Origin of the sequence: Tidjanibacter massiliensis (genome assembly GCF_900104605.1) — a bacterium.
Lineage (GTDB): Bacteria > Bacteroidota > Bacteroidia > Bacteroidales > Rikenellaceae > Tidjanibacter > Tidjanibacter inops.
In genome coordinates this window covers 1-57,671 of the sequence record NZ_LT629959.1, presented here as the reverse complement: position 1 = coordinate 57,671, position 57,671 = coordinate 1, and the positions used below count along the sequence as shown (strand labels likewise).

The 57,671-nt window shown below is 56.9% G+C and carries 43 protein-coding genes, 2 tRNA genes and 1 riboswitch (1 of these 46 running past the window's edge); of the genes, 27 read left to right on the top strand and 18 right to left on the bottom strand.

The window, feature by feature from the left end; all coding sequences use genetic code 11:
• The 8 genes from BQ5361_RS00285 to BQ5361_RS00250 all read left to right on the top strand — a co-directional run.
• A protein-coding gene (locus BQ5361_RS00285; RefSeq protein WP_035473703.1) for a BACON domain-containing protein crosses the window boundary here: on the top strand, nt 1-516 show its 3' end. Its footprint begins 1,005 nt before the window's first position; only the last 516 of its 1,521 coding nucleotides appear in the window; its start codon lies off the left edge, out of view; it ends in the stop codon at nt 514-516.
• 250 nt (nt 517-766) lie between these two features.
• Entirely contained in the window at nt 767-2,293 is a 1,527-nt protein-coding gene (locus BQ5361_RS00280; protein ID WP_035473700.1) for a BACON domain-containing protein, read from the top strand.
• Between the two features lie 290 nt (nt 2,294-2,583).
• A complete protein-coding gene (locus BQ5361_RS00275; RefSeq protein WP_022064427.1) occupies nt 2,584-4,074 on the top strand; it encodes a BACON domain-containing protein in 1,491 nt (496 codons plus the stop codon).
• Between the two features lie 74 nt (nt 4,075-4,148).
• Nucleotides 4,149-5,660, top strand: coding sequence for a BACON domain-containing protein (locus BQ5361_RS00270; RefSeq protein WP_035473697.1), 1,512 nt, complete (start codon nt 4,149-4,151; stop codon nt 5,658-5,660).
• A gap of 377 nt (nt 5,661-6,037) precedes the next feature.
• Nucleotides 6,038-7,534, top strand: a complete 1,497-nt coding sequence (locus tag BQ5361_RS00265) for a BACON domain-containing protein (RefSeq protein ID WP_052131077.1) — start codon at nt 6,038-6,040, stop codon at nt 7,532-7,534.
• Nucleotides 7,535-7,553: 19 nt separating this feature from the next.
• Nucleotides 7,554-9,059 (top strand): BACON domain-containing protein, encoded by a 1,506-nt coding sequence (locus tag BQ5361_RS00260; RefSeq protein ID WP_035473691.1) that lies wholly within the window; start codon nt 7,554-7,556, stop codon nt 9,057-9,059.
• Between the two features lie 400 nt (nt 9,060-9,459).
• Nucleotides 9,460-10,953 (top strand): BACON domain-containing protein, encoded by a 1,494-nt coding sequence (locus BQ5361_RS00255; RefSeq protein WP_081976849.1) that lies wholly within the window; start codon nt 9,460-9,462, stop codon nt 10,951-10,953.
• 18 nt (nt 10,954-10,971) lie between these two features.
• Nucleotides 10,972-12,474 carry a BACON domain-containing protein gene (locus BQ5361_RS00250; protein WP_035473686.1) on the top strand — a complete coding sequence of 501 codons (1,503 nt, stop codon included), beginning with the start codon at nt 10,972-10,974 and terminating at the stop codon, nt 12,472-12,474.
• A 271-nt stretch (nt 12,475-12,745) separates the two neighbouring features.
• On the opposite strand, the gene nifJ is transcribed toward BQ5361_RS00250, so the two are convergent.
• The 3 genes from nifJ to BQ5361_RS00235 all read right to left on the bottom strand — a co-directional run bounded on the left by nifJ (nt 12,746) and on the right by BQ5361_RS00235 (nt 18,093).
• Nucleotides 12,746-16,285 (bottom strand): pyruvate:ferredoxin (flavodoxin) oxidoreductase, encoded by a 3,540-nt coding sequence (gene nifJ / locus BQ5361_RS00245; RefSeq protein ID WP_035473684.1) that lies wholly within the window; start codon nt 16,283-16,285, stop codon nt 12,746-12,748.
• A 174-nt stretch (nt 16,286-16,459) separates the two neighbouring features.
• Nucleotides 16,460-17,131 carry a hypothetical protein gene (locus BQ5361_RS00240; RefSeq protein ID WP_035473682.1) on the bottom strand — a complete coding sequence of 224 codons (672 nt, stop codon included), beginning with the start codon at nt 17,129-17,131 and terminating at the stop codon, nt 16,460-16,462.
• Between the two features lie 44 nt (nt 17,132-17,175).
• Nucleotides 17,176-18,093 carry a glycosyltransferase gene (locus BQ5361_RS00235; protein ID WP_052131076.1) on the bottom strand — a complete coding sequence of 306 codons (918 nt, stop codon included), beginning with the start codon at nt 18,091-18,093 and terminating at the stop codon, nt 17,176-17,178.
• A gap of 143 nt (nt 18,094-18,236) precedes the next feature.
• On the opposite strand from BQ5361_RS00235, the gene BQ5361_RS00230 reads away from it, so the two are divergent.
• A complete protein-coding gene (locus tag BQ5361_RS00230; RefSeq protein ID WP_052131075.1) occupies nt 18,237-18,926 on the top strand; it encodes a YiiX family permuted papain-like enzyme in 690 nt (229 codons plus the stop codon).
• 394 nt (nt 18,927-19,320) lie between these two features.
• Here the strand turns inward: BQ5361_RS00230 and BQ5361_RS00225 are convergent.
• The 8 genes from BQ5361_RS00225 to BQ5361_RS00190 all read right to left on the bottom strand — a co-directional run bounded on the left by BQ5361_RS00225 (nt 19,321) and on the right by BQ5361_RS00190 (nt 26,317).
• A tRNA-Met gene (locus tag BQ5361_RS00225) sits at nt 19,321-19,393 on the bottom strand.
• 378 nt (nt 19,394-19,771) lie between these two features.
• On the bottom strand, nt 19,772-21,637 hold the full coding sequence (locus tag BQ5361_RS00220) for a (Fe-S)-binding protein (protein WP_081976853.1): 1,866 nt from the start codon (nt 21,635-21,637) through the stop codon (nt 19,772-19,774).
• 15 nt (nt 21,638-21,652) lie between these two features.
• Nucleotides 21,653-21,982 (bottom strand): 4Fe-4S dicluster domain-containing protein, encoded by a 330-nt coding sequence (locus tag BQ5361_RS00215; protein WP_022064440.1) that lies wholly within the window; start codon nt 21,980-21,982, stop codon nt 21,653-21,655.
• A gap of 5 nt (nt 21,983-21,987) precedes the next feature.
• A complete protein-coding gene (locus BQ5361_RS00210) occupies nt 21,988-22,995 on the bottom strand; it encodes an FAD-dependent oxidoreductase (RefSeq protein WP_022064441.1) in 1,008 nt (335 codons plus the stop codon).
• A 45-nt stretch (nt 22,996-23,040) separates the two neighbouring features.
• Nucleotides 23,041-24,102 (bottom strand): CoB--CoM heterodisulfide reductase iron-sulfur subunit B family protein, encoded by a 1,062-nt coding sequence (locus BQ5361_RS00205; protein ID WP_022064442.1) that lies wholly within the window; start codon nt 24,100-24,102, stop codon nt 23,041-23,043.
• A 32-nt stretch (nt 24,103-24,134) separates the two neighbouring features.
• A complete protein-coding gene (locus tag BQ5361_RS00200; protein ID WP_022064443.1) occupies nt 24,135-24,830 on the bottom strand; it encodes a 4Fe-4S dicluster domain-containing protein in 696 nt (231 codons plus the stop codon).
• Nucleotides 24,831-25,043: 213 nt separating this feature from the next.
• Entirely contained in the window at nt 25,044-25,526 is a 483-nt protein-coding gene (locus BQ5361_RS00195; RefSeq protein WP_035473679.1) for a dihydrofolate reductase, read from the bottom strand.
• The gene (locus BQ5361_RS00190; RefSeq protein WP_022064445.1) at nt 25,523-26,317 is read right to left on the bottom strand and encodes a thymidylate synthase; all 795 of its coding nucleotides are present in this window, start codon (nt 26,315-26,317) and stop codon (nt 25,523-25,525) included. Before BQ5361_RS00190 ends, BQ5361_RS00195 begins: the two co-directional genes overlap by 4 nt.
• Nucleotides 26,318-26,733: 416 nt before the next feature.
• On the opposite strand from BQ5361_RS00190, the gene BQ5361_RS00185 reads away from it, so the two are divergent.
• A complete protein-coding gene (locus BQ5361_RS00185) occupies nt 26,734-28,176 on the top strand; it encodes a BACON domain-containing protein (protein WP_035473676.1) in 1,443 nt (480 codons plus the stop codon).
• Nucleotides 28,177-28,198: 22 nt separating this feature from the next.
• A complete protein-coding gene (locus BQ5361_RS00180) occupies nt 28,199-29,668 on the top strand; it encodes a BACON domain-containing protein (RefSeq protein WP_035473674.1) in 1,470 nt (489 codons plus the stop codon).
• Nucleotides 29,669-29,993: 325 nt separating this feature from the next.
• On the opposite strand, the gene BQ5361_RS00175 is transcribed toward BQ5361_RS00180, so the two are convergent.
• Nucleotides 29,994-31,283, bottom strand: a complete 1,290-nt coding sequence (locus BQ5361_RS00175; RefSeq protein ID WP_035473672.1) for a M16 family metallopeptidase — start codon at nt 31,281-31,283, stop codon at nt 29,994-29,996.
• Entirely contained in the window at nt 31,273-32,517 is a 1,245-nt protein-coding gene (locus BQ5361_RS00170) for a M16 family metallopeptidase (protein WP_035473670.1), read from the bottom strand. Before BQ5361_RS00170 ends, BQ5361_RS00175 begins: the two co-directional genes overlap by 11 nt.
• A 366-nt stretch (nt 32,518-32,883) precedes the next feature.
• Between BQ5361_RS00170 and BQ5361_RS00165 the strand changes: the two genes are divergently transcribed.
• The 14 genes from BQ5361_RS00165 (at nt 32,884) to BQ5361_RS00100 (ending at nt 49,513) form a co-directional block, all read left to right on the top strand.
• The gene (locus BQ5361_RS00165) at nt 32,884-34,254 is read left to right on the top strand and encodes an aldehyde dehydrogenase family protein (RefSeq protein ID WP_035473755.1); all 1,371 of its coding nucleotides are present in this window, start codon (nt 32,884-32,886) and stop codon (nt 34,252-34,254) included.
• A gap of 153 nt (nt 34,255-34,407) precedes the next feature.
• Entirely contained in the window at nt 34,408-34,860 is a 453-nt protein-coding gene (locus BQ5361_RS00160) for a YqaA family protein (RefSeq protein ID WP_022064451.1), read from the top strand.
• Between the two features lie 267 nt (nt 34,861-35,127).
• On the top strand, nt 35,128-36,831 hold the full coding sequence (locus BQ5361_RS00155; RefSeq protein ID WP_035473668.1) for a hypothetical protein: 1,704 nt from the start codon (nt 35,128-35,130) through the stop codon (nt 36,829-36,831).
• A gap of 381 nt (nt 36,832-37,212) precedes the next feature.
• The gene (locus tag BQ5361_RS00150; protein ID WP_035473662.1) at nt 37,213-38,883 is read left to right on the top strand and encodes a hypothetical protein; all 1,671 of its coding nucleotides are present in this window, start codon (nt 37,213-37,215) and stop codon (nt 38,881-38,883) included.
• A 182-nt stretch (nt 38,884-39,065) separates the two neighbouring features.
• Nucleotides 39,066-39,836, top strand: coding sequence for a menaquinone biosynthetic enzyme MqnA/MqnD family protein (locus BQ5361_RS00145; RefSeq protein ID WP_022064454.1), 771 nt, complete (start codon nt 39,066-39,068; stop codon nt 39,834-39,836).
• Between the two features lie 87 nt (nt 39,837-39,923).
• On the top strand, nt 39,924-40,874 hold the full coding sequence (gene corA / locus BQ5361_RS00140; RefSeq protein ID WP_022064455.1) for a magnesium/cobalt transporter CorA: 951 nt from the start codon (nt 39,924-39,926) through the stop codon (nt 40,872-40,874).
• Nucleotides 40,875-40,991: 117 nt separating this feature from the next.
• Nucleotides 40,992-41,765 carry a radical SAM protein gene (locus BQ5361_RS00135; RefSeq protein ID WP_022064456.1) on the top strand — a complete coding sequence of 258 codons (774 nt, stop codon included), beginning with the start codon at nt 40,992-40,994 and terminating at the stop codon, nt 41,763-41,765.
• A gap of 6 nt (nt 41,766-41,771) precedes the next feature.
• Nucleotides 41,772-42,887: a peptide chain release factor 2 gene (gene prfB / locus BQ5361_RS00130; protein ID WP_022064457.1), complete on the top strand. Its 1,116-nt coding sequence runs from the start codon at nt 41,772-41,774 to the stop codon at nt 42,885-42,887.
• Between the two features lie 174 nt (nt 42,888-43,061).
• The gene (locus BQ5361_RS00125; protein WP_022064458.1) at nt 43,062-43,739 is read left to right on the top strand and encodes an ABC transporter ATP-binding protein; all 678 of its coding nucleotides are present in this window, start codon (nt 43,062-43,064) and stop codon (nt 43,737-43,739) included.
• A 3-nt stretch (nt 43,740-43,742) separates the two neighbouring features.
• Nucleotides 43,743-44,996 carry an ABC transporter permease gene (locus tag BQ5361_RS00120; RefSeq protein ID WP_035473658.1) on the top strand — a complete coding sequence of 418 codons (1,254 nt, stop codon included), beginning with the start codon at nt 43,743-43,745 and terminating at the stop codon, nt 44,994-44,996.
• Nucleotides 44,997-45,011: 15 nt separating this feature from the next.
• Entirely contained in the window at nt 45,012-46,265 is a 1,254-nt protein-coding gene (locus tag BQ5361_RS00115) for an ABC transporter permease (RefSeq protein WP_022064460.1), read from the top strand.
• Between the two features lie 80 nt (nt 46,266-46,345).
• Nucleotides 46,346-47,458: an efflux RND transporter periplasmic adaptor subunit gene (locus BQ5361_RS00110; RefSeq protein ID WP_035473655.1), complete on the top strand. Its 1,113-nt coding sequence runs from the start codon at nt 46,346-46,348 to the stop codon at nt 47,456-47,458.
• Nucleotides 47,459-47,486: 28 nt separating this feature from the next.
• Nucleotides 47,487-48,929 carry a TolC family protein gene (locus BQ5361_RS00105; protein WP_035473652.1) on the top strand — a complete coding sequence of 481 codons (1,443 nt, stop codon included), beginning with the start codon at nt 47,487-47,489 and terminating at the stop codon, nt 48,927-48,929.
• 5 nt (nt 48,930-48,934) lie between these two features.
• Nucleotides 48,935-49,513 carry a pentapeptide repeat-containing protein gene (locus tag BQ5361_RS00100; RefSeq protein WP_035473650.1) on the top strand — a complete coding sequence of 193 codons (579 nt, stop codon included), beginning with the start codon at nt 48,935-48,937 and terminating at the stop codon, nt 49,511-49,513.
• Between the two features lie 132 nt (nt 49,514-49,645).
• On the opposite strand, the gene frr is transcribed toward BQ5361_RS00100, so the two are convergent.
• Genes frr through pyrH form a run of 3 tightly spaced genes read right to left on the bottom strand, consistent with a single transcriptional unit; the run spans nt 49,646 to nt 51,529 of the window.
• Nucleotides 49,646-50,209, bottom strand: a complete 564-nt coding sequence (gene frr / locus BQ5361_RS00095) for a ribosome recycling factor (protein WP_022064464.1) — start codon at nt 50,207-50,209, stop codon at nt 49,646-49,648.
• Nucleotides 50,210-50,255: 46 nt separating this feature from the next.
• Nucleotides 50,256-50,771 (bottom strand): TlpA family protein disulfide reductase, encoded by a 516-nt coding sequence (locus tag BQ5361_RS00090; protein WP_022064465.1) that lies wholly within the window; start codon nt 50,769-50,771, stop codon nt 50,256-50,258.
• A gap of 50 nt (nt 50,772-50,821) precedes the next feature.
• Nucleotides 50,822-51,529 (bottom strand): UMP kinase, encoded by a 708-nt coding sequence (gene pyrH / locus BQ5361_RS00085; RefSeq protein ID WP_022064466.1) that lies wholly within the window; start codon nt 51,527-51,529, stop codon nt 50,822-50,824.
• A 100-nt stretch (nt 51,530-51,629) separates the two neighbouring features.
• Between pyrH and dxs the strand changes: the two genes are divergently transcribed.
• Both dxs and BQ5361_RS00075 read left to right on the top strand, forming a co-directional pair.
• A complete protein-coding gene (gene dxs, locus BQ5361_RS00080; RefSeq protein WP_035473648.1) occupies nt 51,630-53,522 on the top strand; it encodes a 1-deoxy-D-xylulose-5-phosphate synthase in 1,893 nt (630 codons plus the stop codon).
• Between the two features lie 274 nt (nt 53,523-53,796).
• A riboswitch (cobalamin riboswitch) is annotated at nt 53,797-54,000 on the top strand.
• Nucleotides 54,001-54,284: 284 nt separating this feature from the next.
• Entirely contained in the window at nt 54,285-56,171 is a 1,887-nt protein-coding gene (locus BQ5361_RS00075) for a DUF5074 domain-containing protein (protein WP_052131074.1), read from the top strand.
• A 206-nt stretch (nt 56,172-56,377) separates the two neighbouring features.
• Here BQ5361_RS00075 and BQ5361_RS00070 read toward each other — a convergent pair.
• Both BQ5361_RS00070 and BQ5361_RS10765 read right to left on the bottom strand, forming a co-directional pair.
• A tRNA-Leu gene (locus BQ5361_RS00070) sits at nt 56,378-56,459 on the bottom strand.
• Nucleotides 56,460-57,200: 741 nt separating this feature from the next.
• Nucleotides 57,201-57,671: hypothetical protein (locus tag BQ5361_RS10765; protein ID WP_071424838.1), on the bottom strand; the 471-nt coding region annotated here is incomplete at its 5' end.

Genomic DNA, 57,671 nt, shown 5'->3' with positions numbered 1-57,671 from the left:
CTCGAAGAGGATGTCGATTTCGGAGTGCTCACGAAAGGCAGAATAATCGTTGCGCCCAACAATGAAACCAGACAGAATGACTGCACCTATTGGGACTTGATTCTTTGGAATGAAGGGGTTGAATACGACAACGTGGGAAACTTCACCGGAACAGGCGACAAATTAACCTTCAAACTCTATACCGATGTCATACAGCAGAACGACGATAACGAATACTACATTCCCGACGGTACCTATACCGTAGTACCCGGCCCCGAAACGGAAGGGCACGACTTCGCAGCCGGAGAGATAGAAGGCGGAGTCTGGGGCTACTCCCACCCGCAGTTCCCGAGCGGCGCCTGGTACATCCGTATGGAAAACGATGTCGCAACGGGCGATGCCTGCATCAAGGAAGGTACGATGACCGTGGCCCGCAGCGGAGAGACATACGATATTATATTCGATTTCATCAGCGACGCCGGGTATAAAGTAACAGGAAAATACGAAGGAGTATTCGATAATATTCATGCTCAATAGTCCCTGCTATACGATTATTTACGCAAAACCGGATTGCTGAATAGCAATCCGGTTTTGCGTAATATATGTTCCCTTGCGAAGCCGTGAAAGCATACATAGCACCAATGTTACATTTACATCTTTCATCGCCAAATATGTAAATTTACCGACATACTCAAATTATTAATTATTTTTTTGCTATATTTGTTTATGAAGGATTCAAGCTCCGAAAAAGCTTTCTCCCTCGCTAACCAGAAAAACTACCAACGCCATGAAAAAAATCTTTATTACGGGTATCGTTGCTGCGGCCTGCCTGCTTGCCGCAGCCTGCTCGCCGACCGACGGTGAGTCAACCACCGCATCGCTCGAAGTATCCCCCTCGTCGCTCACCTTCGGTGCGGAGGATACGACTCCGCAGGAGATTACCGTGACCACTACCGGCGTGGAATGGGAATATACCGTTCCCTCGTCGGCCGACTGGATTACTGTAGACGACGGAACGGCCGGAAAACTGCTGGTTTCGGTAGCCAAGAATCCGACGGCCGAGAAGCGTACCGCATCCATCGCCGTCAAGCCCGTGAACAACGACGACGTGAAGGCCAAGAGCGTAACCGTCACGCAGGCCGGTTCGGAGACTCCGGAGGTCTATTCGCTGACGGTGGACCCGGCGGCGCTGACTTTCGAGGCCGAGGGTGCCGCAGGCCAGAGCGTGAAGGTGACCGCTTCGGGCGAGGGGATTACCTGGAGCGCCGCAGTGGAGGACGCCGCCAAAGAGTGGATAACCCTCTCTGCGACGGAAGGTACCGAAGGGGAGACGACGCTGACCGTCACGGTGCAGGACAATCCCGACACGGCGGAACGTTCTGCGAACGTCACCCTGACACCGAGCGTGGAGTCGGCAGGCCCGAAGGCCATCCGCGTGACGCAGGAGGCCAAGGTGCTGCCCCCCTCCTTCTCGATGTCCTACAACGGCGGAGAGATTCCCGAAGAGGGATTCACCATTCACTATAAGGGAGAAACCAGCTACGATGTGGACGTGGTTCCGGTGAATGTCGAATGGAACGTGAAAGTGGAATACGAAGCCGGCGGCTCCGGCTGGCTCGAAGCCAATAAGGTTGAGAGCGAGAATGTAAACAAAATCCATATTGCCTGCAATCTCGACAAGCGGGAGAACACTTCCTCCGACCCGCGTACCGCCCGAGTGGTGGTCACCACGAATGTGGAAGATATCGGCCCGTTCGAGATTCCCGTGACGCAGGAGGGCAAGCCCGAATTTCTCAGTACGCTCGAAGAGGATGTCGATTTCGGAGTGCTTACCCGGAATCGGGTAATTGCCTCCGTAAACAACGACTACCGCAACGAATCGAAAACTGCCTGGGACTTTATCCTTTGGGATGAGGGAATCGAATACGATTTCGTGGGGAATTTCACCGGAACGGGCGACAAACTTTGCGTCTACCTCTATACCGAACCGATACAGCAGAACGACGACAACGAATACTACCTCCCCGACGGTACCTATACCGTAGCCGCCACCAAAGACGACACGGCATACGAGTTCCAGCCAGGCGATATTACGGCCGGACGCTGGGGCTACTCCCACCCGACATTCCCGAGCGGTACCTGGTATATCCGCATGGAAAACGATACCGTGACGGGCGATGCCTGCATCACCGGCGGTACGATAACCGTGACCCGAAACGGCGAAGAGTATGACATCGCCTTCGATTTCACCAGCGATGCCGGCTACAAGGTGACCGGTTCGTTCAAGGGTGCGCTCGATATTCGTACGCAATGATGCGAATTCACACGACATGACAGGCGGGGCAGTTTTTCAGAATTGCCCCGTCTGTCATTTTATTTTACCCCGAAACACGGCAGAAATGAAAAATTAGCAACATTCTTCATAAATTAATTAACACATTCCGACCATTGTGTCGCATCGGTTAAATATTCACTCACTAATAATTAATATGCAAATTAACTAACAAGCAGGAATTATTATTGATTTTCATTCGTATATTTGCTTATGAACGGTAGTGAAATGCATACCATCCGATTCAATAACCACTAAAACGCACTAAATCTATGAGAAGGATTTTATTCAACTTCATTGCGGCGGCCATATGCTCGTCCGCTTTCATCACCGGCTGCACCACCGAGACGAAAGACAACGTACACTACGTGAACCTCAGCCAGGTGGCCTGTTCGTTCCTCGGCGAAGGGAACTCCCCGCTCGCCGTCGACGTCAAGGCTTCCCCGGCCCAATGGACGGCCACGCCCGGCGCGACGTGGGTAAAAATCGAACGCACGGACGAAAGGACGCTCACCATCACGGTAGACGACAACGGCACCGGTGCCGAACGGAATACCACCATAACCATCGAAGCGGGCCAGGCTTCGCAGCAGATTCGGGTGAACCAACTTCCGCTCGACAGCGAATTCGCCCGCTACCGCAGGCTCGAAACTTTCCAGATGGGCGCGGTCATGTCGCCGAGCGGAAGGTACATGGGCGGATTCACCGCGTCCATCGCACCGGACGATTCGTGGCAGTACTCGCCGACCATCGTCGACACCGAAACGGACGAAGTCTATGAATTCGGCCCCTTCCCCGAATCGCTCTATTACCTCCACCAGACAATGGCCATCACCGACCAGGGACTGCTCTTCATCAGCGACGGCTACAACGGAGGTCAGATAGCCATCGACACCTCGGGCGAAATCTTCATTCCCGAAGCACCGGCCGGTTACAGGTTCCGTCCGGAGATACAGGCTACCTCGGCCGACGGCAAATACTGGGTCGGCTTTGCCCAGAACGAATCGGGCAGCAACGGCGGCCTCACCCATCCGCTGCTCTGGATTGACGGCGTACCGCACGAGCTTCCCATGCTCGACCTGAACTACCGCGACGAGGAGATATGGGTAGGCGTCATGGCCCGCGGCATCTCCGCCGACGGCAGTATCATCTACGGCACCTCGTGGGAAAACTCCGACTTCGGCATGCTCTATTGGGTAAACAACGGTGAAAACACCGCAAAACCGAGATGGGTCGGCGAAGACGTCAGGGAAGTCACCGAAATCACCATGCAGATGGGTGACGGCACCGAGTACAAAACCCATAAGGTCTACGGCTGCATCTGCACCGCCGAACTGACCAAAATCAGCCCCTCCGGCAAATGGATTGCCACCACCTACCGCACCGAAGAGCCGAACGAGGGCGGCATGTCGTTCAGCATCACCCAAACGCCCGCATTCTACAACACGGAAACCGAAACGACCATCATCGTGGACGAATACAGCGACTCCACCGGCATGTACGTGACCGACGACGGCATCGCCTTCATCGGCATCGGCACGCTGGGCGTCTCCTCCGCCGTGGTGTACGACCTGAACACCCGTACCTCCCTCGGCAGCATGGCCGACTGGGTCTATGACACCTACGGCATCATTATCCCCGAAAGCGGCTTCATCAGCTACGTATCGCCCGACGGAAAACATGTTCACGGCTCCATGCCGATGGCATCGGCCGGCGGCGTCACCTACGTCAGTTGGTACATCGTACCGCCCATAGCCAAGTAATTAAGTGTATAATGACTGAAGGCAGCGGCATTCCGGTAAGGTTGCCGCAGCCTTTGCAAACGACAGAAACGACTATGAAAAAGATATTGTTCGTTGCAGCGGCCTGCCTGCTCGCCGCAGCCTGCTCGCCGACCGACGGTGAGTCAACCACCGCATCGCTCGAAGTATCCCCCTCGTCGCTCACCTTCGGGGCGGAGGATACGACTCCGCAGGAGATTACCGTAACCGCCACCGGCGTGGAGTGGGAATATGCCGTTTCCGCCTCGGCCGACTGGATTACCGTGGACGACGGAACGGCCGGAAAACTGCTGGTCTCGGTCGCCAAGAATCCGACCGCCGAGAAACGTACCGCATCCATCACCATCAAACCGCTCGACAACAAGGATATCAAGACCAAGAGCGTAACCGTTACGCAGGCCGGTTCGGAGACTCCGGAGGTCTATTCGCTGACGGTAGACCCGGCGGCGCTGACTTTCGAGGCCGAGGGTGCCGCAGGCCAGAGCGTGAAGGTGACCGCTTCGGGCGAGGGGATTACCTGGAGCGCCGCGGTTGATGAGGCCGCCAAAGAGTGGATAACCCTCTCTGCGACGGAAGGTACCGAAGGGGAGACGACGCTGACCGTCACGGTGCAGGACAATCCCGACACGGCGGAACGTTCGGCGAACGTCACCCTGACGCCGAGTGCGGAGTCGGTAGGCCCGAAGGCCATCCGCGTGACGCAGGAGGCCAAGGTGCTGCCCCCCTCCTTCTCGATGTCCTATGAAGGAGGAGAACTGCCGGCCGAAGGATTCGTCGCCGACTACAAGGGTTCCGCCTCCTTCCAAATCGCAGTCACGCCGGTGAACGTCATCTGGGACGTGAAGACGCAGTACGAATCGGGCGGCAACGACTGGCTGCAGGTCAGCAAATACGAAAGCGAAACCGTCAATCTCATCACCATCAACTTCAATCTCCGGAACGATTCGCCCGAGACACGCACCGCCACCATAACGGTCACCACCGATGCGGAGGGTATCGGCCCGTTCGAAATCAAGGCATCCCAGCAGGGAAAGCCCGATTTTCTGAGTACCATCACGGAAGATGTCAGCATGAATCTGACGTACTGTTACGCTCTGGTAGCGCCCAACAACGACTACCGCAATGAACCAAGTACCCTTTGGGATTTGCGCCTGTGGAGCGACGGCATCACTTACGATGAAACGAACTACCCGAACTACTACGTCGGAACGGGCGAGAAACTCTGCGTCTACTTCTACTCAGACCCGCTCACACTCAACGACGACAACGAATACTATCTTCCCGACGGGACTTACACCGTCACAGCCTTCGGCGACGGCGGTACGAGCCTCAACCCGGGCGAGATACGCGGAGGCGGCGAAACATGGAACTACGTCTTTCCGCAGGGGAGCTGGTATTCGCGTGTCGAAGAGTCCAACATTACGGAAAACGCACTGATATCGGAAGGTACCGCCACCGTAACGCGCAACGGCGAGGTCTATACCATCACGTTCGACTTCACGAGCGACGCCAAGTACAGCGTGACCGGTACGTTTGAAGGCGAATTCGAGATTCACGTACAAGGTTGATTCCCGGCAATGTACGCCCTGCAGGGCGTACATCATTCCGGCCGCCCCTAAGGGGCGGCCGTTTTTCGTCCAGGTCTTACCGAAACAAACAATAAACAGCAAACTATCAATTACTTACCAGCAAAAACCGCCGCCTCAGCAAATAACGAAATGTCAAAAGCTGCACAACGACACCCGCCTATTCCCATATTCCTGCAACAGGACACAGAAATACCGCAACATCACAACTATCTTTGAAACATCCGCGGCAAAAGATGCAAATTTCCCAACATATATTATTATTAATTTTATTTTATTATTATGTTTGTATCCGCACATAAAGTACTTTTTTCCCGGGGAAAATTTGTTTAAGCAAAAAATTAACAAACCATCCAACCATGAACAAAAACTATCTGCACAAAAGCCTCGCCGCCCTTCTGGCTGCCGCGGCACTGACAGGATGTGCCAAAGACAAGGAAGAGTTCCATTACATCGACCTCAGTCAGGTGGCATGTACCTTCCAGGGCGAGGACAACCAACCCCTGACGGTCTCCGTCATCACAGCTCCCGCCGCATGGAGCGCTGCCCCGGACGCCTCCTGGGTAACGGCCGAAAAGGGACAGGACGGGGAGAGCCTGACAATCACCGTCGAGGACAACACCTCCGGAACCGAACGGGAGGCCCGCATCACCGTTTCCGCGGGTCAGGCCTCGCAGCAGATACTCGTCACGCAGCTCGCCGCAGACAACCTGTTCGCCCGTCTTCGAAAACTGGATACATTCCAACAGGGTGCCGTCATATCGCCGAGCGGAAATTATGTCGGAGGAATTATCCCTTCCATCGCGCCGGATGACTCGTGGCTCTATTCGCCTGTCATCATCGATCTCCGAACGGGCGAAACCTACCAACACGGCCCGTTTCCCGAAGCGCTTTATTACATGACCGAAGCGAGCTGCATCACCGACCAGGGACTCCTGTTTATCAATGACGGTATGCACGGCGGTCAGGTAGCCATCGACACCTCGGGCAATATTACCATTCCGGAAGCCGTACCTGCAGGATTCGAAGGTAAACCCAAGGTAGAGGCAACCTCTGCAGACGGCAAATACTGGGTCGGTTACGCAATGGACAAAAACGGTCATCTCGGCGGTCTCTATCATCCGCTGCTCTGGACGGACGGCGTACCCGAAGTGCTGCCCATGCCCGAAAAAGGATTCAGAGAGCAGGAGCTTACAACCGGCGTCATGGCCCGCGGCATCTCCGCCAACGGCGAAGTCGCTTACGGTACCTCCTGGGAGAACTACGATTTCGGCATGCTGTACTGGAAAAGGAACGGCAATGGCTTCGATGCACCGCAATGGGTAGGCAAAGATGTCCGGGAAATGGTCTCCGGTGTCTGGACCAGACCGGACGGCAGGGAATACGAATATACCTATGTGAACGGCATCATCTGCCAGGCATGGAATACGCAGGTCAGCCCCTCGGGAAAATGGATAGCCGGCCGTTACCGCAAGGAGTTCGACCCGGAAACCGAACAGCCGATTGACCAGGAAAACTACGCCGCATTCTACAACACCGAGACCGAAAAGACCATCATCGTAGAGGACTACGGCGAATCGGGCGGACAGTTCGTCACCGACGACGGCATCGCATTCATCGGTTTGGGTACGCTCGGCGTAACTACCGGCAAAGTCTACGATTTGAATACACAAACCGACCTCGGCGACACAGCAGATTGGGCATACGATACCTACGGCATCATTATCCCTACAGGATATATCAACTACGTTTCGGCAGACGGCAAGATGGCATTCGGTACATCGGCATCGTATTCGGTCGGAGGTATCAGTTTCATCAAATGGTATATCGCACCGCCTCTGGAAAAAGAAAAATAACCTAAAACTTTCTTGAATTATGAAAAAGATACTATTCGCCGCGGCAGCCTGTCTGCTCGCCATAGCCTGCAAGCCGGAGGAGGGCGAGACGACGGCTTCGCTCGAAGTTTCCCCCTCGTCGCTCACCTTCGGTGCGGAAGACACGACTCCGCAGGAGATTGCCGTAACCGCCACAAACACGGAATGGACATACATCCTTTCCGAAGCCGGTAAAGAGTGGATTTCCATCGACGACGGGCAAGAGGGAAAACTGCTGGTTTCCGTTGCCGCCAACCCGAAGGCAGAACCGCGCACCGCATCCATCGTCTTCAGGGCTACCGACAACAAACGCGTGAAAGACCGCAGCGTTACCGTTACCCAGCAGGGTTCCGAGAATCCTGAAGTCTATGCACTGACGGTAGACCCGGCTTCGCTTACCTTCGCCGCCGAGAAAGCCGAGGCCCAAAGCGTCAAGGTGACCGCAACGGGCAGCGGCATAACCTGGAGCGCCGCCGTGGAAGATGCGGCGAAAGAATGGATAAACCTTTCCGCCGAAGAGGGTGCCGAAGGCGAAACGACGCTGACCGTCACGGTACAGGACAATCCCGACACGGCGGAGCGCTCGGCGAACATTATCCTGACCCCGAGCGAAGAATCGGTCGGCCCGAAGGCCGTCCGCGTCACGCAGGAGGCAAAGGTGCTGCCGCCGTCGCTCTCCATCTCGTATGAGGACGGAGAAGTGCCGGAAGAAGGATTCAGCTTCGATTACAGGGGCCATGTACAAGGCGGCCTCACGACAATCGACATCGAAGCCGTCAACATCTCCTGGAATGCCACAGTCAGCTACGATACGGGCGCCTCGAACTGGGTAACCCTTTTCCCCCATCAGAGCGAAACCAAGAACCATGTACAGTTCAGGGTCGCCGAAAACGCAGAGGCCGAACCACGCTCCTGCCGCCTGGTCATCTCCACGGATACCGAAGGCATCGGTCCCTTTGAAATTGCCATCCGGCAGGAAGGCAAGCCCGAATTCCTCAGCACGATAACGGAAGATACGGATTTCGGTACATTAACGAACAGCTACGTAATAGTCAAGCCTTACAAAGAGGGGCAAGAAAAAACCTATACGATATGGGACATGCGCTTCTGGAGTGACGACGTCACGTTTGACGGCAGGGAATATACGGGAACGGGCGACCGGCTCTGCATCTACGTCGCATCGGACCCCATTGCCGCCAACGACCAGGGAGAGTATTACCTGCCCGAAGGGACATACGACGCAGTAGCCAATTTCGGTTACGACAAGGACCCGCTGCCCCGAACCATCAGCGGAGGGAAAGAGTATTACAATCCCACTTTCCCTTCCGGAAGCTGGTTCCACAAAATAGAAAACGGCGAATATCCCGACCGAATCTGCATCACAGGCGGTACGATGACCGTCACACGGACGGGAAACAGCTATACGCTGACCTTCTCCTTCATCAGTGATGCGAAATACAATCTGACCGGTTCGTTCGAGGGAACTTTCGAGCAATACGCCAACTAAACGCATTACGTCACATACTGCCGAGCCGGCCTTTAACGGGCCGGCTCTTTTTTTGTATTTTCAATCGCACAGCAAAAGAAGTAGTCGGACTGCAACCTATTCTTCCAATGCATCGTTCCACGCAGACAATATCCTGAAAATAAATCAATTAAACAGACGCTCCAGGAATTACATCTAACACCAATATTCAAATTGTACAAATATTTCCGCTGCACACTCCGCTTCTACGACATATTGCGACACTTTCAAACAAAAAGAAAGCCATATAAAATCCAACAAGAAATATGCAAAAATTCATACACATAATAAATATAATTGAATTTTACATATACATTTGCATGTGTACTTTAAAACGGCCGTTTTTTAACACTACTTTCTCATTACACAAAACTATTTACCGATGAAACATCTTTTATGGAACGGTACTTTTCCGTGTCTTGTAGCGGGACTATTTCTGACCGGATGCACGACATCCCCCAACGAAGAGTACCAGTATGTGAACCTGAGTCAGGTAACATGCACCTTTTTGGGCGAAGGGAACGAACCTTTCGTCATTCAGGTAGAAGCCTCTCCGGCTGCCTATGAAATTGCACCCGGCGCCTCCTGGCTGAACGCCGAGAAAAGTCCGGACGGCAAAACCATTACCGTCACGGTAGAAGACAACGACACTGCCAGCGAACGGAGCACTTCAATCTCCGTAACGGCCGGACTGGCCTCGGAAGAGATAGAGGTCATCCAACTCGCCAAAGACAATATGTTCGCCCGGTTCCGCTACACGAATACCTTCTCGCAGGGAATTGCCGTCATGTCCCCCAGCGGACGTTACGTCGGCGGTTATGTGGCCACCATCGGCGACGATGACTCCTGGCTGCGTGCCCCCACCATCATCGACCTTGAAACCGGCGAAGAGAAACAGTTCGGCCCCTTCCCCGAATCGCTGTACTATCTCACCCAGGCTAAGGCTATCACCGACAACGGACTGCTGTTCATCAACGACGGACTCAACGGAGGACAGATAGCCATCGACCTGACCGGCGAGGTCATTATCCCCGAAGCTCCCTCAGGACACCAGTTCAAGCCCGAAATCGAAGCAACTTCGGCCGACGGAAAATATTGGATAGGTGCGGGAATGGACAAGAAAGCAAGCGAAGGAGGCCTCTACCGTCCACTGTTGTGGACCGACGGGGTACCGACCGAACTGCCGATGCCGGACAAAAACTTTCGCGAAGATGAATTCCGAACCGGAGTAATCGCCCGCGGCATCTCCGCAAACGGCGAAATCATCTACGGCACCTCGTGGGAGAACTACGACTTCGGCATGCTCTATTGGAAAAACAACGGAGCGAATACCGAAAAGCCGCAGTGGGTAGGCAAAGATGTCCGGGAAGTAGGTACAGTAAAAAGGACAAGAGAAGACGGTACGGAATACGATTACACCTGCGTGAACGGCATCATCTGCCAGGCATGGAATACGCAGGTCAGCCCCTCGGGAAAATGGATAGCCGGCCGTTACCGCAAGGAGTTCGACCCGGAGACCAAACAGGAGATAGAGACCGAAGAATATGCGGCATTCTACAACACCGAGACCGAAAAGACCGTCATCGTCGAGGATTACGGCGCATCGGGAGGCAAGTTCGTAACGGACGACGGCATCGCCTTCATTACCCTGGGCACTTTCGGCGTATCCGTCGGCAAAGTATATGACCTCAATACCGGTACCGACCTGGGCGATACGGCCGACTGGATTAACAAACAATACGGTATTACCATCCCCACAGGCTACATCACATACATCGCACAGGACGGAAAAGCCGTGCTCGGTGTTTCCGCTACGCAAAGCACCGGTGGCCGCAACTCCACTCACTGGTACATCGCACCGCCCCTGGAAAAATAACCTAAAACTGTTCGGATTATGAAAAAGACATTGTTTGCCGTGGCGGCCTGTCTGCTCGCCATGGCCTGCAAGCCGGAGGACGGAGGAACGACGGCTTCGCTCGAAGTCTCTCCCTCATCGCTCACCTTCGGGGCGGAGGACACGACTCCGCAGGAGATTACCGTGACAGCTACCGGCGTGGAGTGGGAATATACCGTTCCCTCGTCGGCCGACTGGATTACCGTGGACGACGGAACGGCCGGAAAACTGCTGGTCTCGGTTACCAAGAATCCGACGGCCGAGAAACGTACCGCTTCGATTCGGATAACTGCCAAAGATAACGATGATTTGGAACCCGTGAGCGTGACGGTTACGCAGGCCGGTTCGGAGACTCCGGAGGTCTATTCGCTGACGGTGGACCCGGCGGCGCTGACTTTCGAGGCCGAGGGTGCCGCAGGCCAGAGCGTGAAAGTGACCGCTTCGGGCGAGGGGATGACCTGGAGCGCCGCAGTGGATGAGGCCGCCAAAGAGTGGATAACCCTCTCCGCGACGGAAGGAAGCGAAGGGGAGACGACGTTGACCGTCACGGTACAGGACAACCCCGACACGGCGGAACGTTCGGCGAACGTCACCCTGACGCCGAGTGCGGAGTCGGCAGGCCCGAAGGCCATCCGCGTGACACAGGAGGCCAAGGTGCTACCGCCGTCGCTCTCCATCACCCTCGACAACGGAGCCGAACCTAACGAAGGATACCATTACGACTATAAAGGAACAGACGGGCAATATGATCAAATTACCCTTCAGGTCGTAAATATCGAGTGGTCGGCGAGCGTATCTTACGACTCCGAGACGGAAGAGTGGATTACAATAATTCCTTATAAAGGGGAAAATGTCAATCACATTGAGTTCTCCGTCGCCAAGAATCCCGCACCGGAAGCCCGTACAGGTACGATTATCGTCACCACCGAAACGGAAGGCATCGGTCCGTTCGAAATTCCGGTCACTCAGGAAGGAATGCCCGAATTCCTCAGCACGCTGACCGAAGACGTGCAACTCGCATCCTTCTCCCATAACAAAGTCATCGTTTCTCCAAACAACGATTACCGGGACCTCCCCTACACATATTGGGATCTGAGATTCTGGACCGAAGGAATTTCGCTCAACAAATTCGACCGTTACGTCGGGACGGGTGAAAAACTCTGCATCTACCTGGCCTCGACACCGCTCCAAACCAACGACGATGCAATCTACTACCTGCCCGACGGTACGTACGAAATAGGCGCCTATTTCGACTATGGAACAGAGCCTGTTCCGTGGACGCTCAGCGGCGGTACGGAATATTCCGACCCCACCTATCCGAACGGTTGCTGGTATCAAATCCTCACAGAGGACGAATATACCGACAGAGTATGTCTGACAAACGGCACCATGACCGTGACCCGCAACGGAGAGAATTACACGCTGACCTTCGACTTCACGAGCGACGCCGACTACAAAGTTACCGGTTCGTTCGAGGGCACTTTCGACCTGTACGCCCAATAAACGCATTACGTCACATACTGCCGAGCCGGCCTTGAACGGGCCGGCTCTTTTGTGTGTTTTCCACCGCACGGCAACCCCCTGCCAGGCCTTCAGACAACACGATGAATCGTATCCACGCTGCACCGCATGCAGCATAACGACAAGGCGGACAGGCTGCCGCAAAGTCGCCGCAAGAGAGACTCAGACCAATCTTTCCTGCCGGAGACGCCGCAAAACGAGCGGGCCGGAACCTTCAAGAGGTTCCGGCCCGCTGCTTCAAATCGTGCGGCTCCTACTTGGAATAATCCATCTTGGAGAGGCGCACGTAATTGTTGTAACGCCACTTGGCGTTCTCCTCGGCGGCAGCGAAAAGCTCCTGTGCCTCGGCCGGAAAAGCCTTCACCAGCGAAGTATAACGTACTTCACTGTTCAGGAACGCCTGGAACTTGCTCCAGTCGGGCTCTTTCGAGTCGAGTTTGAAGGGGTTCTCGCCCTTTTCGGCCAGCTCCGGATTGTAACGCCACAGGTGCCAGTAACCGCACGCGACGGCCTCCTTGCCTACGGTCTGCGTACGTGTCATGCCGCCCTTGATGCCGTGGTTGATACACGGAGCATAGGCGATGATGAGCGACGGACCGTTGTAAGCCTCCGCCTCGCGCATTACCTGCAGCAGCTGGTTCTGGTTGGCTCCGATGGAAACCTGCGCCACATAGACGTAGCCGTAGGTCATGGCGATTGCTCCGAGGTCTTTCTTGCGGATGCGCTTGCCCGCCGAAGCGAACTTGGCCACCGCACCCACCGGAGTCGCCTTGGAAGACTGGCCGCCCGTATTGGAGTAGACCTCCGTATCCACTACGAGGATGTTGACATCCTGTCCCGAAGCGATTACGTGGTCGAGACCCCCGAAACCGATATCGTATCCCCAGCCGTCGCCGCCGATAATCCACTGCGACTTCTTGGCGAGATTATCCTTCATCGACAGGAGCTCCCTGCACGTATCGCAGCCGCAAGCCTCCAGCATCGGCACGAGACGGTCGCACACTTCCCGGTTAAGGGCCGTGCTGTGGCGCGTCTCTATCCATTCGCCCATGGTCTTCTTCAGCTCCTCCGAGCAGCAGGAGCAGTTCTCCATGGCATAGCGCATCTTCTCCTCGATACGGTCGCGCAGCTTCTCGACAGCCACGTGCATGCCGAGGCCGAATTCGGCGTTATCCTCGAAGAGCGAGTTGGCCCATGCGGGACCCTCTCCCTTGGCGTTGGTACAATAGGGCGTAGAGGGCGCCGAACCGCTGTATATCGAAGTACAGCCCGTTGCGTTGGCGACCATCATCTTGTCACCGAAGAGCTGGGTAATCGTCTTGATGTAAGGCGTTTCGCCGCAGCCGGCGCACGCCCCGGAGAATTCGAAGAGCGGCTGGGCGAACTGGCTCCCCTTGACCGTCTTGGTCTTGTCCATGACATGCTCCTTGTAACCGACCTTACCGTTCATATACTCCCAGTTGGCAACCTGACCGAGCTGGGTGTCGATGGGCTCCATCCGGAGCGCCTTCTTGGGCGCCGGGCAGACATCCACACAGTTGCTGCAACCCGTACAATCGAGCGGGGAGACCTGTATGCGGAACTTATATTCCTTGGTATTCCCCTGACCCTGAATCAACGCCATGCCGGCAGGAGCGGCGGCGGCTTCCTCTGCGGTCAGCAGGAACGGACGGATGGCGGCATGGGGGCATACGTACGAGCACTGGTTGCACTGGATACAGTTCTCAGACTGCCATGCGGGAACGCTCACCGCGATACCGCGTTTTTCGTAAGCGGCCGTGCCGTTGTCCCACGTACCGTCCTCACGCCCCTTGAAGGTGCTCACGGGCAGGTCGTCGCCCTTGAGGCCGTTAATCGGTTCCACTACACGGTGTACGAATTCGGGAGCGGACGATGCCGCACGCGCAGGCTTCTCCGTACTCAGCGAGGCCCACTCGGCGGGTACCTCCACCTTGTGCACCATTTCGCCGCCCTTGTCCACTGCGGCGTAGTTCATATTCACGATATCCTCGCCCTTCTTCCCGTAACTCTTGTAGATGAACTTCTTCATCTGCTCGACGGCCACCTCGTAGGGGATGACGTTGGCGATTTTGAAGAAGGCCGCCTGCATAATCGTGTTGGTACGGTTGCCAAGACCGAGTTCCGCGGCTATCTTCGTCGCATTGATGATGTAGAAATTGATATGGTTCTTGGCCAGGTACGCCTTCATGTGGTCGGGCAGCGACTCCTTTATCGCATCGACGTCCTGCAGGCTGTTGAGCAGGAACGAACCGCCCTTCTTGAGCCCCTTGAGCACGTCGTATTTGTCCACGTACGACGGCACATGGCAGGCCACGAAATCGGGCGTGGTCACCAAATAGGGCGAAGTGATGGGGCAGTCGCCGAAACGCAGGTGCGAGGAAGTGTAGCCGCCGGACTTCTTGGAGTCATAGCTGAAATAGGCCTGGCAATACTTGTCGGTCGTCTCGCCGATTATCTTGATGGAGTTCTTGTTGGCCCCCACCGTACCGTCGGCGCCCAGTCCGAAGAAAAGCGCCTCGAACGTCCCCGGCTTGGCGAGCGAAATCTCTTCGCCCACGGGCAGCGACGTGAAGGTCACGTCGTCCACGATACCCACCGTAAAGCGGTCTTTCGGCTGTGCGGCGCCCAGATTGGCGAACACGGCCAGCATCTGTGCGGGCGTGGTATCTTTCGAGGAAAGGCCGTAACGTCCGCCGATGATAACGGGGGCATCCGTCCGGCCGTAGAAAACATCCCTTACGTCGAGGTAGAGCGGCTCGCCTGCGGCGCCGGGTTCCTTCGTGCGGTCGAGCACGCAGATTTTCCGGACGGTCGAAGGAATGACATCGAGCATGTATTTCGCCGAGAACGGACGATAGAGGTGCACGGTCACGACACCCACCTTCTCGCCCTGCGAACGGAGATAATCCACCGTCTCCTTCAGCGTTTCGGTCACGGACCCCATCGCGATGACAATTCGGTCGGCATCCGGCGCACCGTAGTAGGTGAACGGCTTGTAGTCGCGGCCCGTAATGGCGTTGATTTGCTGCATCGCCTCGTTCACCATATCGGGCACGGCATCGTAGAAACGATTGGCCGCCTCGCGAGCCTGGAAGTAGATGTCGGGATTCTGTGCGGTACCGCGCGTTACAGGGTGTTCCGGACGAAGGGCACGGGCACGGAATCCGGCCAGCGCATCCCTGTCGAGAAGAGCGGCGAGATCATCCTGCTCCATAAGCTCGATTTTCTGTATCTCGTGCGACGTACGGAATCCGTCGAAGAAGTGCAGAAACGGCACGCGCGACTTGATGGCTACCAGATGCGCCACGCCGGCGAGGTCCATTACCTCCTGAACGCTGCTGGTGGCGAGCATGGCGAAGCCCGTCTGGCGAGTAGCCATCACGTCCTGATGGTCGCCGAATATGGAAAGGGCATGCGCGGCGATGGCTCGCGCCGAGACATGGAATACGCCCGGAAGAAGTTCTCCGGAAATCTTGTACATATTGGGAATCATCAGCAGCAGACCCTGCGATGCGGTGAAGGTCGTACTGAGCGCACCGGCCTGGAGCGAACCGTGGAGCGCACCCGCAGCACCCGCTTCGGACTGCATCTCCACGACCTTCACGGTCTCTCCGAAGATATTCTTTCTTCCCCCTGCGGCCCATTCGTCCACATACTCGGCCATGGTGGATGAAGGTGTGATAGGATAGATGGCAGCCACCTCGCTGAACATATAAGCGATATGCGCGGCCGCATAGTTCCCGTCACAGGTAATAAACTTTTTCTCTTTCATGTTTGCCTTGAATTGATTTGTTTCAGGTTCCGGATTTTATTCGTTTGAATCATTTCGAATTGCACCTCATCGGCCCGTCGCCGGGCCGATGCAAAGATATAGCAAAAAAACGGGATTTTTAATAACAATCATACCTATATTCAACGGGAAGCCGGTCAATATCACCTTGCAGCGTCACTCGCCGCAGTGGTAAAAGATGAAGCCCACATAGAGCCTCGGCCCCTGCGGAAAGTCGGGCTGCGGACGCCCTGCATTCACCAGCCAGTCGGCTTTCACCATCAGGCGGATACGGGCCGTCAGCGCAAATTCCGTCCCGACGAAGGGAGCCAGCGCCGTAAAACCGTATTTGCGGAACGACATCCCCTCCTCGGTCACGAAATCGTTCCCGGCCGGATGCGTGAACGTCGTATTGCGCACGACACCGCCGCCCACCGTCACGCCGGCAAAGGGGTGGAACCGACCGGCATGCCACTGCCAGTCGACGAGCAGACCGCCCCAGCCGATACCGAACCGGCTGCCCGTCCTGCCGTAATCGAGATAGGTACCGTACCCTTCCGTACCCACACGGAGATGCTCTCCGAAATGGAAGCGGATGCTGCCGCCGATACCGAACGGCACTCCCCGCACCCTCTGCACGGGCAGCGGACGGCCGGCAGGAGTAGTCAGCCGGACACTGCCGCCGCCTACCCAACCGGTATGCAGCGCCATTCCTCCCGAAAAGCCTCTGAAAGCCAGCGGACCGCCGGGCGGTGCGGCAACTCCCTCCCCTCCTGTCAGAAGGACCGGAAGCACGAATAGCACCAGCCTGATACAGCCGGCCCTGCGCAACGAAGAAAAAAGTTTCATAGGTTGCTAAGGTACGCAAGTTATGCGAGAGGAACAAATACCGCCTAAGCTCCCAGCAGACCGGCCGTTATCTGCCACCTCATTATCAGCAGGTAACCCCCTTTGGCCGGCGTTCCCTGCAACAAAAAGCCCAATGCAAGCACCGAGGCTCCCGCCCACTTCACCGCCTCTGCGGCAAGCCTCCCTGCGAAAGCGGTACGCGATGCGGTCCGTGTCCTGCGGCGCTCGCTCCGCCCGATGTTCCGGCACAGTTTCACGAAATAGCCTCGCGTGAGCCGCTCCGGCTCCACGAGATGATATATCACGGCATCGGGAAGATAAACGATGCGTTCCCCTCCCGCCCGGAGCCGCCCGTAAAACTCTTTCTCCTCACCGGCGAGCAATACCCCGCCGGTGCGGCCGAGCGACGTATCGTAACCACCGTAACGTCCGACGACCGCCCTTCTGTAACCGTGGTTGCCGCCCCCGAAGAACTTTCCCTCCGGGAACTCCCGCATCCGGTCACCGAGGTCGAGCGTTCCGGCAATCGTCCGTTCGGTGTACTTCGACATCCAGCGAGGGGGAACCGACTCGAATCCCGGCAGTATCCGTCCACCGGCCGCTCCCACCTCCGGATGCGATTCGAAAAGGCTGTAATAGCGTTCGAGGAACTCGGGCACCACCCGCTCGTCGTCGTCGATGACCACGATGTATTCGCCCCGGCTCTCGGCAATGCCCCGGTTCCGGGCGGCAGAAACTCCCTGCTCCGTTTCGAGCACCATCCGGGCATCGAGCTGCGGATGTGCGGCAACGTAATCGGCGAACCGCGCGGCGGTATCGTCCGTACTGTTGTTGTTCACGACGACGACCTCCCACTGCTCCTGCGGCAGCGTCTGCACCAGGAGCGAATCGAGCGTCGTACAGAGTTTCGCACCCCGGTTGTAGGTGGCTATGACAAGCGACAGTCTCTTTTCCGGCATCATATAGCATTGTTTGCATGACAAATGTACGCAAATAATCGTCCCGACGCGCCTCCGAGCCCGAGCGACATAAAATTCGCACCGTACCTGCCATTATCCGCAAAAAACTGCTTATCTTTAACATCATATCCAGCAACGATTACCGCATGAACAGAAAATACCTTTTCGCAGCCATTATGAGTGCCGTATTCCTCTGCGCATTTGCAGCGGCAGGATTCCGTGTACTGCGACAGAACCCCCGCTACGCACAGAAACGAGCCTGCAGGGAGGTCGAAACGATGCAGCAGGAAAAGGTGCTGCGTGACGGCGACCTCATCTTCCAGACCTCCTTGTCAGGCCAAAGCAGAGCCATCCAGGAGGCCACCGGCTCGAAATATTCGCACTGCGGCATCATCTACCGCGACGGTTGCGACTACTTCGTTTACGAAGCCGTACAGCCCGTGAAATCCACGCCGCTCGCACAGTGGATAGCCCGAGGGAAAGGAGGCCACTACGTCGTAAAGAGGCTGGCCGGCGCGGACAGCCTGCTCACCGAACGAAACATCGCGGCGATGCGCCGGGAAGCCGCACGGTTTGCAGGCAGGGATTACGACCTGACCTTCGAATGGTCGGACGACCGGCTATACTGTTCCGAACTCATCTGGAAAATATACGACCGGGCGCTGGGCATCCGACTGGGCAACCTGCAGCGACTGGGAGATTTCGACCTCTCCGCACCGGCCGTCCGGGAGAAACTCGCCGAACGCTACGGCGCCACGCCGCCCCTCGACGAACCGGTCATCTCCCCCGCTGCCATCTTCGATTCCCCCCTCCTCGTCCGCGTCACCGGCCGGTAACATGCCGCGAATACACGGCAACCTCCTGCCGCACAGCAAACGACAGACACCGTAAAACGGCCATCGTTCCCATCCGACAAGAACACAAACATTTTCAAACGGAGAAAAAGATAATCTTTCGGGCATTATCCTTCCAAAGGACACGGAGACTCACCGCCGACGACAGCGGAACGACATCGTATCCGCAACCGTCGGCGCAGTTCCGACCGACCGGCGCGCACGACATCCTCCACGACACACAAGGTTCATCGCCGAGATTCGCTCCGCATGTCGCCTCTTCATCAGACAATGCCGCCACCATCAGCACCGACAAAATACACTCCCGCACGGTCTTCTATTATCGCCCTTTACCGACAAAAAAACGAGAGAAACCTTATGGATTTCTCTCGTTAAGTAGCGGGGGGAGGACTCGAACCTCCGACCTTTGGGTTATGAGCCCAACGAGCTGCCAACTGCTCCACCCCGCGATATATCGTACTGCCTCGACGGCTTTGAATCGCTTATTCGGGAATCCGCGGACCCTATTTCCGGCGGCTTTCCTTTTTTGACGGTGCAAAGATAAAAAGAAAATACGGTTTCCGCAAATCCACCATGACTTTTCCAGGTGCCAAAGCCCGCACCATTCGACACAACACTATGACATTCACCCCAATAACTCCCGAAATATCCCGCACATTTCCGTATCTGCCGGGCCGGTCTCCCTACAGGCAAGGTATCACCGACACCTCCGGGCCTGACAGACTGCCCCGAACGGTTCGGCCACCGGTCACAAGACATACCCCGGAGGGCAGTCGCCGCAGACACGGACATGCATTACCGTCCACGAATATCGAATCGGCAACAGCCTATAAACCCGAAGCCGTTCCAACTCCCGTTCCGGCACAGCCGCCCACGACCGCAGAAGGGCTTCCGACCGGAATCTCCGTCGCGGGACGCAGATGTTCGGCCACAATTTGCGAAATATCGGCCACCCGCACCGACGCACTGCGCACGATGGCCTTCTTGCAGAGAGGACATGCCGTCACGATTGTATCCGCCCCGGTGGCCTCCAGTTCGGACGTCATCGACCGCCCTATCGTGGCCTGCTGACCGTCGTTTATCACCGTATTGGCCAGGCTGCTCCCGCAGCAGAGCGCTTCGGCATGGTTATGCACCGGTTCGGCCAACCGGCCGGCCATGCGCAGCAACTCCCGCGGCTCTTCGTAAATACCGCTTCCGCGCCCCAGTTCGCACGGGTCGTGGTAGGTGAAAGTGGTCGCAGTCATCTCTACTCCGAGTCTGCCCTCCCGCACGAGCCGGAGCATGTATTCCGTGTGGTGCAGCACCTCGATGCCTTCCAGACCGTAATCCTCGCGGAACACCTTCAGGCATATCGGACACGAAGTCACCAGCGTGGTAATACCGTGCCTGCGGAAAAGTTCCTTGTTGTGCTCCATAATCCGTTCGGCGGCGGTCACTTCGCCCGACAGCTTCAGGGGGCGCCCGCAGCACGAACCGCCGTCGCGGTCGGCCCACCAGGCCTCCTCGCCCGCCGCGGCGAATATTTTCTCCATGGCCCGGAGCGTCGCCGGAGTGAGCAGCGTCATACAACCGGCGAAATATCCCACTTTCCCCGTACCCGACGAGCGGTCCACCCCTTTCAGATAATCGTAACGCATCAGCGCAGGCGAATCCACCCGCTTCTGCCGGCTGTTGAGCCGCAGGATGTTGAGCTCTATCCCTACCGGACAGCGCGCCTCGCACAGACCGCACATCAGGCAGTTGTCCGCCACCTCGTCCGTCAGTTTCCCATACCGCCTGTCGCGCAGGAAATAGACCGACTGTACGTTGTCGATACCCAGGTCCCGCTGGAGCTGGCACGGGTCGAGGCAGATGCCGCACCGTGAGCAGGCCTGTATCTGGAAATTATCGAAACTCTTCTCTTTCGGGCCGCTGCGGAGCCGGTACCGGCGCAAAAAAATGAGCGGCACCTCGGTGAAGATGTGCATGTAGCGCGAGAAAGGCATGGCTATAAAGAATGCGGCCAGCGCGAAGGAGTAGGCCCACCAAGCCGCCGCATTGAGGTCGGCGACGGCAGTAGCACTCATCCCGGAGGCTATCAGGTCGCCCAGCGTACCGGTCAGGAAACCGCCGTTGTGTTTGATAGCCGCCGTCAAACTCTCGGCCGTAAGCCGCAACGGAAATATCAGCCACAGCGAAGTCAGTGCCACACGGTCCACGAACACATGACGCGTAGTCCGCTTCATTCCCATGGTCCGCGAACGCATCCGCTTGAACCACGCGAGCAGGACGCCGGAGAGGACCACCAGCAGCAACAGGTCCATGACAAAAGCGAACGGGTTCCAGCCCGTCTCTCCCTCCGGCCCGAAGTAGCGGAAGAAGACATGGGCATGTAGCGGTGTCCCTGCGCCAAGCACCGCCGCAGCCTCCACCCATCCCACCACAATAAGCAGGAACCAGCCGAAAGCGAGGCTCATATGCATGTAGCCGAGCAGCGGATTCACCCGGAATATCTTCCTGTGCAGCAGCGATTCGCAAACGACTTCCCAGAAGGCGCGTAAAGTTGCAGCCGTGAATATTCCCCTGCCGATAGCCCGTTTGTCGTCACCGGGCAGCAGCCACAGCCACCGGCCCCACTTCCACAGGATGACCGCAAACATGAAGACCGTCCCCACGAGGAACGGAATAACGAAATGGTCGTAATACGTCATCATACCTGCCTCCCGCTAATAATCGCCCAGTTCGCGTTTGATTTTCATCACCACGGCCCGCGTATTGATGCCGCGAGGACACACCAGCCGGCATTTGCCGCAGAGCATGCACTTGTCCATTTGTTCGTAAGCCTCGCGGTATTCGCCGCGGCGCACGAGCGTGTGTACCTTGCGGAAGTTGAACGACGTCAGGTTACCCGCCGTACAGGTCGCGGTACACGACCCGCACGCAATGCAGGTCTGCAGCTCCGGCATGTCGTGCAGGATTTTCTCCGCCGGCACGAGGTCGTTCGTGTCGAGGTTCACCGCCCTGGGCTGCGATATGGAAAAACCGAACTGTGGCATCCGTCTTATAATTTAAGGTATCCGGCCACGCGCTCCGCCACGGCGGCTCCTTCGTTCAGACTCTCGCCGATGTTCTTCGGGGCGGTGACCGTACCGGCGTAGAAAATATCGGCCCGCTGCGAAAGCACGTTCCCGGAGAAGGGGTCGAGCGGCTGCATGAAACCGTTTTCGGCTACGCGAAGTTCCCCGCTGCGTGCATAAGCACCGTTACGCGCTCCGCCCTTCATCCCCACAATGAGCACGAGCATGTCCACGGTCATCTTGAGCGGCCGCCCCACGAGCGTATCCTCCGCCTTCACCTGAACCCGGCCGTCTATCGTCTGGCTGGCCTCCGAAATGCGCCCCCGGACGAAATTGATGTTGTATTCGAGCTGCGCCCGGCGGTACAGCTCCTCATAGCCCGGCCCGAACATGCGAATATCCATATAGAAATTGTACACCTCCGCAGAGGGGAACAGCTCTTTCATTTCGATGGCCTGTTTCACACCCGTGATGCAGCACACCCGCGAGCAGTGGTGTGCCCCCACCTTTTCGTCGCGCGAACCCACGCAGTGCAGAAAGGCGATACGGCGCGGCGCCTGGCCCTGTGCCGTCGCCACACGTCCCTCGTTGAGCATACGCTCGATATCGACCGTGGTGAAGACGTTGTCGTAGATGCCGTAGCCGTACTCCTCTTTCAGCCTCGCATCGAACAGTTCGAATCCGGAACAAATCACCGTCGCATCTCCCGTAATGCGGCGTCCGCCGCCCACCGCGACACCGCCGGGTACGAGTTCCTCGACCTCCGTTCCCGTCATCACCCGAATACCCGCCTCCTCCACACGACGGAGCAGCGGTCCGAGCACATCTTCCGCAGGGGTGAACGTGGGGAAGAGCCGGTGCCACCCGGTCAGCTTGCCGCCCAACCGCTCCTCCTTCTCGATTATCACAGGCTCCGCCCCGCGCTCCCTGAGCGACAGGGCAGCCTGCATGCCGGCAACTCCCCCACCGACGATGATGACCTCTTTTCCCATATAAGGTATTCCTTGTTTTACCGTTTCAATCAACTGCGGAGACGGTCAATCCGCCCCCAGATTTACCATGGCAGGCTCCGGCCTGCCGATATATTTACCGTTGGGCAGCAGGTATTTCGCAGCCGGGTCGTACTCGACACCCATCTTGTTAAGCAACGGTTCCACGTCCACCTGATGCATCTGCAGTCCCAGCTCCCACGGGTCGTACCCCAGCACGAGCCCCGCCAGCTCCTCGTAGGTCAGCACAGGAATCCCCTTGCCTTCCTCGCCATAGGTCGTCCCCTCGATTTCGGCGATGGTGTACTGCCACCGGTCGAGGAACATGGCGCATCCGGGACAGTTGGCCACGATAAAGTCGGGCTTGTAGGGTGCCATGGACTCGAACTTCTTCTGCGAATTGGCCACCGAATAACCGCGGTTGGCCTGCACGATGTAATTGCGGAATCCAAAACCGCAGCAGTGGCGCCGCTCCGGATAATCCACCACCTGTCCGCCCCACGCCTCAATCATGCCGGCAAGCACATAAGGAAACTCCACGCCGCCGATACCCTCTTTCGGGAATATCTTGGCATAATGGCATCCGATGTGCTCCACCCCGCGCAGGGGTTCGCCCGTCCGCCGGTTCACGAGCAGGTATGCGGCCCGCTGCCGGATGGCCTCGCGGTGGTGGAAGATGATGTCCGAAGCATGCGACACGTTTTTCGGCTTGCGGAACTCGCGTCCGGTCGCCCGAAACAAATGTTCGCGGACCTTCGCCTCCAGCTCGGGAAACTCCTGCCACGTTTCGAGAATCTCCGTGTAGATACCGAAGGAGGTGATGCACGATACGGCGAGGTTTTCGTACCCCGCCTCGGACGCCAGTGCGAACTGCCGCGCCACGACGGTCATGATGGTTTCGAGCGGCACGATATCGGAATGATAGCCGATACCCGTACACGAAGTATGCACCGGGTCATCGAACAGGTCGCGTCCCAGCTCCTGGCGCAGTATTCGGACGAACGCCTTCTCGGAACCGGGAAAGAAATTCTGCCGGATGCAACTGCGCAGATAATAGTAGCGGTCGTCCGCCACCTCCTTCTGGTACTCCTGCCAACTGTTCCTTTTCATCTCTGTCGTACGTTTAACGACGGCCGCCCCCGTCAGTGATGGCAGTTGCTGTTCGTCGTATATGTATATTTAAGGTATTCCTCGTCGGCGCCGTCGAACCCCAGCTCGCGCGCCTTCTTCTCCGAATACCGCTCGATGCTGTCGAAAAACTCCATGCCGCCCGTCTCCTCGAAGATGCGCCGCAGCTCCTCCAGCGACCGTTCGTCGATACGCCGCATAGCCCCCGGCCCCTCCTGCATGTAGGTGGGATTGAAGCGCCCGAACACTTCGCGGTCGTTGTCGTACACCCACTTCCACACGGGCCCCTGCTCCGGATGCATGTCGGGATTCACCAGACGCGGCGTGATGCAGTACCCCGTTCTCAGGATGTTTTCGCCGATGAGCCGTTTCAGCGCGAACTGCTGCCGTCCTTTCTCCGACTCGGTGAAGAACCCGAGCTTTTGGGAAAGGTTGCGCAGTGCCTGCACCACATACCCCGGCGTATTGCCCCGCGGACAACGCGGACGGCACGACATGCACTCCCCGCAGTACCAGATGGTCTCGCTGCGCAGGAGCGCCTCGATGGCCTCGTCGTCCTGCGTCTGCACGGTACTGACAATCTGCCTCGGATCATAATTGTAAAATTCGGCCGCAGGACATACCGCAGTACACACCCCGCAGTTCATGCATGCCTTCATCCCTTCGTGCATGCGCACGTCCTCCATGAGCATATCGTAATATTTCCCCATAAATCCGGCAACGATTTCCCCGCCGGCCCGCAACGGACCGCGCAGCCAATATCCGATGACAAAATTACCCCTGTAACAACAATTCCTAAACAGCGATAAAACCTATTTGAAAATAAGTACAAATACCCATAAACAGCCCGGACGGAATGATTCCGTCCGGGCTGTTGTTCATGTTACATTCTCAATCTCCAAAGATATACCGGTCCAAACAGCTCACTCCTCCCGCACCCAGTCGGTATATTCGAAAGGATAGGGAAAATCCTTGCCTCGCTCGTGGTATTCGCGGAAAACCTCGGTCCAGCCGCTGCGGTTCCAATCGGGAAAACGGGTGTCGCCCTCGTAGTCCCGCATCACGGTCGTCAGATAGATGCGGTCGGCCAGCGGAAGCGCCTGGGCATAGATTTGCCCGCCGCCGGTAACGAACACCTCCTCCTGCGCCGGGAAAAGGGCCAGCGCCTCTTCCAGCGAACCGGCCACCGTACAACCGGGTATCTCGATGTGCTGCCGCGTCACGACCACATTCGTTCGGTTGGGCAGCGGGCGCCCCAACGACTCGAAAGTCTTGCGGCCCATGACGACGGGATGCCCCGTCGTCAGCGCCTTGAAGCGTTTCAGGTCCTCGGAGATATGCCACAACAGCGTGTTGCCGCCGCCTATCACGCCGTTCCGGGCAACGGCCACGATTATCGAAATCATACGGCTATCGGTGCTTTTATCGAGGGATACGGGTCGTATCCTTCGAGTGTGAAATCCTCATATCGGAAACCGAAAATCGAATCGACTGCCGGATTGAGCTTCATGACGGGCAGCGGCCGGGGTGTGCGCCGCAGTTGTTCGGCAGCCTGTTCGGTATGGTTCAGGTAGATGTGCGCATCGCCCAGCGTATGGATGAAATCGCCCGGACGCAGCCCGGTCACCTGCGCCATCATCATGGTCAGGAGCGCATACGAGGCGATGTTGAAAGGTACGCCGAGAAAGACATCCGCGCTGCGCTGATAAAGCTGGCACGAAAGACGCCCCTCCGCGACATAGAACTGAAACAGGGCGTGGCAGGGCGGAAGCGCCATGCGGTCGATATCCGCCACGTTCCAGGCACTCACGATGTGGCGCCGCGAATCGGGATTGGTACGGATGGACTCAACCACGGCCGCTATCTGGTCGATGTGCCGTCCGTCGGGCGCGGGCCAGCTCCGCCATTGATAGCCGTAGATGGGACCCAGGTCGCCTTCGGGCGAAGCCCATTCGTCCCAGATGGTCACCTTGTTTTCATGCAGGTATTTGATATTGGTATCCCCCGCGAGGAACCACAGCAGTTCGTGAATGATGGAGCGCAGATGGAGCTTCTTGGTAGTGAGCAGTGGGAAACCCTCGGCCAGGTCGAAACGCATCTGGTAGCCGAAGATACTCTTCGTCCCCGTCCCCGTCCGGTCGCCCTTCACGGCTCCCTCCTTCATGATTTTATCGAGCAGTTCGAGATACTGGCGCATCGTTTTTCTTCCAAAGGTAACGCTTTTTTCCGTTCCCGCAGAACATCCGCAAAAAGAACACCTCTTCTCCGCAGTGCGGCCGACATGGGCAAACGATACAACCTCGCCCGGCCGATGCAACACAACCATCCGTCCCGTTCGCCGACTTTCGATATAAACCGGACGCAATGTATAATATTACACAAACTTAACATAATTAACCGGGGGGGGGTATTTCAAACTTTATGTAAATTTAACTGTTTTAAATATTGTTTTTTGTGCTATATAAAACTATATTTGTAAGCGTACCCGGGAGTACAACAGGCAACGCAAAGACGACACTCCCGAACCGAAAACGAAACAGACAACCATACGGGAAACGGCCGGCCCGACACGAAACAAGGCCGCTATGTCTAACTTAAACACAAACCCTATTCATGAAAAAGCTACTTGTATTGGCCGCAGCAGCGGCAATTGCAGCAGGCTGCAACGTTGAGGAGCAACAGCTCCAGTATGTACGGGTGAACACCGCCCTGTGCACCTTCCATGCACAGGACAACGCTCCCCTCACCATCGAGGTCGAAGCCTCGGGAGAATGGGACGTCGTTCCGCAGGCGACCTGGCTCAAAGTCGGAGAAAAAACCCGGACTTCGTTCGTGCTGACTGTAGAAAACAACGAATCTTACACCGACCCGCGTGAAAGCAGCATCGAACTGACCTCCGGTGAAGCCGTACAGGAAATAAAGGTTATCCAACTGCAGCGCGACAACGACGCGCCGGTTTACCAAATGTACGCCGCCTACGACATGGGAGCCGCCATGTCGCCCAACGGCCGCTACTGCGTGGGCACACGCCACGTTCTGCAGCCCGACAATACGTACTTCATGTATCCGACCTTTCATAATCTGGATACGGGCGAGATTACCGAAATCGGGCCGCTCCTCTACGGCTCCCCCCTCAGCCTCGAAAAACCGATTGCCGTCACCGACCAGGGCACCGCATTCATCTACGGCCCCGACAACCATACGGTGGCCATCACGGCGGATGGCGACTACTTCATCCCCGAAACACCCGCAGGCTACAGTTCTCCGAACATATCGGCCGTATCGGAAGACGGCCGGACCTGGGTAGGCTACTGCTGGGGCGAATCGATGAAATGCAGCCCCGTCATCTGGCGCGACGGCGTACCCGAACTGCTCGAGATGCCCGAGCTGGATTACCGGGGCGTCAAAGTACCCAATCAGGTGATGGCCCGCGGCATGTCGCTCGACGGGTCGGTGATTTACGGTACCCAGTGGGAATTTACCGATACCGGCATGATTTACTGGAAAGACGGAAAGCTCCAGAACGTGGGCAAGGACATTTTCAAACTCACTCCCGTGAACGCCTCGGACGGTGCCGGCGGAACATACGAAACCAACCTGATAGAAGCCGGCATGTACTGTTTTGCCGAAAACCAGAACATCAGCCCGAACGGCAAATGGATAGCCGGCAAATACCGGGAAGAAAGCATGGACGAAAACGGACTGATAACAAAAGGAACGATTTATCCGGCCTTTTACAATACCGAAACCGAAACGACCACGGTGATGCGTGACTATCCCGACTGCACTGCAGTCGGAGCCACTGACGACGGCATCGGTCTCATAGCCGAAGGCACCTCCATGCAGACAAGCGGTTTCCTTGTGGAAATCGAGACGGGCATCCACCTGGGCAACTGCCTCGACTACATTCAGGAGCGATGGGGTATCACGGTCACTACCGGCTATATCTCCTATATCCCGGCCCCGGGCGACCGCATGCTGGGTACAATGATGACAACATCGGCAACGGGAGTCTCGTTCACCCAGTTCAGCGTATCTCCCCGTCCCGTAAAATAAGCAACCGACAAAAAACAGAATAATGAAAAAGGCCATAATACTCGCAGCCGCCGCGCTTATCGCAGTTGCATGCGACAAAACCGAAAATACACAAAAGGAGTACAAACTCGAAGCGAAACCCGTCTCACTCGTCTTTGAAGCCACGGGAAACGAACCTGCGACAGTGGAAATCACTGCGGTAAACGTCGAGTGGGACACGACCGTGGACGAAACCGCAACGGCTTGGCTCACAGCCGTAAAAGACGGAGACAGCACCCTGAAGGTCACCGCTGCCGACAATACCGAAGAGGCAGAACGCACGGCGACCCTGCGGATTGCGGACAAGAACGGTAATGCGCAGCCGGTCAGCATCTCCGTCCGTCAGGCCGGAGTGACGGCTCCTCCCTCGGCAGGCAGCATCACCGTAGACAAGTCCGAACTCTCTTTCGGCTGGGAGGGCGGCACTTCGCAGACGTTCACCGTGACCGTCACGGGCGAAGACTTCACCTGGAAAGCTTCCGCCGACATCACTTCCGCAGGCTGGCTTCATGCCGAGACCGACGGCAATACGGTAACTGTCACGGCAGACGAAAACACCTCCGATGAGCCGCGCTCGGGCAAAATCAACGTCCGTCCGAGCGACGAAACGGTGGAAAGCGTTTCCGTAGCCGTTACGCAGGAAGGGTGCGACAGGCAGCCTTCGCTCACGGTAGACAAAACCGAACTCCATTTCAAAGCCATCGACAAGGAACCGCAGGTCATCTCGGTGCAGACCGTCCGGATACCCGAATGGAACATCCAGATAGGCCAGCCGGCCGAAACGCCCATGCTCAACGTGACGACGGATAAAGAAAAGGGTACCATCACGGTCGAAGCGATACGCAACATCTCCACTGCGCCGCGCACAGGAACCATTACGGTTCAAACGGGAGGCATCGTGGCCGACATCGTGATAAACGTGACGCAGGACGGCAGTGACTCGGATGCCACCAGTACGCTGACCGACGACGTGGAACTGACCGCAGAAAACCTCGCCGTCAGCAAAATTGCCGTATCGTCCGACCAACTGGAAGAAATGACCCAGACATCATGGCATCTGGAAATCCACGACGAAACCTGCTACCGCAATCCGAATACGGGCTGGCTCACGGGTACAGGCACATTCCTGACGCTCGAACTCGTCAATGCCCGGCCGACCGACTATTCCTTCCTGCCCGACGGCACCTATACGGTAGACGGCGAACCTACTACCGACCCCGAAACCGGTTTACAGCAATACCGGATACCGGCAGTCGCGGCAGGCAAGTACACACGTCCGGGATTCTACGGGGCAAGTTCTTTCGTCCGGTACGAAGAGGGGACGGAAACGGAAGGCACCGGAATTTACGGCGGAACGGTAACCGTTTCGCGCGAAGGCGATGTTTACACGCTGGTCTTCGACCTGAAGGACGATGCAGAAAATACCATTTCCGGAACATATACGGGGACAATCACCGAATACGTCGTGCAGTAAGCAAACACACGGTCGCCGCACGGTACGAAGCGGAATAGATTCCTTTCACAGACGGACCTCCGGCGCAGGAATTGCGCCGGAGGCTTTTCATTTCTCCGGCGCACAGACCGGACAGGCGGACAGAAAAGGCAGATGCCCGTACCGGTGGAAGACGGACAGAGCAAACTGCACGGTCGCAAAAGACACCCCGAAAACGGCCCGACCGAAAAAACGGCAGAAAGGTCCTGCACGCGATGCTAATATATCAAGGTCCCGAAACCGTATGGAGGTTTGGAATCTTCCCGGCAGCGGCCGGCAGTGTCCCTACTTTTTCGAACCGCAGCCGTCAGCGTCCGGGGCCTACAACTACGGCCGTCAGGGTATCGGGCGCAAGGTACCGCAGGGCAAGTTCCCATACCTGTTCAGATGTCGTCTCCCGCACCTGCCGGACGAATTCACCGAGATAACCGTTTCCGAAACCGTTCTGAATATTCTCGATGGTTACGTCGGCGATGCCGAAAGGCCCGTCAAGAATACGCATTACCTCGCCGACCATGATATTTTTCACCAGTGCGAGCTCCTCCACAGGGACGGGTTCGCACCGGAGCCGCTCTATCTCGGCGAATATCTGTGCGAGCGCATCTTCGGTGAACTGCGCCCCCACCTCCGTGGCCGCTGCGAAATAGCCGCTGCGGTCGAAATTGACCATCGCCGCATAGGCTCCGTAGGTATATCCGCGCTCTTCGCGCAGGTTGTGCACGAGCCGGGAACCGAAATAACCGCCCAGCACCGCGGCGACCACCTGCATACCGATGAAATCGGGATGACTGCGCGGAAAGAGCACGCGTCCCACGCGGACGGCCGACTGCACGGCCCCGGGGAAAGGCATTTCGGCACGGCTGATGCTCCGGGGAGCCGGGAAGTCGGCACGCTCGCCCGCCTCTCCCGGACGCAGCCCGACCAGAAACTCCTCCACAGCCCGCAGGCGAATGTCGTCCACATCGCCGCTCATCACCGCGAAACACCCCGCCGCGGTATAGCGTTCCTCATAAAAGGCACGCACATCCTCCCGGCGAAGGTCGTCGTAACGCTCCGCCGGCGAAGAGATGCCGTAAGGGTGCGACGCCCCGTAAAGGGATTTTGCGAAAAGCTCCCGGGCATTGAAATCGACCTTGGTGCGGTTGATGGCCAGCGTCTGGCGGCTCTTGTCGCAGTAGACGCGCAGCTCCTCCTGCGGAAATTCCGGCTCGAGCATGATGCGGCGGGCCACCTCCAGGGTCTTATCGAAAAATTTCGACAGACACACGAACGTCACCACGCTCCAGTCGCGGTCCATCGAGACGTCGAACCAGGAGCCGTAATAGTCGAGCCGTTCGGCTATCTGCTGCGCAGTCATGTCCCGGCTCCCTTCGGCAAGGTTATTCACCGTAGCCGAAGCACAGAAGGGCACCTTCTGCCACGAGGAGCCGGCACGGAAGACGAAACTGAGGCGCACCACCCCGTACTCCGGAGCGGGCAGGACATAAATGCGTACCCCCGAAGCGGTACGGTATTCACATGCTTCGGGCACTTCCAAACGCTCCGGAATGACCGTCTCCGGCTGCCGGCTGCGGTCGAAATGTATCTTATTCTCCATGTTTGCCGTAGATTACGAGTGTCGAACTTCTGTCCCGACGGAAGAGCCGCCGGGCCGTCTCCATGATTTGCCCGGCTTCCACGCCGCGGTAGATTTCCAGCTCGGAGTTCACGAGGGGCAGCTCGCCCAGCAGGGCGTAGTAGGCGAGATTGAGCGCCTTGTTCATCACGTTCATCTCGCCGTAAAGCATGTTCGCCTCGAACTTGTTGCGCACCTTCTGCAGTTCGTCGTCCCCCACCGGTTCACTGCACAGCCGCTCCAGCTCGTTCCACAGCGCCTCCTCGCCCTCCCGGAGTTCCACCCCCGGCATGAGCTGACCTGTCAGGATGAAGAGCCCCGGGTCGATGTCGCCGGTGATGTAGGAGTTCACGGCGGAAAAGAGCCGGCGGCGTTTGACCAGTTCATTGTAGAGCCGCGCCGAGGTACCGCCCGCAAGCAGGTCGGTCATCACGTCGCAGCAATAGTATTCCGGACTGCGGCGGCCTCCCATATGAAGCGCCACGGTCACCTGCGTGGCCGGTACGTCACGGCAGGCCTCCTCCCGGCGGGCCTCCCGCTGCACAGGTTCCTGCAGAAAGGCATCCGCGGGAGCGGGAACGCTCTCCAGATGGCCGAACCATTTGTCGGCGAGCTCGAACACCCGTTCCGGCTCGATATCTCCCGACACGGCGAGAATGGCATTCGAGGGGACGTAGTAACGCCTGTAGAAGGCCGTGACGTCGGCGAGCGTCGCTTCGCGGATGTGGTCGGGCGTCAGTCCGATGGTCGGCCACCGGTAGGGATGCACCTTATAAGCCAGCGCCCGCAGCAGCAGCCACTGCTCCCCGTAAGGCTGGTTAAGGTAACGCTGCTTGTACTCCTCGACCACCACCGACTTCTCCGCCGCGAGCTTCTCCGGCGTGATGTCGAGCCCCGTCATCCGGTCCGATTCCAGCCAGAGGGCCGTCTCGATGTTGTCCTTGGGCAGCGTCATGTAGTAATCGGTGTAATCGTTGTTGGTAAAGGCGTTGTTCTCGCCGCAGGCCACCTGCACCGGCATGTCGAAATCGGGCACGAGTTTCGTTCCCCTGAACATCAGATGTTCGAAAAGATGGGCGAATCCCGTCCGCTCCGGCGCCTCGTTGCGGGCCCCCACCCCATAGAGCATATTGACCGCCGCAAGCGCCGAGAGCCGGTCGCGGTTGGCAACCACCCGCAGTCCGTTCCGAAGCGTATATTCCGAATAGTGTATCATGACATTTCCTGTTAAGCCTCCGGGCCCGGAGGCCATTCTCCGGCCCGTTCCGGGACAAATTTACGGTTTCTTTGCAAGAATCGGGCCCCCGGCAACGGGAAGGCATCCTCTTTGCCGGACAAAAATCGTTATATTTGTTTTCAACTTTTAATAAACCGGCGGTGCCGACGCGAACCGGGCGATACCCGACCGGCATACCTTTCATTGACGAAGATACTGCGGCCGTTTCAAAGAATCGGTGAAACCGACGCGGAACGGGCCGCATGAAGGATGCGCCGGCACCGGCAGACAGGTATCCGGGCCCGCGGACCGCGCCGCAACAGACGCCGCGGCACGAAGCCGCACCGGACCAAACGACAACGGACCATGACAACATCCATCAGGGAACGGCTCGACGCGATGCGGGCCTTCTACGCCGAAGGGCACACGCGGGAACCCGCATTCCGCAAAGAGTACCTGCGCAGACTGCAGGAGGCCGTAAAGGCACACGAGCAAGAGATAGCGGAAGCCCTGTACGCCGACCTGCACAAATCGGCGGAAGAGTCGTATATCAGCGAGACGGCCATTGTGCTGGCCGAAATACGCGACCAACTGCGGCATCTGGAGCGCCGGGCCCGCAGCCGGCGGGTGCCTACCCCGCTCTTCCTCTTCCCCTCCGCGAGCCGCATCATTCGGGAACCGCAGGGGGTGGTGCTTGTCATGGCGCCGTGGAACTATCCCTTCCAGCTCGCCCTCGACCCGCTGGTGGGGGCGCTCGCCGCAGGGAACTGCGTGGCGCTGAAACCCTCCACAACCTCGGCCCGTACCTGCCGCCTCATCGGGAACATCCTCGGCGAGATATTTCCCCCGGACTACGTGTCGGTTTTCGACGGCGACCATGCCCAGACAGCCGAATTGTTGGAGTATCGTTTCGACCACATCTTCTTCACGGGCGGAGCGGCCTTCGGACGCACGGTGATGGAGAAGGCGGCGGCACACCTGACACCCGTAACGCTCGAACTGGGCGGCAAAAGCCCCTGCGTCGTGGACCGCACGGCCGACCTCGATACGGCCGCCCGCAAAATCGCGTGGGGCAAGCTCCTGAACGCCGGCCAGACCTGCATCGCCCCCGACTACCTCCTCGTACACCGCGACGTGAAGGAGGAGCTGCTCGAAAAGTTCAGGAGATATGCCATGCACTTCTACGGAGGAGATTTCCGCCGCAGCGCCGCCTATCCGCGCATCATCAGCGACCGGGCCTTCACGCGCCTGCAAAGCTACATCGATACGGCCGAGCGCATCGTGTGGGGCGGCGAATACGACGCATCGGAACGCTTCATCGCCCCGACGCTCATCGACTCTCCCGACCCCGGTTCGCCGCTCATGCAGGAGGAGATATTCGGCCCCATCCTGCCGGTCATGACCTTCGACGACACGGAGTCGGCCGCAGACTTCATCAACGCCCGCGAAAAGCCGCTCGCGCTCTACTACTTCGGCCGCAAAGCCGACGGGCTGCGCCTCATCGGCCGCACCGCGTCGGGAGGCGCCTGCATCAACGATACGATAATACACATCGCCAATCCCCGTCTGCCCTTCGGCGGCACGGGAGACAGCGGGATGGGAAGGTACCACGGACGCTTTTCGTTCGACACCTTCTCCAACCTGCGGGCCGTGGCCGTCTCCCGACGCCGCACCGACCTGCCGCTCCGCTATCCGCCCTACGGCCGGAGTTTCGGCCTGCTGAAAAAACTGTTATGACACCCCGGACGTTCCCGGCATAACGGCCGGAAACGGGCCGGAATCCGACAGTACCGGACACAATAAGGGCACGGAACGGCCGTTAAGAAGCAGAAACGGCGGTCTGTCCGATACCGGGCCTCCGGGGACATCCACAAGACGACACGGACAAGTATGGAATTCCTGCTCGAATACGGATACATAGGGCTCTTCATCGGGGCCTTTCTCGCCGCCACGATTCTTCCGATGAGTTCGGACGTTCTGCTGGTAGGGCTCCTCGCCGTAGGTGCCGACCCCTATATTTCGGTGGCGGTGGCGACGGCGGGCAACTGGCTCGGCGGTCTCACCTCCTACTGGCTCGGCCGGGCCGGCAAATGGGAGTGGATAGAGAAATACTTCAAGGTCAAACGGGAAACCATCGAAAAGCACCAGCACAAGGTGGCCCGCTACGGCAGCCTCCTCGCCTTTTTCACCTGGCTCCCGCTGATAGGCGACGTGATGGCCATCGCACTCGGTTTCTACCGCGTGGACTGGAAAAAGACCACCCTCTTCATGCTCGTCGGCAAGGGGGCGCGCTTCGCTACCTGGGCACTGCTGTTCTACTGGGTGAAACCGCTGTTCGGATGACGCCGACGCAGGGCAGACTCCCGCCACGGCCCGGCCGCGGCAACCGGACGCACTCTCCGCACGACGGGCTGCGGAAACGTAAAAAATAGTCCGTTTCTCATCGTTTTTCGGTATTTTACCATTATATTTGCAGACTGTGTGTCCTGCGGCAGGCGGTACAACGAAAAAATTCGCCGCGGCATGCAACAGAAAAGACGCCCCGCGCGTCTTTATATGTAGGAGGACGACAAACAAACTATTCGATTTTACACTTAAATGTTACCGAAAATGAAAAAGTATTTTTTGATGTTCGCGACATTCGCTGCGGCATTGACCATGATGTCGTGCGAAAAAGACAAGGGCAATACTGGAAACGGCGGAAATGGAGGGGGGGAAACTAATCCCCCTACGGATGAGCTCAAGCTCAACCTCGACGAGGCCGTTTACTACGGCGAGAAAATCGCCGCCGACGTAGGATACTACTCGATGACCTTCGTCGTGGACGGCACCAGCAACAAGCTCCGCCTCGACATGTTCGCCTCGGTGGTCGACCCGGTCAGCACCCCGAAACTCACTGCAGGTACGTATGACCTCGGCACCATCACCGAACCTACCTCGAAAACGTATTTCGTGGCTTCGAACGGCTCCGATACGGAGGGTACCCTTTATTGGAAAGAGGGCACGGCCGTGCTCGTAACGGGCGGCAGCATCAATGTGCAGTCCGCTGCAGGCGGCTACACCATCAAGGTGAACCTCACCGCAGGCGACGAGACCATCGAAGCCAAGTACAGCGGCTCCATCTCTTTCGACGACCAGAGGCAGGATGCCCCGAGAACTCCCATTACGGCCAACGCCTATCTCGCCCAGTACACGGGAGAGTGTATGCTTGCCAACGAGCAGCTCGGCCAAATAACGCTGCTGATGCAGGATGCGGAGAACACCAACCAGCAGATACAGCTCGTCATGACCGTACCCTATCCGACCGAAGGCGACTACCCGGCAGACAATGTGCCTATTCCTACGGGAACCTTTGAGGTGGTTGAAGGCAATCCCACGGCGGCCGGACAGATTATCCCGACCAGCAACGACGTGGCCGAGGGTACCTATTCCGCAGAGATAGTCTACAACTCGGGAGTCATCTCCTACGGCGTACTCATCCAGGGCGGTACGGTCACCATCGCCAAAGAGGGTGAGACCTACAACGTCACCACGGCACTGGAAGGTACGAAATTCTCCTACTCCAACAACAAACTGCAGCTCGGCCAGCACGTTACGGACATCGTATGGAACCTGACCGGAGCCCAGTTCGGCGACTATGCCGTCGATATGACCAACCCGATGAGTTCGCTCACCGAAAACAAGGAACTCACCGACCTTACCGGCGTCTTCGCCGACCCGTGGGGCGTACCGGGTACGAACAATTATATCCGGCGAATCATTCTCCACAACGAGGACCTGGTTATCGATGCGAACAACCCGTATTACAATCAGGACGGTACGCTGTATGTAAGCGGCGAGGGCGATGCCATGATGATGCAGCTCATCACCTCCTCTGCCTCCGAGTTCCCGGTAGGCACATTCAATGTGGAGAATACCTACGACTATGTTTACCCGGTAGGTAACACGCTGTCCGGCAAGCCGATTCTCAATGTAGGCGGTGCCGACCCGCTCGGGCTGGGCGTGGGTACGTGGTACTACTACATCGGCCCGAACGACGAGGGTCAGATGGCAGTACTGGACGGTGCCGGTGCGGTTATCAAGCAGGGTTCCATCAACATAACCACCTCCGACAACAAAACGTATAATATCGCCGTCGACATCTTCGACAAGTACGGTCATAACATCACCGGTACGTTTGCAGTTACGGTAGATTCCGGACAAGCATCGTTCTCTTCGAACGATGCGACCGACAGCGTTGTCCGCACGATGCCCAACACCTCGTTCGTGCCCTACTCCTTCGAGCAGCACAGCGGTCTGGCCATCTCCTTCTGAAAAGGATGACGGAATGGAATCAAGCGCCTTCCCCCTCCGGGGAGGCGCTTTTTTGTTGCGCAACGGAACACTCCGTCCTCTCCGAACCGAACACCCGGGCCACTGCGCGGCCTGGTATATGTTCCCCGGAACCGCATCGGCTGCAAAGAGGATATACATATCCTTGTATTTTATTGGGAAAAATATATATCTTTGTCTGGATATGGTGAGCATGACCGGTGCCGGCAAAACAACCCCGGCCGCAAGGAAATATTCGGCAAAAAACGTTTTTCCCACCGCATCATGCAACAAAAGAGTATCCGGATGCGTCTATTAGGACAGACAGATAGATAGACAGATGTTGTAACAACCAATTTAATAAATTCTCTAACAATCATTGCTATGAAAAAACTCTTATTGCTGGCATCGACCGCCGTTACGGCTGCGCTGATGGTTTCCTGCTCGCAAGGTACCGACACCACAACACCTCCCGGGCCGACCACCGACGGTTACACCTTCACGACCGTAAGCGACGCCGTCTATTACGGCGAGAAGTATGCCGAAGGTTCCGGATTCTATACCTTCACGCTCTCGGACGCCGACGGAAACAAGATGCGCATCGACTGCTTCGGTACGGTAGCATCGAACTCCAACAATCCGAGGTTTACGACCGGTACCTATGAGGCCGGCACCCTCGACGACCGCACCGTCCGCACGTTCGTGACGGCCGACTCCGCAACGGCAGAAGAGGGTACCATCTTCTGGAAAGGGAGCGAAGCCTATCCCGTCAGCGGCGGCACCATGAAGGTCTCCAGTCAGGGCGGCAGCTACAAACTGGACATCGAGTTCACGTCGGGAGAAACGACCATCAAAGGCTCTTTCGACGGTACCCTGAAATTCGAGGGCAAGCCGCAGGTTCCGCCGCGTATCGAGGTTCCCAATCCCAGGCCCGTTACCGGCATTATCGGTGCTTACTACGGCAAATACAACGACCATGAGGCGACGACCGGCATGTTCCTTTTCGGCATGGGTTACAAAGGCGACCTCACCAACGGCGAAAATGTAGAAGCACTGCAGCTGCAGGGCTATATCCCTCTCCAGGAGGACAACGACAACGTAATCCTGCCCGAAGGTACCTATACGATTAGTACCTCCGCCGACAACACGGATGCATTCACGCTGGTAGCAGGCGGAGTAGACGCCCAGAACGGCTATCAGGGTACCTACGAGTACTACACCGACAAGAGTACGAGCATCACGAAGGGATACATTATCAGCGAAGGTACCATGACCGTAGAAAAGAACGGTGACAACTACAAGATTACCGCCAATTTCAAAGGGAAACGGTCCGACGCACTCAACATCATAGGCACGGAACTCGAAGAGGTCAACTACCTCTACGAAGGGCCGCTGGAACCGATGATGAACTACGCAGACCCGATGAGCCGTCTGGAAGAGGACAAGAAACTCGGCGACATGCACAACCAGGCTCTCGTACAGGTCATTCCCAAGGCTACCGGTGACTTCACCGCTTGGCTCTACTACATATTCGGAGACGGCCTCGCCTATACGATTAACAACAACACCCTCGACGTTACCGGTTCGGGCGACCTCATGATGCTCGCCATCTGGGGCCCGGCACAGTCCACCGACAATCCCGTCGGCGAATTCCCGATGAGCCCCGGCTTCGGACTCCTCTTCGAAGAGGGCAGTGCAATGCCCGGCAACCCCATTCTCGGTCAGAGCATCGACCCGCAGCAGGGATGCTGGTACACCTACGCCTCCAAACAGGGCTCTACCCTCCAACTGAACAGCTACGCAGGCGCGATGCCCGACCAGGGCCGTATCATCACCAAACCGGCCGAAGACGGTACCAACCAAATTGTGGACTTCCTGTTCTACGACAAGTACGGTCATGAGATATCCGGTATCTACGAAGGTGCAATGGAAGTGATAAAAGCCTCCCAGTCGGCTGCCGCAGCCAACGCAGGCCTCGCTTACATCCCCTCCTTCCCGATTGCTCCGGAGCTCGCAGTGCCCGCGACTCCGTTCAACATCCGGTTCGTAGACTGACATCGGACGGTACGATAACTGCAAGAGGCGGTGCCCGTAGGCATCGCCTCTTTTTTCTTTGTCCCCCAGCCGAACGTTATGCGGTTTTTCCCCTTTTTTGACTACCTTTGCGAGCGGAAGCAACGTTCGTCCGCCTTCGCGGACGGACATATTGTCAAACCAATCACGGCACTGTATGGACGATGGCAGTTGTAAAGACAAGTATCGCGGCGGTATCCTACCTGAATACCGTGCCGTTCATCTACGGTATCCGACACGCGGATAAACTGCGGGCCGAACTGCTCCTGGCCCCGCCGTCCGCCTGCGCCCGGAATTTCATCGACAGGAAAGCCGACATCGCACTCGTTCCGGCGGGAGCCCTCCCGCTTATGGACGATGCCGAAATCGTCACGAACTACTGCATCGGCGCAGAAAAAAGCGTTCGTACGGTAACGGTCATGAGCAATGTCCCCATCGGCGAAGCGACGGTCATCCATCTCGATTCGCACTCCATGACATCGGCCCTTCTGGTCAGGATTCTCGCTGCCGAACTCTGGCATATACGCCCCGAGTGGCGGGAACTCACCGACTATTCGGCTGCGGAACACCCTGCGGAAGGAGAGGCTTTCCTTTTCATCGGCGACAAGGTGTTCGGTTACGAAGGCAAATTCCGCTACACATACGACCTGGCAGACTGCTGGCGGGAACTGACCGGCAAACCGTTCGTATTCGCCGTATGGGTAGCCCGCAAGGGGAGCGCTCCCGAGCTCATCGACGCTCTCGAAAGCTCGCTGGAACTCGGCGTGGAACGTATCTGGGAGGCCATCGTCGAGAGCGGCCACAGCGAGAAGGATTACGCATACGGCTACCTGACGGAGAACATCGACTTCCTCTTCGATTATCAGAAAAGGCAGGCGCTGGAGCTCTTCCGCGACAAGGCGAAGAAGTTCACACCACGCGCCAATCCGGGCTAAGTTGCGTCCGGGGGTCGGCAACGGAACCGTTCCGAAAGGTTCCGGCCATGTCACGCATCATGAATCACAACCCAAACGCAACCAGCCATGATAACGATTTACCTGAAGCAATATAACAAGATAGTACGCAATCCCGACCTCAAGATATTCGACGAGCTGGGATACGACGACATCCTGTGGATAGACCTTCTGAACGCCTCCATCAAGGAGCAGAAAGAGGTCGAAAACTTCATGGAGATAAATCTCCAGACACGTCAGCAGGTCGAAGAGATTGAAACCTCGTCCAAATATTCGGAAACGGAGAACGCCATCTTCTCCAACGCGGACTTCTTCGTACACTCCCCCGACGGCATCACGGTGGAGCCCGTCTCCTTCGTGATTAGCGAAGGGGTACTGATAACCGTCCGGCAGTCGGAATTCCGTACCTTCGCCGAAGCGGAAAAGAGGCTCCAGATAAATTCGCGGGGATACACCACGGGGTACCACCTCTTCGTCTCCATCCTCGAAATACGTATCGACGCCGACGCCGACGCCGTGGAGGCCGTTTCCAAGCAAATCGCCACCCTCAGCAAAGAGATAGGCGCCCAGGACCGTGTCAGCCAGAACGAAATACGGCACATCAACACGCTGCAGGAGACGACGATGATGATGCGCGAGGTCATCTTCGACCGGCAGCGACTCCTGTCGGGCATCCTCAAGAGCGAACGTTTCCCGAACGATATCTACCCGCGGCTGCAACTCATGATACGCGACGTGAACTCCATCGTGAGCCACGCCGACTTCAGCTTCGAGCGCCTCGATTTCCTGCGCGAAACGGCCCTCGGCCTCATCAACCTCGAACTGAACAACACGACGAAGATATTCACCATGGCTTCGGTCTTCTTCATGCCGGCCACCCTCATCGCAAGTATCTACGGCATGAATTTCCACATGATGCCGGAACTCGACTGGCGGTACGGCTACCCGGCGGCCATTCTGCTGATGGCTCTGGTCTCGTTCCTGTGTTACCGCTTCTTCAAACACCGGAAATGGCTCTGAGGCTGCCGAAGAGGAACTTTTCCATGCACCGAAAAGACACGGGTGCAGTCCGGCCCCCGATTTGCATACCCTCGAAATAAATTCGTATTTTTGTATCCGACTTAAACGACAGACGACATGCCGACAAAACTATACGACGACATCATATTCGGGCCGGTACGCAGCCGGCGGCTGGGCCTTTCGCTCGGCGTAAACCTGCTCCCGCTCGAATGCAAGCTCTGCTCCTTCAACTGCATCTATTGCGAATGCGGCTGGACGGAAAAGGGACACAAGGCAGCCTTCAACAAACGCGAGGACGTGGCACGTCTGCTCGCCGACAAACTCTTCGAGATGGTGAACGCCGACAACGCACCGGACGTCATCACCTTCGCAGGCAACGGCGAACCCACCATGCACCCCCAATTCGAGGAGATAATAGACGACGTTCTGAAGATAAGGGACAACTACGCTCCCTCGGCCAAAGTTTCGGTTCTGACGAACGGTACGATGCTGAAAAAGGAGAGCGTCCGCCGCGCCCTGTCAAAAGTGGACAACAACATCGTGAAACTCGACTCGGCCTTCGACGAAACGGTACGTCTGATAGACAACCCCCTGGGCGAATACAGCGTGGCGGAGACGGTACGCTACATGAAGATGTTCGAAGGGAGGCTCATCATCCAGACCATGTTCCTGCGCGGCTCGTACGAAGGGCGGCCCGTAGACAATACCACCGAACGCGAAGTGTCGGCCTGGCTGGAACTTGTGAAGGAGATAGGGCCGCGGCAGGTGATGATATACACCATCGACCGCGACACGCCGGACCCCGACCTTGAAAAGGTTTATCTCGATGAGCTCGGCGACATCGCACGCCGCGTCCGGGCGCTCGGCATTGAGTGTTCAGTTGCAGGATAGAGAAGCATGGTAACTACCGAACAGATAAAAGAGCTCACCGGACGGCGCGAGGGACTGCGGCGTCACCTCGCCATCGAAGACAAACTCATCGAACTCGACGAGGAGCAGGCGCGTACGCTTGCCCCCGACTTCTGGGACAGGCCGGAAGAGGCCGAGAAGCAGCTGCGCAAGGTGGCCGGGATAAAGAGCTGGATAGACGACTTCCGGGCGATAGAACGGCTGTGCGACGACCTGGAGCTGATGCCCGACTTCGTCCGCGAAGGCGGGGCATCGGAGGAGGAGCTCGATGCGCTCTATGCGGAGACCCTCGCCAAAATCGAAGCGCTGGAGATGCGCAACATGCTCCGCGGCCCGGAGGACAGGATGGGCGCCATCATGGATATCAACTCGGGGGCCGGCGGCACGGAGAGTCTCGACTGGGCCTCCATGCTGCTGAGAATGTACACCCGCTGGGGCGAACTGAACGGCTACAAGGTACGTATCGCCGACCTGCAACCGGGCGAGGAGGTGGGAATCAAATCGGCTACCATCGAATTCGAGGGAGACTACGCCTACGGTTTCCTCAAAAGCGAGAACGGCGTACACCGGCTCGTCCGCCTCTCGCCATTCAACGCCAACAACAAACGGCAGACGACCTTCGCGTCGGTCTTCGTATCGCCGGCGGTGGACGACACGATAGAAATCAACATCAATCCCGCGGACATCACCTGGGATACCTATCGTAGCAGCGGAGCCGGCGGACAGAACGTCAACAAGGTGGAGACGGGCGTGCGCCTGCGATACAGTTCGAAAGACCCCGACACGGGCGAACCCGTGGAGTTCCTCATCGAAAACACCGAGACGCGTTCACAGCTCATGAACCGCGAGAATGCCATGCGCATCCTCAAATCGAAACTCTACCAGCGCGAACTCGAAAAGCGGCAGGCCATACAGGCACAACTGGAGGGACAGAAGAAGAAAATCGAATGGGGTTCACAGATACGCAGTTACGTATTCGACGACCGCCGTGTCAAGGACCACCGCACCGGCCACCAGACCTCCGATGTGGAGCGTGTCATGGACGGCGAGATAGACGATTTCATCAAGGCTTATCTTATGGAATTCGGAGCGTCCGCCCAATAGATGCTTCCCCGAAAAGATTAAAAACAGAATAAATACCGGTTCGGCAACAATATATTGTTGCCGAATTGTTATATTGCATCTACCTTAGGCGTCAATATTGCTGAAGCCACCGGGAACCGGACGACGCACACCGTCCGGAAATACGGAAATACCCGCGACATAAAGACGTAAGAGATGCTCCTCCTCAAGAACATACACAAAACCTACCACGCAGGCTCCCCCTTGCATGTGCTCAAAGGCATCAACCTCGAAATAGAGAAAGGCGAATTCGTCTCCATCATGGGGGCGTCCGGTTCGGGCAAATCGACTCTGCTGAACATCATGGGCATCCTCGACGACTACGACGAAGGCGAATACTACCTCGACGGCCGGCTCATCCGGGGACTCAACGAAACGCAGGCCGCCGCTGCGCGGAACCGCATGATAGGCTTCATCTTCCAGTCGTTCAATCTCATCAACTACAAGAATGCCATGGAGAACGTGGCGCTGCCCCTCTACTACCAGGGAGTCCCGCGGCGCAAACGCAACGCCGTCGCACTCGAACTGCTCGACAAACTGGGCATCCGGGAGTGGGGCACGCACATGCCCAACGAGATGTCCGGCGGCCAGAAGCAGCGGGTAGCCATCGCACGCGCCCTCATCAACAGGCCGCAGATAATCCTCGCCGACGAACCTACCGGCGCCCTCGACAGCAAGACCTCGCAGGAGGTGATGGACCTGCTGCGGCAGGTGAACGACGAAGGGATGACCATCGTGTGCGTCACCCACGAACGCGACATTGCCCAGCGGACGGACAAAATCATCTATCTCAGGGACGGCATCATCGAATCCATAACCGACACGGGAAGATAAGCCATGCGGGAGATTTTCACCGAGATATGGTCTTCGATGCGCAAAAACAAGCTGCGCACCTTCCTCACGGGATTCTCCGTGGCATGGGGCATCCTCATGCTCATCATCCTGCTCAGCTCCGGCAACGGACTCCAGAACGGCATGACGTCCAACTTCGACTACATGGCCACCAACTCCATCGAGCTCTACAGCAGCCGCACTTCGATGCCCTATGCGGGGTACGCCGAAGGCAGGAGCATCTACCTCTCCGGCAAGGATATCGAGATACTCGAAGAGGAGTTTCCGAATGTGGACAAGGTGACATCGAGCGCCTGGTATTCGGGCGGCACCATGACCCGCGGCAAAAATTATATCAACGTCTCCATGCACGGTGTCCGCCCCGAACATACCGAAGTATTCAAGATTGAGATACTGGAGGGACGCTTCATCAACCGGCAGGACATCGACCGACAGCGAAAGGTATGCGTCATCAGCCAGCCCGTCAGAGAAGTACTTTTCGGCAACGAATCGCCGATAGGGAAAGAGGTGATACAGAACGGCGTGGTATGGACCGTCGCGGGTGTCTACAAGGATTACGCCTACGGCAACCAGAACAGCGTCTTCATTCCCTACACCACAGGCCAGCTCATCTACATGCAGAACGACCCGTGGATAGGCTACATCGTCTTCACGCTCCAGGACATCAATACGGACGAAGAGATGGCCGCATTCGAGGATGACGTGCTGCGCCGCCTCTCGTTCGAGCACAACTACGCCCCGACCGACAAGAACGCCATCTATCTCTACAATAACTTCAACCAATTCAAAGGGATGAACAGAATATTCCGCGGGCTCGACATGTTCATCTGGATTATCGGTCTCGGAACGCTGCTGGCCGGTATCGTGGGCGTCAGCAACATCATGCTCGTCACGGTCAGGGAACGCACCTTCGAGTTCGGTATCCGCAAGGCGCTCGGTGCCCGGCCCGCCTCCATCATCCGGCTCATCCTCATCGAATCGGTGGTGATAACCGCCTTCTTCGGCTACGTCGGACTCGTCCTCGGGGTGGCGGTCATGGAAGTCGTCAACCATGTTCTGGAGGCGACGGCAACGGCGGTACCCGACTCGTTCGCCGTATTCCGCAACCCGACGCTCGACCTGCGGGCAGCCGTCTCGGCGACCGTCGTACTGATAATAGCGGGGCTGGTGGCCGGGTATGTCCCCGCCCGGAAAGCCGCCCGGCTCAAAACAATAGACGCGCTGCGCTACAACAAATAACACACAAGGCAAGCCATGTTCGACCTCGACCGCTGGAAAGAAATCTGGGAAACCATCGCCCGCAACCGCAAAAGGAGCATCATGACGGGACTGGGGGTCTTCTGGGGCATCTTCATGTTCACCGTGATGATGGGATTCGGCATGTGGCTGGGACGCACCGCCCTCTCCTCGCTGGGCAGCTACTCCACCAATACGACCTATTTTTTCACCGACCAGACGAGCATCCCCTATCAGGGTATGCCTTCGGGCCGATGGTGGAACTTCGACATGCACGACCTGGAAGCCATCCGGCAGCAGGTTCCCGACATCAAGTATGCGGCAGCCATGAACTGGGGAGGTTCGCAGAAGGTGTCGCACAACGAACGCAAGGGCGAATACTACCTGATGGGCTATACGCCGGATTTCCAGAAAATCAATCCGCAGCCCCTGAAATTCGGCCGCTTCATCAACCAGCCGGACATGGAGGGCAAGCGCAAGGTGTGTGTCATCGGCGGACAGATATGGAAGGAGCTCTTCCCCGGCGGCGAAAACCCCGTGGGCGAAGTCATCAAGATGAACGACCTCTACCTGACCGTCGTGGGCGTCATGGAGCGGGGCAGCACCTCGATAAACATCGGGAGCAATCCGGAAACCACCATCGCCGTACCCAACTCGCTCGTACAGCAGCTCTGGAACGAAGGTTCTTCGGTGGATATGATAACCATCATGGCGGAAGACGACGTCCGCATCCAGGACATCGAGGAGAAGTGCAAGCGCATCATCGCAGCCAACCACATCATTTCGCCCGACGACAAGAAAGCCATCAGCGGCTTCAACCTCGGCGAACAGTTCGAAAAGGTGAACGGACTACTGAACGGCATCAGCCTGCTGACATGGATAGTGGGTCTGGGTACGCTGCTGGCCGGCATCGTAGGCGTCAGCAACATCATGCTCGTCATCGTACGGGAGCGGACGCAGGAGATAGGCGTCCGCCGGGCGATAGGCGCCCGGCCGTGGTCCATCATATCGCAGATTCTCTCCGAAAGTTTCCTGCTGACCTTCATCGCCGGTATCCTCGGCCTTGCGGCCGGAGTCGGAGCACTGTCGGTATTCGAGAAGCTGATAGCGGCCACGACGGAGCTGGGGAGCGACATGCAGCCGCTGCAGATATCTTTCGGGCTCGGCATCACGGCCACCCTCATCATCATCGCCGGAAGCTTGCTGGCCGGCATCATCCCGGCCAGCCGTGCCATGAAGATAAAGGCGGTGGATGCGATTAGGGAGGAGTAGCGCCGGATGCAGCCGTGCAACTGCCAAACCGGACAGGACGCAACGACAGACTGGGAATGAAAATTTAAAATATAGCAGTTATGAAGAAAGTATTTAGAATCCTGCTCATCGTCCTGCTCGCGGGACTGTTCGTCGGGACGTTCGTCTTCCTGTGGAACAAGACGCGGCCGGTCAAGACCATCTACGGGATAGTGACGCCCGTCCGCGACACCATCTCCCAATTCGTGGTAGCCACCGGACAGGTCGAACCGCGCGACGAAGTACTCATCAAGCCCCAGATTTCGGGCATCATCTCCGCCCTGCACAAGGAGGCAGGCAACATGGTGCGGCAGGGCGACGTAATCGCCACCGTGAAGGTCATTCCGGAGATGAGTTCCCTCAACAACGCCGAATCGGGAGTCAAGCAGGCGGAAATAAATCTGGAACAGACCAGGCGCGAATACGAACGCACCGAAAAACTCTACCGGAAGAACGTCATCACCCTCGACGAGTTCGAGAAGGCGGAGACACAGCTCCGGATTGCGGAAGAGAACCTCCAGAGCGCACGCGACAACCTGGAAATCGTACGCGACGGCATCGTCTCCCGCAACGCCGAAATAAGCAATACCCAGATACGTTCCACGATAGACGGCATGATACTGGACATTCCCGTCAAGGTGGGCAACTCGGTCATCCAGTCCAATACGTTCAACGACGGCACGACAATAGCCGTCGTGGCCGACATGAACGACATGATATTCCGCGGGAAGGTCGACGAGACCGATGTGGGCAAGCTCCACGAAGGGATGCCCGTCACGCTCACCATCGGCGCCGTACAGGACTCGAAACTGAACGCACGGCTGGAATATATCTCCCCGAAGGCGACAACGGACAACAACGTCATCATGTTCGAAGTAAAAGCTGCCGTGGACGTGGACGATAACATCTTCGTCCGTTCGGGTTACAGTGCCAATGCAAGCATCATGATAGAGAACCGCGAGAACGTGCTGGCCGTGCCGGAGAGCGTACTCGAATTCGAGGAGGACAAAACCTACGCCTACGTGCTGACAAGTCCCGAAGGGGCCGAAGAACAGACGTTCGAGAAAAGGGAGGTCACGACGGGACTCTCGGACGGCATGAACATGGAAATCAAGGAGGGACTCTCCGAAACCGACCGGCTGCGGGGCATGGCGATGCCGCGCACCAAGAAATAGCCTACCCGTAACGTAAAACCTCACCGCCATGAAACGCAAAACGATAGTTACCGTCTTCTTCACCCTGACCGCCCTGCTGCTATCCGGCGGAAAAGCCGAAGGACAGCAGCAGGAGACCCTCGCCCGGTCGTCCTCACCGACAGCCCGGTATGCGGCAGAAGAAACCGGCCTCCCGGCAGCCGCCCCGTGGACGCTGCAGGAGTGTATCCGGTATGCTCAGGAAAACAACATAGAGATACAGCGGCAGGAGCTCTCCATCGAAGATGCCGAGCTGGCCCGAAAGCAGACTCGGCTCAACTACATACCGTCGGTAAGCGCATCGGTCGGCTCCGGAACTTCGTTCGGCCGCGTCCTCGACCCGACCACCTATGAATTCCGCGAGAACTCCAGCAATACCGACCTCAGCGCCTCCCTCTCGCTCGGCACGGAAGTGTTTGCGGGAATGCGCAAATATCTCCAGCTCAAGAAATCCGACCTGGCCCTGCAGGATATGCTGCTACAAGTGGACAAGGCCCGCAACGACCTCTCGCTCAATATCACCGCGGCTTACCTCGACGTGCTGTTCGCCGAAGAGAAGGTCACCATCGCCTCACAGCGTACCCGAACGCTCACGCTGCAGGTCGAACAGACGCAAATGCTGGTGGAATCGGGACGCAAAACCATGGGCGACCTGCTGCAATTGCAGGCCGACCTGGCCGATGCACAGTTTCAGGATATCGAAGCGAAAAACAACCGAACCCTCGCTTACTTTACGCTCTGCCAATTGCTGGAGATAGACGACTACGAGACGTTTCGCATCCTCATCCCGGAATCGATGCCCGTCTCCCGCGACGGCGTGGCGGTGGGCCCGGGAGAGATTTACGAAATGGCGCAGGAGCTGCCGCAGGTCAAATCGGCCGGACTGGCCATGGATATGGCAGACCGTGATATCAGCATCGCCAAATCAGGCCTCTACCCCACCCTGAGTCTCTCGGCAGGCTACGGTTCCTCCTTCTCCAACGGCCGGCAGAAACCCGACATCAACAACCCCGCCACCTACATCCAGTATCCGTTCAAGGACCAGATACGCGACAACGCGAGCTATCATATATCACTCAGTCTCAGCATTCCCATCTTCAACTCCCTCTCGGCCCGCAACAACGTCAAGAGTTATCGCATCGCCCGCCACAGGGCCGAATACGATTATATGATAATGCAGAAGAACCTTAACAAAGAGATAAGGCAGGCCTATATCGACGCAGTAGGAGCTTACGAACAGTACGAAGCGGCGGCTAAAAACGTCACCACGACAGAGGAGGCGTTTCGCATGCTGGAGGAAAAATACAACCTCGGCGCGGCTTCGCCGGTGGATTACAGCATTGCGCTCTACAATCTCGTGAACGCCCGCTCGCAGCTTGCCCAGGCCAAATACAGCTACCTCTTCAAGACCAAAATCCTCGACTTCTACCGGGGCATCCCCATCATGCTCTGAGATTTATGGAAGCCGATATCATAACTGGACGAACATTCGGAAAAAACGAGGCGGACACCCTTTTTCAGGAAGGTACCGTATTCGACAAATGCATATTCAGAGGCGGCACTTTCACGACACTGCTCCTGCATGGCATTATCCTGCTCGACTGTCGTTTCACCGGCTGCGATTTTAGCCTCTCCGCATTCGCGAATACGGTAATGGACGGGGTGACGTTCTCCGGATGCAAGATGTCCGGAACATCATTCGGAGAGAGAAACAGCTCACACAGACTGTCGGCATCCTTCACGGAGTGTATCTTCGACGATGCGGTATTTCTGCACATCACCGCCGACTCCGTTTTCCGGCAATGCCGGATGCACGCTACCGTATTCGAATCGTGCATCTTGAAAGGCGTTCTCTTCGACGCTTGCGACATGCAGGGCTCCTCCTTTACCGACAACGACCTGAGAAGTGCGGATTTCCTGACTTCTTCCGGTTTTACTATCGACCCGGAAACCAACCGGCTCAACGGTGCGCGTTTCTCTCAGGCCTCCCTGCCGGGCCTGCTTGCCAAATACCGGATAAAGATAGAAAATCCATAACCCGGCCTGTTCCAACGACAGACCAGGAAATTCGGACACGCAACCATCTTTTGCCCACCCCAAAATGGCAGGCTGCCGGGACGGAATCCGTCCCGGCAGCCTGCCATCGCTTTACGGAGCTGCCGACCGCAGCTATACGGTCATTATCTCTTTCTCCTTCTCGGCCAACGCCTCCTCTATCTGCTTGCTGAACCGGTCGGTCAGCTTCTGGGCTTCCGCCTCACCGTCCTTCGCCATATCTTCGGGCATACCGTTCTTCTGGGCTGCCTTGAAAGCCTCGACCGCTTCGCGGCGGGCATTGCGGACACTCACACGCGCCGTCTCCCCTTCGCCTTTCACCTGTTTCACGAGCTCCCTGCGGCGCTCTTCGGTCAGCGCAGGAATCGAAAGCCGGATATGCTCACCATTATTGGAAGGCGTCAATCCGATGTTCGACACGAGTATCGCCTTCTCTATTACGGGTATCATCCCTTTCTCCCACGGCTGGATGAGTATCGTTTTGGCATCAGGCACGGTAACACTCGCCACCTGCGAAACGGGCGTCTGCGAACCGTAGTAATCCACCATGATTCCTTTCAATACATTGGGGCTGGCCTTTCCCGCCCTTATTCCGAGCAGCGCCTCGACAAGATGCTCAAGCGCCTTGTTCATCTTCTCCTCGGCAATGTCCAATATCAGGGTTGCTTCTTCAGTCATAAACGTTAAGGTTTTATGTAGCTTGAATCAAAAATTGTCCCGTTTTCTATTTCAACAGGGCCTCGATGCCCCTGACCATTTCGTCGAATTCGTCGGGCGTATAACCGACCGTCTGGAAAGCTATCTTCCCGTCCTTGCCGATGATGAAGTTGCGCGGCACGTATTTCTCCGCAAACATCCCATAAAGTTTCTTGTCCCCGTCGAAAGCTACCGGAAATTCGTACCCGTTCTTCCGCATGAACTCCCTGACGGCCTCCTCGCCGTCATCTATCGATACCGGCAGAAGTACGAAATCCTTCCCCTCGAAACGGTCCACGATATCCTTTTGCAGCCGTGTGAACTCCTTGCGGCACGGGGGACACCACGTAGCCCAGAAATTCACCAGCACCACCTTTCCCTCCAACTCGGCAGAAGTCAGCGTCGTACCGTCCAGCATCCGTACGGAAAATTCGGGCACATCCATCCCCTTCTTCAACAGGGTGGTCCGCTCCACGTCGCCCTGCGCGGACGCGATACCGCAACAGAACAACACTGCAAAAAGCATTGACAATATTCTCTTCATAAACAATCGTATTTTTGTAAAGTGATATCCTTCCTCTCGGCCGGGCAGGGCTATTCCCTCACCAACGTCCCTATCGCTTCGCCCCGGACTACCCTGCGCAGGTTTCCGGGCGTATCCATGTCGAAGACGACTATCGGCAGGCCGTTCTCCCGGCAGAGCGTGAAAGCCGTCAGGTCCATAATCCGAAGCCCGCGGGCATACACCTCCCCGAAAGTTATCTCGCCGAATTTCCGTGCCTCCGGATGCTTCTCCGGGTCGGCATCGTAAATGCCGTCCACCCGCGTCCCTTTCAGCAGCACGTCGGCCTCTATCTCTATGCCGCGGAGCGCTGCGGCACTGTCGGTCGTAAAATAGGGATTGGATGTTCCGCCGCCGATTATCACGACGTATCCCCTGCTCAGGTAATCCACCGCCTTGTCCTTGGAGTAATACTCCCCGACCGGCTCCATGCATATGGAAGTCAGCACCTTCGCCTGCATCCCCTCCGCCCGCAGCGCGGATTCCAGAGCCAGCGAGTTGATGACCGTCGCGAGCATTCCCATCTGGTCGCCCTTCACACGGTCGAATCCCCTCTCCGCACCCTGCATGCCGCGGAATATGTTTCCTCCTCCAATAACTATGCCGACCTCCACGCCGGCCCCGGCGATTTCCCGTATCTGCGACGCATACGAACCGAGTACCCCGGCCGAAAGTCCGTACTCTCCATCGCCGGCCAGCGACTCGCCGCTCAGTTTCAGCAATATTCTCTTATATTTCATCTTACAGCCTACCTCGGATGTTATACGACACGAAGATACGATTTTTTTCAGAAATAGTTATAATTGGGTATCTTTGTACCCCGATACGTACACTCCTCTCATGGTAAAGACGGGCTATAAATACCTCGACGACATAAATTCTCCGAAAGACCTGCGCAGACTCTCCGTCCCCGAACTGGAAACGCTCGCTGCAGAACTCAGAGACTTCATGGTATCGGAACTCTGCGTGAATCCGGGACACCTCGCATCGAGTCTCGGAGCCGTGGAACTCGCCATAGCGCTCCATTACGTCTATGACACGCCGGACGACAAGGTGGTCTGGGACGTCGGCCATCAGGCCTATGCCCACAAGATACTCACCGGCCGTCGGGAACAGTTCCACACGAACCGGAAGTTGGGCGGCATCAGCGGATTTCCGCGCATGGAGGAGAGCCCCTACGACGCTTTCGGGGCAGGCCACGCTTCCGTCTCCATCTCGGCCGCACTGGGCATGGCCCAGGCCAACAAACTGCAGGGCATCCACCGCAACGTCATCGCCGTAATAGGCGACGGCGCCATGACGGGCGGCCTTGCCTACGAGGGGCTGAACAACGCCGGAGCATCCAATGCGGACATGCTGGTCATTCTGAACGACAACAACATGTCCATCAGTCCCAACGTCGGAGCGCTGAAGGAGTATCTGCTCGGCATCACCACGTCAAAACACTACAACCGGCTGAAAAACCGGGTATGGAACGCCATGTCGGGAGTCCCCCGGATGCGGCGCGCGATACAGAATTTCGGCAACGTCGTCAAACAGAGCATTCTCAAGCAGAGCAACCTGTTCGAGAGCCTCAACTTCCGCTATTTCGGCCCCGTGGACGGCCACGACCTGAAGTCGCTGGTACGGGTACTGGGCGACATGCGGAGCATTCCGGGCCCGAAACTGCTCCACGTCGTTACCAAAAAGGGCAAGGGTTACAAACCTGCCGAAAGCAACCCGCCGATATGGCACGCCCCCGGCAGGTTCAATCCCGTCACCGGCGAACTGCTCGTCAATCCGGGCGACAACCAGCCCGACCGCTACCAGGACGTATTCGGTTATACGCTCCTCGAACTCGCCCGCCTCGACGAACGCGTCGTAGGCGTCACACCGGCCATGCTCACGGGCAGCTCCATGGATATCCTGCAACGGGAGATGCCCCACCGATGCTTCGACGTCGGCATCGCCGAAGGCCATGCGGTCACTTTCTCGGCAGGACTGGCGGCCGGCGGCCTGATACCTTTCTGCAATATCTACTCGTCGTTCATGCAGCGGGCCTACGACCACATGATTCACGACGTGGCCATCCAGCGGCTTCCGGTCATATTCTGCCTCGACCGTGCGGGCCTTGTCGGCGAAGACGGAGTGACGCACCACGGTGTGTTCGACCTCGCCTTCATGCGCTCCGTGCCCAACATGACGATAGCCGCACCGGCCAACGAGGCGGAACTCAAGGAGATGATGTACACGGCGCTCCTGTCGGGCGTACCGTTCGCCATCCGTTATCCGCGCGGCCGGGGGATAGGAGCCGACTGGAGCGGCGGATTCCGACGGATGGAGATAGGCCGCGGGATAACCCTGCGCGGCGGGAAGGATGTCGCCGTTCTGGCGATAGGTACCGTAACCAACGATGCCCTGAAGGCCGCAGTACAGGCCGAGGAGGAGGGAATCTCCGCCGAAGTGGTGAGCCTGCGGTTCGCCAAACCGCTCGACACGGCTATTCTGCACGACGTCGGGCGGCGGTTCCGGCGGATAATCACCGTCGAGGACGGTACCGTGGAGGGAGGCGTGGGAAGCGCCGTCGCCGAATTCATCTCCGCCAACGGCTATACCGCAGAGGTCGTGCGGCTCGGCATCCCCGATACTTTCATCCACCACGGCACGATAGCCGAACTGAAACGGATTTGCGGCTACGACACGGAAGGTATCCTGACAGCTATCCGGAAAGCCGCCGGCAGGGAAAAAGCCTGAACCGTCCCGACGACTTTCCCGGCAGTCCGGCCCCCGACCATCCGCAGTACGGACAAAGAGAAAGTCCGTTCCCGATGCTGCGCCGGAGTCCGACGACAAGCAGGAGAAGCTTCGCCCGTCCGTTCGAATACAGACACGACAACGGTTCCGCACCATCCTCCCCTGCCGCCCCCTACGATTGCGGTCGGCCATCGTTTCATGAATCCTCCTTTCCCTTTCGAAAAGGGCTTATATGATTTTTATCGCTTCATATCTCAACTCGCAAAAAAGATTGCTACCTTTGCGCAGTTATGGTTCCGGTTCGGGCTTCCGCACCGGATGAAAAGGGAATCCGGTGAGAATCCGGAACAGTACTCGCTGCTGTATGTCCCCTCCTTCGGGAGAAGTCGTTTACCGCACTCTTTGCCACTGGTTTCGATACCGGGAAGGCGCGGTGAACGGGACGAGTCAGAAGACCTGCCTTAACGACATGGATTTGCACCCGCGGGTTTCGGGTAGGAATCGAATGGCTTGGTCGGCCCTCTGGCACACTTTTCCGATTTGATTTTCATCCCCTTCCGCCATGCAGTCACCTGCGTAATCCGAATGGCGAGGAAATCTTACATACCCTGTCGACGTTCGTTCCGGGAAAGGGTCTCCGTTCCTGCGTCCTTCTCCTTTTCCGGCTTCGGTTCGTTGTACACCTGCCGTAAACCAGCATCCGCCTATCGGCCTTTTTTCGTCTTTGAAACTCATTCAATCTTTCAATTAAACATAAACGACATGAAAAAACTGTTTACCTGTCTGGCGGTTGTCCTGTTCGGCGCCGCAATGTGGAGCTGTTCCCCATACGACGACGAGGAGCTGCGGGAAGCGGTCGATGACCTGAACGACCGCGTGGAAGCCATGGAAGAGGCGGTCAGGAATGCCAATTCGGGCATCGAAACCCTTCGGAAACTGGTGGAGGCACTGCAAAAGAATATGACAGTCACTTCGGTAATCGAGACCGAAAACGGTTATACCATCAACTTTTCCGACGGCACGACGGCAACGATTACCAACGGAACCAATGCTCCGTCCATATCGGTCGTAAAAGACGAAGACGGGCTGTACTACTGGGCGCTCGACGGCCGAATCATCGAAATCGACGGGCGGAAAATAAAGGCCGAAGGTTCCGACGGCATCACCCCGCAGCTACGCATCAATTCCGATACGAAAGAGTGGGAGATGTCGCTCGACGGCACGACCTGGACGCCGATGGGCATCACAGCCGAAGGGCAGGACGGCGACTCGTTGTTCTCGAAGGTGGAGGACGGCGATACGGAAGTGGTTTTCACGCTCTCTGACGGGAAGACGACCATTGTCATACCGAAAACTTCGACGGCTGGGTTCGCATTCGTCTTTCCCGAGACCCTGCCCAGGGGCGGCACCAATGTGGACAATTACTACCTATTCGCATTCGGTGAAGAGCGCGAACTTCCGTTTACGGGCGATGTAGCGACGGTCGACCTGATGCACGTCCCGCAGGGATGGTCGGCCAAACTCGACCCGCATGCCAAAACGGTAACGGTAACGGCCCCGGCGGCCGGCAGCTCCTACTATACGGAAGGCATCCTTTCACTCATCGCCATCGACCGTGCAGAGCGGACGACGCTGGCATCGGCACGTATCGCGGCAGTGGATTACTCCGACCCGGAGGGAACATTCGTTCTCAACGAAGGCAATCCGTCGTCGGACAACGGGTCGGTCATTTACATCACATCCGACGGACGCCTCATCAACTACGCCTACTGGCGCATGAACGGTACCGAGCTCGGCAACGCGACTCAGGACCTGTTCATAGCGGACGACAAACTGTATATCGTATCGCAGAACGGAGGTAACGACGGTATGCTGGTCGAAGCCGATGCCAGAACGCTCAAACGCACGGACAATTTCAGCAAGGACGATTGCTCGTCGCTCTCGTGGCCTTCCCATGTGGCTGTGGTCGGTCGCACGGCCTACATCCGCGACAATGCCGGCGTATGGACCCTCGACCTCGATTCGAGGAGCCTCAAACAGATAGAGGGTACGGCCGGCGCCCTGAAAAACCGGATGGCGGTCGTCGGAGACAAGGTGTTCGTTCCGGCGAACAGCAAGGTACTGATACTCGAAAACGGCAACATCGCCGAAACGATAGCAATGGAGGGTACGGTGACCGGCGTCATCAAGTCCGACGAAGAGGGCTACGTATGGGTTTCCTGTTCGACCAGTCCGGCCCAAATCATCAAATTGTCAGCCACCGACTACACGATGGAGAAACACACCCTGACCGAAGGCAGCGTCTCGGCAGGCTGGGGTGCGACACCGGCTATTTCCGCCAAAGGCGACAAAATCTATTTCTGCAACAATACCTCGACAATCTACCGCCACACGTTCTCCACGAATACGACCGAAACGCTGGGCGATGTGAAGCCGAACGTCGTGAACTGGGGTATAATTTACAACATGCCGGCCGTACACCCCGTCACGGGCGAGTACTACTACAATACAATTCTGGGCTACGGCTGGAGTTTCCTCACGAACGATATCTCGGTATACGACCTCAATTCGGATACGCCCGCAATGGTTGCAGACTACCGGAACTACACGCACTTCCCCGCCGGAATCTATTTCACGGCCGGATTCTAATCCAGTAATATCGTCGGGAAACTCCGGCTCCTCGCCATATTTGTCCGCGGGGAACCGGAGTTTCCGTTTTAGCGACATTGTACAATCCGGCACCCACAGAGATTGCCAAACGGTCGAGGCAATGGTACCGCAAAGAAAAACCGTTCTACATCTCCTCTTAAACGATACGACCCAACTGAATATCAGCTGGGTTGTATCATCAAGCGTACCCGGAGCCGGGGTCGAACCGGCACGGATTGCTCCACTGGTGTTTGAGACCAGCGCGTCTACCGATTCCGCCATCCGGGCGTCGTTAGGGTGTGCAAATATAAAGATTAATTGATTATCCGCAAAATCCGAAGGTACCGGTATATTCCGATACATCTTGTACACAGATATCCGGCACACATTTTCCTTCCGCAGGCAACATGCTCCCGCCAACCTGAACAGCAATGGCAGACCGCAGCCTCAACCGTCCCCCCATGACATCCGGGCACGCCCGGTCTGTCAATTCTTCCTAAAAACAGCCGAACGCCGGTTGTTGTTCCTCATTCCAATTCTACATCAAACCACAACTTCCTTGAATTTCAATCCAACCGACCTTATGTTGTTTCTCATTCCAATTCTACATCAAACCACAACGGACTTCCTCATATTGATGAGCTTTCTTTGGTTGTTTCTCATTCCAATTCTACATCAAACCACAACTTGATTGGTCTTTCGGCTGGTAGTTCAGTGTTGTTTCTCATTCCAATTCTACATCAAACCACAACACGGCGGCGTATTCGGCGGTCGTTTCCGGGTTGTTTCTCATTCCAATTGTAAGAAAAAAATCACAGCGCCTGGTAATCAGCTATATACAAAACTATGTAACAAATATGTAGCAAATTTTACCAGCCTAATGCGGAGAGAAAATCAACAAATTCAACTTATGTTAATTTTGTGTTATCCGGTCATTTAAGCCTTAATGACGACTCTAAATACAAAAAATAACAAATAATTAGATATATTCTGTTATTCTCAATCAAAAATATCAATATTGATATACGTTTATACAGAGAGGTATTTATCGGAAAGCCTATCCGCGACATCAGAACACTCCTTGTCCAACCTGAACTCAATTACGAGTATGCTGTCATCATCGTGTTCCGCGTTATAGATATCCAACAATCGGTTCATCTCTTCCATATTGTGTATCTCGGTCCCGATTTTCTCGGAAAGGAATTGAAATACCTCCTCCCAATTCGAATAGTAATACGACTTTTTTTGTGGGATCTCCACCTTAATGCGCGGCAGATATTCACTATTGACATCATTGGTCCCGTAGTAGCCCATTCCGGGTTCTTCCGAGCGGTAGTAAATGAAGATGGAGGGGTATTTGAACTGAATGAATCTTCGTAAGTCGTCAAATTCGCCCCAGGCAGTCATAGTGTCGAAACGGACGACTGTATAGTTGTGGTTGATCGAAAGATTGCCGAACTCGCCTCGGCAGCTTATTTTGTGATAGTCACCACCCAGAAT

Coding starts and splice junctions, on each gene's coding strand:
- BQ5361_RS00165 (WP_035473755.1), top strand. CDS start 32,884: ATGACAACATCCATCAGGGAACGGCTCGACGCGATGCGGGCCTTCTAC.
- BQ5361_RS00235 (WP_052131076.1), bottom strand. CDS start 18,093: ATGATGCCGGAAAAGAGACTGTCGCTTGTCATAGCCACCTACAACCGG.
- BQ5361_RS00270 (WP_035473697.1), top strand. CDS start 4,149: ATGAAAAAGATATTGTTCGTTGCAGCGGCCTGCCTGCTCGCCGCAGCC.
- BQ5361_RS00190 (WP_022064445.1), bottom strand. CDS start 26,317: ATGCGCCAGTATCTCGAACTGCTCGATAAAATCATGAAGGAGGGAGCC.
- BQ5361_RS00220 (WP_081976853.1), bottom strand. CDS start 21,637: ATGACGTATTACGACCATTTCGTTATTCCGTTCCTCGTGGGGACGGTC.
- BQ5361_RS00160 (WP_022064451.1), top strand. CDS start 34,408: ATGGAATTCCTGCTCGAATACGGATACATAGGGCTCTTCATCGGGGCC.
- frr (WP_022064464.1), bottom strand. CDS start 50,209: ATGACTGAAGAAGCAACCCTGATATTGGACATTGCCGAGGAGAAGATG.
- BQ5361_RS00110 (WP_035473655.1), top strand. CDS start 46,346: ATGAAGAAAGTATTTAGAATCCTGCTCATCGTCCTGCTCGCGGGACTG.
- BQ5361_RS00155 (WP_035473668.1), top strand. CDS start 35,128: ATGAAAAAGTATTTTTTGATGTTCGCGACATTCGCTGCGGCATTGACC.
- dxs (WP_035473648.1), top strand. CDS start 51,630: ATGGTAAAGACGGGCTATAAATACCTCGACGACATAAATTCTCCGAAA.
- BQ5361_RS00075 (WP_052131074.1), top strand. CDS start 54,285: ATGAAAAAACTGTTTACCTGTCTGGCGGTTGTCCTGTTCGGCGCCGCA.
- BQ5361_RS00100 (WP_035473650.1), top strand. CDS start 48,935: ATGGAAGCCGATATCATAACTGGACGAACATTCGGAAAAAACGAGGCG.
- BQ5361_RS00180 (WP_035473674.1), top strand. CDS start 28,199: ATGAAAAAGGCCATAATACTCGCAGCCGCCGCGCTTATCGCAGTTGCA.
- corA (WP_022064455.1), top strand. CDS start 39,924: ATGATAACGATTTACCTGAAGCAATATAACAAGATAGTACGCAATCCC.
- pyrH (WP_022064466.1), bottom strand. CDS start 51,529: ATGAAATATAAGAGAATATTGCTGAAACTGAGCGGCGAGTCGCTGGCC.
- BQ5361_RS00170 (WP_035473670.1), bottom strand. CDS start 32,517: ATGATACACTATTCGGAATATACGCTTCGGAACGGACTGCGGGTGGTT.
- BQ5361_RS00150 (WP_035473662.1), top strand. CDS start 37,213: ATGAAAAAACTCTTATTGCTGGCATCGACCGCCGTTACGGCTGCGCTG.
- BQ5361_RS00115 (WP_022064460.1), top strand. CDS start 45,012: ATGTTCGACCTCGACCGCTGGAAAGAAATCTGGGAAACCATCGCCCGC.
- prfB (WP_022064457.1), top strand. CDS start 41,772: ATGGTAACTACCGAACAGATAAAAGAGCTCACCGGACGGCGCGAGGGA.
- BQ5361_RS00120 (WP_035473658.1), top strand. CDS start 43,743: ATGCGGGAGATTTTCACCGAGATATGGTCTTCGATGCGCAAAAACAAG.
- BQ5361_RS00275 (WP_022064427.1), top strand. CDS start 2,584: ATGAGAAGGATTTTATTCAACTTCATTGCGGCGGCCATATGCTCGTCC.
- BQ5361_RS00280 (WP_035473700.1), top strand. CDS start 767: ATGAAAAAAATCTTTATTACGGGTATCGTTGCTGCGGCCTGCCTGCTT.
- BQ5361_RS00135 (WP_022064456.1), top strand. CDS start 40,992: ATGCCGACAAAACTATACGACGACATCATATTCGGGCCGGTACGCAGC.
- BQ5361_RS00185 (WP_035473676.1), top strand. CDS start 26,734: ATGAAAAAGCTACTTGTATTGGCCGCAGCAGCGGCAATTGCAGCAGGC.
- BQ5361_RS00090 (WP_022064465.1), bottom strand. CDS start 50,771: ATGAAGAGAATATTGTCAATGCTTTTTGCAGTGTTGTTCTGTTGCGGT.
- BQ5361_RS00215 (WP_022064440.1), bottom strand. CDS start 21,982: ATGCCACAGTTCGGTTTTTCCATATCGCAGCCCAGGGCGGTGAACCTC.
- BQ5361_RS00210 (WP_022064441.1), bottom strand. CDS start 22,995: ATGGGAAAAGAGGTCATCATCGTCGGTGGGGGAGTTGCCGGCATGCAG.
- BQ5361_RS00265 (WP_052131077.1), top strand. CDS start 6,038: ATGAACAAAAACTATCTGCACAAAAGCCTCGCCGCCCTTCTGGCTGCC.
- BQ5361_RS00195 (WP_035473679.1), bottom strand. CDS start 25,526: ATGATTTCGATAATCGTGGCCGTTGCCCGGAACGGCGTGATAGGCGGC.
- BQ5361_RS00250 (WP_035473686.1), top strand. CDS start 10,972: ATGAAAAAGACATTGTTTGCCGTGGCGGCCTGTCTGCTCGCCATGGCC.
- BQ5361_RS00205 (WP_022064442.1), bottom strand. CDS start 24,102: ATGAAAAGGAACAGTTGGCAGGAGTACCAGAAGGAGGTGGCGGACGAC.
- BQ5361_RS00125 (WP_022064458.1), top strand. CDS start 43,062: ATGCTCCTCCTCAAGAACATACACAAAACCTACCACGCAGGCTCCCCC.
- BQ5361_RS00145 (WP_022064454.1), top strand. CDS start 39,066: ATGGCAGTTGTAAAGACAAGTATCGCGGCGGTATCCTACCTGAATACC.
- BQ5361_RS00105 (WP_035473652.1), top strand. CDS start 47,487: ATGAAACGCAAAACGATAGTTACCGTCTTCTTCACCCTGACCGCCCTG.
- nifJ (WP_035473684.1), bottom strand. CDS start 16,285: ATGAAAGAGAAAAAGTTTATTACCTGTGACGGGAACTATGCGGCCGCG.
- BQ5361_RS00260 (WP_035473691.1), top strand. CDS start 7,554: ATGAAAAAGATACTATTCGCCGCGGCAGCCTGTCTGCTCGCCATAGCC.
- BQ5361_RS00200 (WP_022064443.1), bottom strand. CDS start 24,830: ATGGGGAAATATTACGATATGCTCATGGAGGACGTGCGCATGCACGAA.
- BQ5361_RS00240 (WP_035473682.1), bottom strand. CDS start 17,131: ATGAAACTTTTTTCTTCGTTGCGCAGGGCCGGCTGTATCAGGCTGGTG.
- BQ5361_RS00175 (WP_035473672.1), bottom strand. CDS start 31,283: ATGGAGAATAAGATACATTTCGACCGCAGCCGGCAGCCGGAGACGGTC.
- BQ5361_RS00255 (WP_081976849.1), top strand. CDS start 9,460: ATGAAACATCTTTTATGGAACGGTACTTTTCCGTGTCTTGTAGCGGGA.
- BQ5361_RS00230 (WP_052131075.1), top strand. CDS start 18,237: ATGAACAGAAAATACCTTTTCGCAGCCATTATGAGTGCCGTATTCCTC.